The following is a 57,671-nucleotide window of genomic DNA, read 5'->3' as shown; positions in this document are numbered from 1 at the left end:
TCCTTGCCGGGGTGGGCAGCCTGTGGCTGCGCAGGGACTCGCCCTCGTCCCGGTGGTGGGAGCACACGAGAGGCATCGTCGACGAACGTTTCGCCTTCGCCACGCTCCCGGGCCTGTCCCTGTTGCTGCTGGGCGTCGGCGTCGTCGCGCTGGCCGGGCTGGTGGGTCAGGGCATCCTGGTGTGGCTGGTCGCCGCCTGCGGGGCCGTCCTGGCCCTGGCGGGGCTGGCGCTGACCTTCCTCGGCTTCGGCCGGGGCGCGCTGCCCGACTGGCTCCTCCCCTCCTGGCGCAGGCACGGGGGGCGCTGACCGGCGGGCACCTCCCCGTCCCCGTCACGCCGACGAGGGCGGGGCCGGGACCGGTCCGACGGGGCGACACCCCTCGATTCCCCCGACAGTGACGACGACTGGGCGACGGCGGCAGGGCCGGACCCGTCAGACGCGTCCCAGGGCCGAGACCATGGCCGCCTTGATGGTGGGCATGCGGTTGGCCGCCTGGTCGAAGACGATGGAGCGCGGGCCCTCGAAGACCTCGTCGGACACCTCGATGCCCTCCAGGCCGAAACGCTCGTGGATGCGACGCCCGACCTCGGTACCGAGGTCGTGGTAAGCGGGCAGGCAGTGCATGAACTTCGCCTCCGGGCCCGCGAGCGCCATGAGGTCCTCGTCCACGCGGTAGTCGTGCAGGAGTTCGATGCGCTGGGCCCAGACCTCCTTCGGCTCCCCCATGGAGACCCAGATGTCGGTGTGGACGAAGTCCGCTCCCTCCACTGCCGAGGTGTCCTCGGTGACCGTGATGCGGGCACCGGACTCCGCGGCGCGCCCGCGGGCGGCGGCGATGACGTCCTCGGCGGGCCACAACGCCCGGGGCGCCACGATGCGCACGTCCATGCCCAGGATCGCCCCGTTGACCAGCAGGGACCTGCCCATGTTGAAGCGCGCGTCCCCGACGTAGGCGTAGGAGATCTCCCCGTCCGGGCGACCGTGGGAGTGCTCCCTCATGGTGAGGGTGTCGGCGAGCATCTGGGTGGGGTGCCAGTCGTCCGTCAACCCGTTGAACACGGGCACGCCGGAGCGTGCCGCCAGGGTGTCGACGTGGTCCTGCAGGTCCCCGCGGTACTCGATGCCGTCGAAGATGCGTCCCAGGACCCGGGCGGTGTCCTCCACGGACTCCTTGTGCCCCATCTGGGACCCCGAGGGGTCGAGGTAGACGGTGTGGGCGCCCTGGTCGGCAGCGGCGACCTCGAAGGAGCATCGCGTGCGGGTCGAGGTCTTGGCGAAGAGGAGGGCGATGTTGAGGCCGCGCATGTACTGGACCTCGCGGTGCTCCTCCTTGGCGGCCTTGAGCTGGGCGGACAGCTCCAGCAGGTCGCGCCATTCCTCGCCCGTGAAGTCGAGTTCGCGCAGCAGGTGCTGACCGGGGTGGAACAGGGAGGTGACGTCGCTGGTCATGGCGGTCACGCTAGCAGTCAGTGGGCTGCAGGGGCGGTGACGTCCGGGGGAGCGGGGCCTCAGGCGGGACCCGACCCCGCGATCCGTGCGTCCCCGGGGTCGTCGTCCTCCGACGTCCGGGGGCCGGCCAGCAGGTCGGCCCGCGCGACCATGGACTCGACGGTGCTGTGGCCGTCCTCGTCCCGGTGTGTGAGGACGTGGATGGAGGCCGCGGCCGCCACCACGGACCCGATGACGCCGAAGGACTCGAAGTGGGCCAGCATCATCCAGGCCACCAGGAGCATGTACAGCCCGGAGTACCCGGTGATGACCCGTCGGGCCGGGCCGGGTGGGAACCGGTCGCGCAGCCGCTTGAACGCCGTCACCGACATCGGGATCGCCAGCAGACCGAGGCTCCCGAGGCCCAGTCCCTGACCGCGCAGGGTGAGCAGCACGGCCACGGGCCACAGTCCGAAGGACAGCAGCATCGTGCGCCGCGACGCCCCCTCCTCGGGAGGCAGCAGTCGTGCGAAACGCCCCTGCGCCTGGTCCATGCGGGATGCCTGCTCCTCGGGTGCGGTGGCGTCGGGTGTGCCGCCGCTCGTTCCAGACTATCCCGACCGGGACTCCCTCTCCCGACGAGGGCGCGACGTACCCACGAGGAGCGGGATGCACCCACGTGGCCCGACCCGGTCCGTGGGTGCCCCGGACCCCTCCGGGGCACGCGCCCACCACGCACCCGGAGCACGGCGCGCCCCGCACGTACCCTGTCCCCATGAGTGCTCTGCCCTTCGTCTCCGACACCTTCGATGCCTCGCGCTGGCGTGAGGTCCGGGGATTCGACCTCCACGACCTCACCTACCATCGCGGCGTCTCACGCGGGGAGGACCTGGACGGCAGGCCCGAAGGCGCGGACCTGCCCTGGGTGCGCATCGCCTTCGACCGGCCCGACATCCGCAACGCCTTCCGACCCCTCACGGTGGACGAGCTCCACCGCTGCCTGGACCATGCCCGGATGAGTGGCGACGTCGCCGCCGTCATCCTCACCGGCAACGGCCCCTCCGCCCGCGACGGCGGGTACTCCTTCTGTTCGGGCGGCGACCAGCGGGTGCGCGGAGCGGATGGCTACCACTACGAGGTCGAGGGCGCGGACCCCGGCGCCGCCACCGCGACACGCCGCGAGCAGGTCGACCCCGCCCGCGCGGGGCGCCTCCACATCCTGGAGGTCCAGCGCCTGATCCGGACCATGCCGAAGGTCGTCATCGCCGCGGTCCCCGGCTGGGCGGCAGGTGGCGGACACAGCCTCAACGTCGTCTGCGACCTGTCCGTGGCCTCCCTGGAGCACGCGGCCTTCATGCAGACGGACGCCAATGTCGGCTCCTTCGACGCCGGCTACGGATCGGCGCTGCTGGCCCGCCAGGTGGGCGACAAGCGCGCACGGGAGATCTTCTTCCTGGCCGGTCGCTACGACGCGGCGACGGCGGAGCGCTGGGGCGTGGTCAACGCCGCCGTGCCCCACGCCCAGCTCGAGGAGCGGGCCCTGGAGTGGGCGCGCACCATCGCGGGGAAGTCCCCCCAGGCGATCCGTATGCTCAAGTTCGCCTTCAACCTGGCCGATGACGGCTTGGCCGGACAACAGGTCTTCGCCGGGGAGGCCACCCGCATGGCCTACATGACGCCCGAGGCCCAGGAAGGGCGCGATGCCTTCCTGGAGCACCGTGCCCCCGACTGGTCCGGGCACCCGTACTACTTCTGACGTGGCCGCAGACATGGACCGGACCGGTGACCCGGCCGGGACGGAGGTCAGGTCCGGCTCCGGTGCCCGCACCGTGGCAGCACCGGAGGAGCCGCCACCCCTGACACCCGGGGACCCCGCGTCGATCCCCACCTCGGCGCGCACGCCTCCCGGGTCGACCCGTCGGCGCAGGGTGCTCGACCGGTGGATCAGGGGCACGTGGAGCGCGGGCGTCCTGGTCCTCGCCCTGTCGGCCGTCGTCCGGGACTCCGGTGACCCCTCGCCCGTCCTTGTCCTGTGGGGTCACGTGGTCACCGGCGCCCACCGTGCACTGGTCGTGGGTGCAACGGTCGTGGGCCTGTGGGCCGTGAGTCTGGTGCTCGTCCTGGTCCGACTCGGCGAGCCCTTCACGGAGACACCGGCCCTCGTGCGGCGCATCCTGCGGCGCACGGTCCGCACCCTTGCGACCCTGTCCACGCTGGCCGTCCTTCCCCTGGTCGGCCTGGCGGTCCTCGTCGCGTCCCTCTCACTCCCACTGGCCGCCCACCACATGCTCCCCGACTCACCGACGGGGTGCCGCGTCTACGGGGTGGTCGAGGACGCCTACGAGGGCACCGTCACCCGCTTCCACGTCCTCGCTCCGGGGAGGATCCGCACCGAGGGGATGGGCACGGCATGGTCGACGGGCAGGGAGGGCCCCACCGATCCCGTCGTCTCCCTGCAGTGGTCACTGGAGTGGGAGGGCAGCACAGCCACCCTGGCACGACCCTCCGGCCTCGGGGAGCCACGCACCTCCGTGGCCGTGTGCCCCTCCTCCTGAGGGCCGGGGCGGCCGACCGCGCGGACGACGGACATGTGCCCGCCCCGCCGTGCCGCGTCAGTGGTGGCTGACGACAGTGGTGCCGATCTCGGACCAGTCGTAGATCCACTTGGCCTCGTCGACGGGCATGTTCACACACCCGTGCGAACCACCGGGGCCACCCCACCCGAAGGAGGTCCGCCACGGCGCTCCGTGCAGGCCGTAGGAACCGGTGAAGTAGGTGATCCACGGGACGTCGGGCGTCTTGTACTTCGTCCCGTCCTTGTTGAGCCCCTCCATGGTCTGCGAGGCGTACTTCAGGTACACGTGGTAGGTGCCGGTGACGGTCGGGGTGTCTGGCTCACCGGGGACCATGGGGATCGGGCCACGCACGATGGTGGCGCCCTCGTAGGCGGTCACGGTGTAGTTGGAGAGGTTGATGTCGATCCACTTCTCACCGTCCGCGGCCTGGTAGACGAGGTCCTCTGCGCCGTCGGCGATCTCGCGGGTCGTGAAGGTGGGCTCGACGTTGTCGTACTTGAAGTTCCCGGTGTAGGACTGGCCCTCCGTCAGGGCGGCGACCACGGCCTTCTGCAGGACTGCGATGTTGTTCACCGTGCACCCGGCCGTCCCCGCGTCCGCCACGGCGACCACGTCACCCCTGGAGTTCACGTTCTTGACACCGGGGATGGCCTCCTCGTTCGTGGCCACCGCAGTCTTCTCGACCCAGGCGTTCACCTTCGCATCGTCCCACGTGGGCGTCCCCAGGGTCCCGTCATCCTCGGTGGGGACGGAGATCCACCCTGCCTTGGTGGCCGTGTCCGCCGGGTAGGATGCCACACCGCTGTTCAGGGTGACGTCCAGAGCCAGGAGACCATTGGCCGTGTCCGCTGCCTGCTGGGCCGCCTGCGTGGTCACGGTCGGTTCGACCTCGGCGGACTTCAGGTCCACGGCCTGGGACGTCAGGGTGGAGGCAGCCTTGGCGACCACACCCGTCATCTGGGAGACGTCGACGCCGACACCCTCCTGCGCGTCGGTGACGACGAACTGCGCGGCGTCCGCCGAGAAGGACACCGTGGCATCGGCAGCAGGATGACCGGCCTTCGCGGCCAGCTCGGTGCTGAAGTCCTGGAGCTTCTCCTCGTCCACCGACGTCACCACCGCGACATCGCGGTGGTCGACCAGCGCCTTGATCCGCGACCAGGCGGAGGCATTGGGCTCGAACGCCTTCGCTGCGGTCGCCGCGGCGTCCACGCTCACCCCGAGGTCGGAGAGCTTGGCAGTGGTCGGCTGGCCGTCCACGTTCACCGTCACGGTGATCTCGCCGGCCCTCTGGGCCACCGCCTCCTCGACCTCGTCCGCGGTCTGGCCGGTCACCGACGTGCCCGCCACCGACACGCCGGGCAGGGCACGCTCGGCGAAGTGGGCAGCATAGCCCGCCGTCGCACCGGTGAGGACCAGCACGAACGCAAGCACTCCACCCAGGAGCCACTTAATCTTCGAGGAGACACGGTTTGAAGCCACACTTCATGGTATGCGAACCCCTGCAACCCCTGCAGTATGGGATCGCCCACGTCGGTCACGAAAAGGTCACGCCCGACTGCGCCACATCCGACCGGGATTCCACCCCCGGGGAGCCGGACGTGAGCAGCTGCGCACCCCACCGACGGGTCTCCCGGCGTAACCTGTCGACCCCGGACCACGACGCCAGGAGGCACCAGAATGACCGGACCGCGGATCCTCCTCGTCCCGGGCGGGACGTCCCCCGGAGCCGTCGCCATGGCCTACGCCTCCCTGCACAAGCTCGTCGAGCTGCACGAGGAACGGGCGGACGACCCCGATCATCCTGCCCCCCACACCGTCGTGGTGCTGCGTGACCCGGCCACCGTGGACCACGCCACCCTCAGGGGCTCGGCCACGACACCCGCCCAGGCGTTCCCGGGCCTGGATCCGGCGGCAGCAGCGGATCCCCACCTCCTCGACGGGATCGACGTGGTCCTCCAGACCTCCGGGTCCTCCACGGGCACGCCGCACCTGGTGGGGCTCTCCGTCGGTGCCCTCATCGCCTCCGCGCGCTCCACCGATCGGGCACTCGACGGACCCGGCCGCTGGATCCTGGCCCTCCCGGCCCACCACGTGGCGGGTGCCCAGGTCCTCTTCCGCGCGGCCTTGGCCGGCACCTCCCCCCAGATCGTGGACACGACGGCCGGGTTCCACCCCACCCGCCTGCCGGCCGCCGTCGCCGGGGCCACACAGGACCCCGACGTCCCGGGTTACCTCTCCCTGGTGCCCACACAGCTGCGCGCCTGCCTCGAGGCCGGCCCCGAGGTCACCGCAGCGCTGGCCCGCCTGGCGGCCGTCCTGGTCGGTGGCTCGGGGGCCGACCCCGCACTGCTCGGGCGTGCCCGCGAGCTCGGGATCCGCGTCCACACCACGTACGGGATGACGGAGACGGCTGGCGGATGCGTCTACGACGGCCGACCCCTGCCCGGTGTCGCCGTGCGCACCGTGGAGGTCGATGGACGGGCACGCCTGGCCGTCACCGGCCCGATGCTCATGACGCGCTACCTCGACGGCCCCTCCCCCTTCATCGACGAGGGCGGGGCGCGCTGGCTGCTGACCGGGGACATCGGGCGGGTGACACCTGCCGGCTGCGTCGAGGTCCTCGGACGCAGTGACGACGTCATCGTCTCGGGGGGACTGTCGGTCGCTCCCGGCCCGGTACGCCGCGCCGTGCTCGCCACCCCCGGGGTGAGGGACGCGTGGATCCTCGACCTCCCGGACGAGAAGTGGGGCGCCCTCGTCACGGCCGCCGTGGTACCCGAACCGGGCGTGCTCGCCGGAACCGACGCGAGCGGAGCCGCCCTCGTCCCCGAACCGGTTGCAGCGACCCCTGCGGGACCAGCCGCGACACCCGACCCCGCAACCGCCCCGGCACCTGCTCCCGGCCTGCGGGAACTGGCACTGGCGATCCGCGAGCACGTCGGGGAGGCCCTCGGACGGGCGGAGGCACCTCGTGTGGTCGTCGCACTGGACGCCCTGCCGATGCTCCCCACGGGCAAGGTCGACCCCCGTGCCCTGCGGGCGGCCGTCGAGGAGAGGATTGGCACCGGCGCCGAGTGGCGTCGTTGAATGGGCCCATGGCTACCCCCACCGACTGGCTGGAGGGCGCGCGCCTGCGCACCCTGCCCGCCGCAATGGCACCCGTGATCCTCGGAACCGCAGCTGCGGTGCACATCGGGCACTGGTCCGCGCCCCGCGCCCTGCTCGCCCTGGGTGTCGCACTGTTCCTGCAGATCGGGGTCAACTTCTCCAACGACTACTCCGACGGCATCCGCGGCACCGATGACCACCGCGAGGGCCCCCCGCGCCTGACCGGGGGCGGTCTGGCCTCCCCCCGCACGGTGCTCGCCGCGGCCCTGGGATGCTTCGGTGCGGCAACGGTGCTCGGCCTGTGGCTGGTCGTCCTGTCGGGGCAGTGGGTGCTCGTGGCGGTCGGCGCCTGTGCGGTGGCCGCGGCCTGGTTCTACACCGGTGGTCGCCATCCCTACGGCTACCTCGGTGTGGGGGTGTCGGAGGTCATGGTCTTCGTGTTCTTCGGGCTGGTGGCGACCGTCGGCACCACGGTGACCCAGGTGCCCTCCGCACCCTGGTGGCTGTGGTGCCTGGCCAGCGGGACCGGCCTGCTCAGCGTGAGTCTGCTCATGGTCAACAACATCCGCGACATCCCCACCGACCGCGAGGCCGGCAAGCGCACCGTCGCCGTGCGCCTGGGCGAGCGCGGGTCGCGGACCACCTACGTCGCGCTCCTCCTGGCGGCGGTCCTCCTGGCGGGTCTGGCGCTGGTGACCGTGGACACCGGTACGGCGATCGCCTTCGTGCCGGTCCTGCTGCTCGGGGCCGCGGTCCCGGCGCGCAGGGTGGTCGCCGGGGCGACCGGTCGCGCGCTCATCCCGGCACTGAGGGACACAGGTCTGTACACACTGGCCTGGTCGCTCGTCGTCGGAGCGGTCCTGGTCGTGACGGCCTGAGGTCCGGGCCACACGGGCGCCGGAGCCGGACCCCGCACCCCTGACCTCCCGGAAGTGGTGTGGACCCGGCTCGCCTAGACTGGAGGAGTGTTCAGGATCCTCCTTGTCGTCGCGTGGTTGGCAGTGACCATCTATGCCATCGCGGACTGGGCGCGCACCCCGGAGGAGGAGATGCCCGGGCGCATCCCGCGCATCATGTGGCTGATCATCATCCTGCTGACCATCCCCTCCTTCTCCATCGGCTCCGTGGTCTGGCTGGTCGTGCGCGCCGTCGGCAGGGCCGAGACGGCCGACGGGACCACCGGGTCCACCACGCCCAGGCCGATGTTCCCGCGCCCCTCCCGTCCCAGCGCCCCCGCAGCACCCCCGGGGCCCCTGGCCCCCGACGATGACCCCGAGTTCCTCTTCCGCCTCGAGCGCGACATCCGCCGCCGCAGGGCTGCCGAGGGCGACCGCTCCCCGAAGGACGAGGGCGGCGCCGGAGACGGGCCCGGGCCGCTCGCCGGTGGCACCACACCCGACGGCGATGACCACGACGACGGACCTGATGAGCCTGACGAGCCCGACGGGCCCACGGGCGGCGACACCGACCAGGACGAGGACGACGAGCCGGGCAGCGGCACCCCGACCGGGAACTGATGCCCGGGCGGTGGACCGCACCCGGGGGTCGCGACGCGCACACCGATGGTGAAGCGCGCGGGAACGGGCTCCCGACAGCTGTTCCGGGCCGTGGGGCCCGACGGCCTCAGCGCTTCAGCTCTGCTGCCGACCGCCCCGGTGTCATGTCTGCCGCACCCTGCAGGAGCTCCGCAGCCGGCTCCTGGTAGGAGATGCCCACCAGCGTCGCGCCCTCGAAGATGAAGGACGTCAACGAGGCCAGGGAACACGTGCGGGCCCACGGGGCGTGGGGCAGGGGCCTGCACTCGGCGAAACGGGTCAGCGTCGTGATCGGCATCTGGTGGGACACGACCAGCGCCTCGTGCCCGCGCGCAGCGCGCAGGGCCCCCGAGAGGGCGGCGGACATCCGGTCTGCGACCTCGGTGTAGGGCTCCCCCCACGAGGGACGCAGGGGGTTCGTGTAGAGGTGCCAGTACCGGGGACGGGTCAGGGCGGAGCGGTCGGCGTTGACGGGCACCCCCTCGAAGGCATTGCCCGCCTCGACCAGCCTCGGGTCGCAGTCGACCTCGACGTCGAAGGCGTGGGCGGTCGGGAGCGCACTCTGCTGGGCGCGCAGCAGGGGGGAGGCGATGACCGTGGTGATGTCACGTCCCTCCTCCACCAGGTGCTCGGCCACGCGGCGCGCCATGGCGTGCCCGCGCTCGGTGAGGCCGAAGCCGGGCAGGCGCCCGTAGAGCAGTCCTCGGGGATTGTCCACCTCGCCGTGGCGCATGACGTGGACGGTCGTGATCTCCATGTCACCAGTGTTCCACGGATGCCACGGCGTGCGGCGCACCGTTACCCTTGGGGACATGCCCCCACCCTCTGCGCCGACAGCCCCGCGGGTGGCCGCCTTCTTCGACATCGACAAGACGCTGATGCGCGGGGCCTCGGCCTCGGTCGTCGCCACTGCCCTGCTCCGTCGGGGCCTCATCAACCGCCGTACCATCGCGTTCGCCGTGCGCCAGTCACTCCTCTACGCCCTCTTCGGTGAGAAGGTCTCCCGGGTCTCCAACGTCGCGCAGCGCGCGATGCGCAGTGTCGCGGGGCAGTCCGTGGCGCAGATGGGGGAGGTGATCGAGCAGGTCTGGGAACCCGCGATCCGTCCCCGCCTCTACGCGCGCACCGTGGAACGCATCCAGTGGCACCTGGAACGCGGGGACGAGGTCTGGCTCGCCTCGGCCACTCCCTGGCTGGTCTCGGAGGTGATGGCCACCCACCTCGGTGCCACCGGCGGCATCGGGACGCGCCTGGCGGTCCGCGACGGGTTCCTGCTGGCGGAGCTGGACGGACCCGTCGTCCATGCCCACCACAAGGCGGAGGCGGTGCGCCGTCTCGCAGCCGAACGGGGCATCGACCTGTCACAGTCCTGGGCGTACTCGGACTCGTTCCACGACGTCGAGATGTTGGAGGCCGTCGGCCACCCCGTCGCGGTCAACGCCGATGTCCGACTGGCACGCGTCGCCCGCAGACGGGGCTGGGACCGACTGGCCGCGCGCACGCGCACCGACCGTCTGCGCGACCGCTCCCTCAAGACCGTCGCGGCCACGCTGGCGGGTGTCGGGGCCCTTGCGGTCGTCTCGGGGCTCTCCCACCTCGTCGGCGGGGCCTGAGCCCACCGCCGAGGGCCCCGTCCCACGTCGACGAGGGCGGCTCCCGCACCTCCCGCCACCGGCTGGAGCACGCGCGCGGTCGGCCCTGGGACCCGGGATCGGCCCCCGTGCCGCCGGGCAGCCCGAACAGAGCGGACCTCAGGGTCCGAACTGAGCGGACCTCGCGGGTGGAACAGAGCGGACCTCAGGGTCCGAACAGAGCGGACCTCAGGGTCCGAACAGAGCGGACCTCAGGGTCCGAACTGAGCGGACTTCGAGGGTGGAACAGAGCGGACTTCGCGGGGACAGGCGAGGGGCCCGGCCTTCCGACCGGGCCCCTCCGCGACGTCACTTCTTGTTGCGACGCTGGTGGCGCGTCTTGCGCAGCAGCTTGCGGTGCTTCTTCTTGGCCATGCGCTTGCGGCGCTTCTTGATCACGGAGCCCATGGGGTTCCTCCCTCGTCAACAGGTGAAGTGGCAGGTGCGACGGCCCGCCGGTCTGACTCGTCCGTGCCCGCGGGGGCACAACGACCCCATCCTAGCCGCCAATTCCCCCAGCGCGTTCATCGGACCACTCCGACAGGCCCGCATCGATGAGCTGGCGCACGGCGGACTCGGGCACCCGGAAGCTCTTCCCGACCCTGATCGCGGGCATCTCACCGCTGTGGATGAGTCGGTAGACCGTCATCTTGGACACGCGCATGAGGTCCGCCACTTCAGCCACTGTCATGAAGCGGGGGGCGGACTTCTGGTCCATCGACGTCTCCCAGGGCACGAGGCGGCCGGATCCCGGATCCTGCGCTTGAGGGGCCTCTCGACCCATGATAGGGCCTCCCTGTGCACCTGCGGCAAGTGTCCACTCCGCCATGGGGCCACTTGGCGGGAATCCGGAGGCCCAACGCCTAGCATGGGTGCAGTTCGGCGCCCCTGCGCATCCCCGTGGAGCACCGCCGCGACAACACGGCACCCACACGGTGCACCGACAATCCCCGGACCGAGGCAGGTGAGACACGTGGCACTCTTCGGCCGCCAACCCCGCCCCCGTCGACCCCCACTCCCCCTGGATGCCGCGGACCCACTGGCCCCGAGCCCCGGGACCGCGCTGGTCCGCCCCGTGGAGGGACGCGCCTCCTCCCTGTTGCGCAAGACACGTTCGGAGCGACTGCGGGAGTGGGTCGACCGGCAGGCGCGCAACTCTCCGGCACGGCTCGCGCTCGCTGTCTTCACCATCATCATCATCGCCGTCATCGCCCTGCTCAGCCTGCCCTTCGCCGCAGCCGAGGACGATCCGGTCGCCTTCGTCGACGTGTTCTTCACCGCGGTCTCGGCAGTCTGCGTGACGGGACTGACCACCGTGGACACAGCGACCCACTGGTCCGTCTTCGGCCAGGGAGTCATCGCCTTGGGCATCGCCGTGGGAGGACTGGGGGTCATGACCCTCGCCTCGGTGCTCGGACTCGCTGTGTCGCGCCACCTGGGGCTCACCCAACGCATGCTCGCCGCCGCGGAGACCAAGTCCAGTGGCCTGGGCCGTGTGGGAACCCTGCTGCGCGCCGTCATCGGGACCTCGCTCATCGCCGAGGGCGTCCTCTTCCTCGTCTTCCTGCCCCGCTTCGTCTCCCTGGGCGACTCGGTGCCCGAGGCGACCTGGCACGCCCTGTTCATGGCGATCTCCGTGTTCAACAACGCCGGCTTCGTCATCCTGGAGGGCGGCCTCACCCCCCACGTCGGGGACTGGTGGATGCTGGGGCCCATTGCCCTGGGCACCGTGGTCGGCGCGATCGGCTTCCCCGTCGTCACCGACATCGCCGAACGCTGGCGCACACCCCGTCGCTGGACGCTGCACACCAAGCTCACGCTGTCCACGTACGGGGTGCTGGCCGTCGTGGGGTCCCTCCTGCTGGCCCTCACCGAGTGGACCAATCCCGACACGCTGGGTGACCTGGACGTCGGCTCCAAGCTCCTCAACATCCTCCTGGCCGGCGTCAACACCCGTTCCTCGGGGCTCTCGGCCCTGGACGTGTCCCAGATGCGCTCCCAGACGCACTTCGTCCAGGACATCCTCATGCTCATCGGCGGCGGCTCCGCCTCCACGGCCGGCGGCATCAAGGTGACCACCTTCGCGGTCCTCATGCTGGCGGTGCTGGCGGAGGCACGCGGTGACCGTGACCTCGAGGCCTTCGGGAGACGCATCCCCATCAACGTCGTCCGCCTGGCCGTGGCGGTGACACTGATCGGCGTGTCGATGGTGTGTGTCTCGGTGGTTCTGCTGCTGACACTGACCGACCTGAGCCTGGACGTCATCCTCTTCGAGACCATCTCCGCCTTCGCCACCGTCGGGCTCTCCACCGGCATCACCCCCACACTCCCTGCGGCCGCGAAGTACGTGCTCGCGGTCCTCATGTACGCCGGGCGCACCGGCACGATGACGGTGGCAGCCGCCCTGGCCCTGCGCGAGCGTCGCCGCGTCATCCGTATGCCGGAGGAACGCCCGATCATCGGCTGAGCCGCCCGCGCCGGGGCTGTTCGCGTGCGTGGGAGAATGGCGTCATGGCAGAAGACAAGGCCCAGGCCTCGGGCACGCTCGTCATCGGACTGGGTCGTTTCGGGTCCGCCGTGGCAGCGACCCTCGACCGCCTCGGACACGAGATCCTGGGCGTGGAGAAGGATGCGCGTCGCGTCCAGCAGTTCGCCGGGCGCATCCCCCTGGTGGAGGCCGACGCCTCCAACGCCGAGGCGCTGGAGCAGTTGGGGGCCCGCGAGTTCGCCTCCGCCGTGGTCGGCATCGGATCCTCCCTGGAGGCCTCGGTCCTCATCACCGCGAACCTCGTGGACATCGGGATCCCCTCGATCTGGGCCAAGGCGATCTCGCGCGAGCACGGACGCATCCTCAAGCGCATCGGAGCCCACCACGTGGTCTACCCGGAGTTCGACGCCGGCCAGCGCACCGCACACCTGGTGGGCGGGCGGATGCTGGACTACATCGAGATGGACAAGCAGGGCTTCGCCATCATGAAGTTGCGCCCACCCAAGGAGGTCCAGGGTTTCACCGTGGGGGAGCTGGACCTGCGTGCCCGCTACGGTGTGAACCTGCTGGGGATCCTGCGTCCGGGCAAGCCCTTCGAGTACGCGGACTCACACACGCGCATCAACCCCGAGGACATCATCATCGTCTCCGGGGACGCCATGCTCCTGGAGCACTTCGCGAACAGGCCCTGAGCCGCCTGCCCCTGCGGCACGCGCAGCTGCACGTGCCGACGGGTACGGTGTGCGCCATGGCGAAGGACAAGGCGACGTACCGGTGCACGGAGTGCGGGTGGACGTCCCCCAAGTGGGTCGGGCAGTGCCGCGAGTGCCGGGCGTGGGGCACGCTGGAGGAGCTCGGCGCCTCCCCCACCGGCGTACCCGCGGCAACCAGGCCGCGTCGGCCCGCCGTCCCCATCGTGGAGGTGGACTCGCGCACGGCGCACTCCCGACCCACCGGGGTCGGGGAGCTCGACCGGGTCCTGGGAGGTGGGATCGTCCCCGGCGCCGTCGTGCTGCTGGCCGGGGAGCCGGGTGTCGGCAAGTCCACCCTCCTGCTGGACGTCGCCGCCCGCGCAGCACGTTCCGCGCGCGAGTCGCATCGCCCCGGACCCGTCCTCTACGTGACCGGCGAGGAGTCCTCCGCCCAGATCAAGGGACGTGCCGAACGCATCGGAGCCGTCGACGAGTCCCTGCTGCTCGCCGACGACAACGACCTGGGGACCATCCTCGGCCACGTCGAGGAGACCTCACCCTCCCTTTTGGTGGTCGACTCCGTCCAGACGATCCAGTCCTCCCGGGTGGAGGGCGGTGCGGGTGGTGTCGCGCAGGTCCGGGCCGTCGCGGCCGGCCTCATCCGGGTCGCCAAGGAACGGGACCTGCCCGTCCTCCTGGTCGGACACGTCACGAAGGACGGCGGGATCGCGGGTCCACGCGTGCTGGAGCACCTGGTCGACGTCGTGTGCCAGTTCGAGGGCGATCGTCATTCCCGCCTGCGTCTGCTGCGCGCGGTGAAGAACAGGTACGGCCCCACCGACGAGGTCGGGTGCTTCGAACTCACGGACAACGGCATCCGGGGTCTGCCCGATCCCTCGGGACTGTTCCTGTCCCGGACCAGCAGCGACGTGCCCGGCTCCTGCGTCACCGTCTCGCTGGAAGGACGCCGCCCCATGCCCACCGAGGTCCAGGCACTGGTCGCCGCTTCACCGGGTGGCGGCTCACCCCGGCGCACCACGTCCGGTGTGGACCACTCACGCACCGCCATGGTGCTGGCGGTCCTCCAGGCACGCCTGGGACGCGACACCTCGGCCCTGGACGTGTACGTCTCCACGGTGGGCGGGGCGCGTGCCGTGGAGCCCGCCGTCGATCTCGCCAGCGCGATCGCGGTCGTCTCCGCCACCAGCGGGACACCCGCGCGCTCGGGCCTGGTCGCCATCGGCGAGGTGGGACTGACGGGGGAACTGCGGTCCTGCGTGGGTGTGCAGCGTCGCCTCCAGGAGGCTGCGCGCCTCGGGTTCACCGTGGCCCTCGTGCCCGAACAGGGCCTGGAGGACCTCCACAAGATCGAGGGGATGTACGTGCGTCCCGTGTCCGACCTCGCGACGGCCCTGGAGTTCGCCCTGCCGTAGAATCGGGTCGTCAGCACTGGCGGCGTCGGAAGGCGGACGGACACCATGGGTTCAGATGCGGCGACCCTGCGCTCGGCCCTCCAGGCGATCGCGCCCGGGACCGCACTGCGCGAGGGCCTGGAGCGCATCCAGCGCTCCCACACCGGAGCCCTGGTGGTGCTCGGCTACTCCCAGGAGGTCCTCGACATCTGCTCGGGTGGCTTCGAGCTGGACGTGGAGTTCTCCGCCTCCCGCCTGCGTGAACTGTGCAAGATGGACGGCGCGGTGGTCCTGGACACCGACAACTGGCGCATCCGCCGGGCCAATGTCCAGTTGCTGCCGGACCCGACCATCCCCACCGACGAGTCCGGCATGCGCCACCGCACCGCCCAGCGCACCGCGCGCCACACCGGGCTGCCCGTCCTCTCCCTGTCCGCCTCGATGCGCCTGATCTCCATCTACGTCGGCGAGCTCCACCACACGGTCGAGGAGCCGGAGGCGCTGCTCTCGCGCGCGAACCTCGCCGTGGACACCCTGGACCGCTACAGCCAACGCCTCGACGAGGTCCTCCAGACCCTCACCGTCCTCGAGATGCGAGACTCCGCCACCATCAGGGACGTGGCCACCGTCATGCAGCGCATGGAGATGATCCGGCGCATCACCTCCGAGATCAACGGCTACCTGGAGGAGCTCGGCTCCGACGGACGACTGCTGGCCCTGCAGGTGGACGACCTCGTGCGCGGGTCCGCCTCGGAGAGGGCCCTGGTCCTGCGCGACTACATCCGTGACCCCTCCGCGATCGCTGCCGCCGAGTCGCACCTCTCCGACCTGGGCGGGGACAGGCTCGTGGACCTCTCGGCGATCGCCAATGTCCTGGGACTGGGGGTCTTCGACGTCGCCGACCTGGACCGGGTGGTCCAGCCGCGTGGCATCCGCGCGCTGTCCCTGGTCCCCCGCCTGCCGTGGAACGTCATCAAGCTCATCGCCGAGAACTGGACGACGCTCTCCGAACTGCGCGAGGCCAGTGTCGAGGATCTCCAGTCGGTCGAGGGCATCGGACCCTACCGGGCCAAGCTCATCCAGGAGAACCTGGAGCGCCAGCACGCCATGGCGGCCTCGGGCATGGTCGGTTGGTGACTCCGCACCTGCGCTGAGGGGACCCCGGGACCGGGTACTCGTCCGCACCGCGCCCCTCACCTGACCTCGAAGACGACTTCCTTCCCCAGGATCTCACCGTCGAGGAAGGCCTTCACCCGGTACGTCCCGGATCCCGCGACCTGTGCCTCCCCGTCGCCGTCCGTGTCGACGGGGGTGCACCCGTCGTAGGTCCGTCCGTCCCAGGACAGGGTCCCCGACCACTCCTGCCCCGGGGAGAACAGGAGCGGGGACTCCCCCGACTGCCGATCAGCACAGTCGGCCGAGTCGTAGAGGGTCTGGTCACCACTGAGCACACGGATGGTCACACGCCCGAATGAGGTCGAGCACTGCTGGTCGGAGGGACCCTGCAGCGTGATCCCGAACGTGGCCCCGGACCCGACCGTGGGAGACCCCTGGACCTCGACGCCGACCGTCATGTCCTGGGCGGTGCAGGCCTTGATCAGCACGGGTGAGGAGCCGTCGTCATCGGTGAGGTCGGTCGGGTCGGAGGCTCCCCCGCCCGGGTGCGCCGAACCCGACTGTCCGCTCCCCGACTGCGTCCCGCCCGACTGCGCAGCGCCGGTCCGGGACGTCGCGGAGGAGGTCACCGCGCCCACCAGGTGGACCAGACCGACCACCAACAGCCCCAGGACCACGAGGAGCGCCAGTCCCGTGATGATGCGACGCGGCCACAGGTTGACCGGGGGTCGAGCTCCCGTGCGGGAGCCACCACGCCGCCCGGATCCCTTCGGTGTCACAGTTCCGCTCCCCCGTCCCGCTGCCATGACCCCGACGCTAGGTCCTGGCGGGTCACCGGCCCCGGTCCCACGCCGGTCATGCGGGAGAGCCTGCCGTGACGTCCCTCCCGTCCTCGTTGGGTCCATCGGTGTCGATGGTGCACCAGCGCTCGACCACGACTGCTGTCACGGTGAGGACGACGGATGCCAGCGCGGAGATCCCCGCTCCCGTCGCCGAGGAGGACATGGCGGCGGCCTCCAGTCGTGTCGACCCGACAGCCGCGATGCCGCCGAGGACGCCCACTGACAATGCCCCGACCCAGGCGGCTGCCCGCGCAGCCACTGCCGTGCGCAGGGCGAGGATCGGGGTCATCCACGTGCGCTTGTGTTCACGCATGCGCAGCACGGCCCGTCCCGAGGCGAAGAGGAGGAGCGCCAGGACCGCGTAGACGATCGCCAGGTACGGCGTGACGAGGGCGGGGCCGTGACCGAGACCCACGGAGACGAGACTTCCCAGCGCCGCCAAGGCTGCAGACAGCACCGCGGCGACCACGAGGTGGACGACCGACAGGGGTCTCACGCCTGACCGTCCTCGTGACGGGGATGGCGCCGCACGGGGAGTTGTCCGGTGACGGTGGGACGGACCGTGATCCCCCGCAGGATGGAGGTCCGGGTCCGCTCGTCCTCCTCCAGTGGCCCTTCGGGTGTGCCCGGCGGCAAGTCCACCCTGAGGATCGACCGACGGGGGCGGGGGTGCTCCCCGGCCCCGTCCCCACTGCGGGCTGTGGTCTGCTCGTCCGGGTCCCCCGGGGACGCGGCAGCGGAGGACCGCCCGTCGCCCCCGGTGGGGGGCACGGTCGGCGCGGTACCGGACTCCTCCGGGTCCTCGTGTGGGCTGTCCTGACCCGCGTCCTCGTCGCCCCCGCCGGGGTGGGGATCGGCTGGACGCAGGTCGGCGGCGTCGTCGACGATCCGCACACTCTCACCGGTGATGAAGTCCCAGTCGGGCAGCGCCGGAGTCCTCCGGGCGGGTGCCGGGTGACCGGAGCCCGCAGCGGACCCCCGCCCCGCAGCGGCAGCGGCGGGATCTGCGGAGCCGCCTGTCCGGGAGTGGTCGGTGTTCCCCCGCAGGGGTACCCACATCCCCGCCCGGCGTCGGGTCGGCTGTGTGGACGAGGAAGGCACCCGGGGGCTCCCCGCACTGCTCCCTGCGTCCCTGGTGTCTCCGGAATCCGCGCCACCAGCGGCATCCGCCGGGGCCGACGTGGTCCCGTCAGCAGTCCGGTGAGCCGGCTCAGGGTCTGTCGACCGGCGAGTCCCCGGTGCGGGCGCCGCCGGCGCAGCCGTGTCGCGCACATCCCCTGACGGGAACGTGTCGCCCGGGCGTTCACCCGCAGCCGGGTCGACGCCGGGAGCGCCGTGTGTCCGTGCCGGTCCCGCCTGCGGGACGGCGGCATCCGGTGTCCGCCCCCCGGGCCGGGTGTCCGTGGAGGGCGCAGCGGGCGCCGACTGCCCACGCCCCCCCGCCAGCGCCTCCGGCGACGTCCGGTCGCCGGATGCCTGCTCGGGGTGGGGCTGGGTGGCACCCTCCCACTGCTCCCACAGGCGGTGCCACAGGTAGTCCTCACCGGTCTCCGAGGGTCGCAGCCCCGCCCGTGAGGCCTCGGGCACCAGGTCCAGGCGACTGGGACCGGCCTGTGGACGGGACTCCGTCGCCACGACCACCGACCCGCCCGCAGGGGTCTGGATGACGGACGCGGAGTCACGCTGGGCCAGCACCTCGTCGGACTCCGCGGTCACCGAACCGGGCTCCTCCAACCAGTCCGAGACGGCATCGAGGACACCACTGCGGTCGTGTGCCCCCCGTGCCAGGTCCGCCACGGACCCGACACCCTCCAGGACTGCGCCGGGGTCCACCAGTTCCCACGGGACCAGGACGAAGGCACGCTCCCACGCCCGGGGATGGGGGAGGGTCAGTCGGGGATCCTCCGAGGTGACGCCCGCGTACTGGACGATGTCGATGTCGAGGGTACGGGCACCCCAGTGCTCGTGGCGGACCCGGCCCAGACTGGTCTCGATGGCGGTGGTCGCCGCGAGCAGCTCCTCCGGCCCCAGGCCGGTGCGTGCGAGGACGACGGCGTTCCAGTAGTCGGGTTGGGGGTCCTGGTCGGGTGCCAGGACCGCACGTGTGCGCACCAGGGGGGACACGTCCAGCACCTGCACGACGTCCAGGTCCACGAGTTCCGCCACGGCGTGGGCCAGCGTCGTGGGGACGTCCCCGAGGTTGCCACCCAGGGCCAGGACGACGTCGCGCCACGACGAACGGTCGACCCCACCGGACCCGGCGACCTCCCGGACGCGTCGCGGCGGGAGCGGAGCGGGTCCACCGGGAACGGCATCACCGGCATCCTCCGTGCCCGCGGTCGCCTCCCCGGACGTGGGTCCCGCTGCCCCCGCGCGAGCGGGTGTGGCGTCACCGCTCCCGGGCACACCGGCGCCGGTACCGCCCTCGTCGCCGTCGCGCACCACGGGGAGGTCCCCGGTGACGTCCGGACCGCTCACACCCGCCGCTGCACCGCGCCGGATCGTCACCGAGACGTCGGAGAACTGCTGGCGCAGGGGCGCCATGGGTTTGTGGACCGTCACCTCCACGCCCTCGACCCGGGGGTGGGCCAGGGCGACGTCCGCGACGCGGGAGGCCAGGGTCTCCAGGAGGTACACGGAGGGGCCGGTGAGCACCGCCACGGCCTCCTCGGCGATGTCGGCGTAGGACACGGTGAGGTCGATGTCGTCGGCGGCGGCCGCGGGACGGGTGTCCACCCACAGGGCGACGTCCACGCTGAAGGGTTGGGTGCCCTCGCGCTCGAAGGGGAAGACGCCGTGCTGGCCGCGTGCGGTCAGGCCCCTCAGGGTGATGATGTCGAACTCGCTGCTCACGCCTGCTCCTTCCCCGTCGCTGCCTCGCGCACGGCCCGTGCGCTCCCCGCCACGTCGTGGACCCTCACGGCCCAGACCCCGGCGCGTGCGGCACGGCGGGGGATCTCCGCCGTCGCGCGGTCCCGGTCCCATCCCGGGTCGTCGCCCCCACGGAGGGCGAGGAAACGTTTGCGGGAGGCCCCGACCACCACAGGGTACCCGAGGCCCACGAGGGACTCCACGGAGTCGACGAGCGCCCAGGACTGGTCATGGAGCAGGGAGAAGCCGAGCCCCGGGTCCACGGCGATGCGTGCGGGATCCACCCCTGCGGCGACCACGGTGTCGACCTGGGCCAGGACCTCTGCGCACACGTCGGCCACCACGTCGGCGTAGGTGAAGTCCTCCTGGGGGGATCCCGGGAAGCCCCTCCAGTGCTGGATGATGCAGGCGCACCCCGAGGCTGCCATCGCCGCGGGCATCCCCGGATCCGCGCGGCCCCCGGAGACGTCATTGACGAGGGCGGCGCCGACCTCCGCCGCCCGACGCGCGGTCCCCGCATGCACGGTGTCGACGGAGACGAGGACACCCTCCTCCGCGAGCGCCCCCACGACCTCGCCGATGCGGGACCACTCCTCCTCCGCGGTGATGCGGGCGGAGCCGGGCCGGGTCGACTCCCCACCGACGTCCACGAGGTCCGCACCGTCGGCGACCATGGACCTGGCGTGGTCCAGGGCACGCGCCGGATCTCTCCACAGACCCCCGTCGGAGAACGAGTCCGGGGTGACGTTGAGGATGCCCATGACCAGCGTCCGCCCTGCCGCCGGCTCCGGCCCGTGGGGCAGGAGCGGTCCGCGGGGCGCGGAGGCATCGGTCACCGGCGACCGCCCAGGATCAGGGACATCATCTCCGCGCGCGTGGCGGGGTGCTCCATGATGCCGCGCAGGGCGGAGGTGACGGTGGAGGAGCCGGGTTTGTGCACGCCCCGCATGGTCATGCACATGTGCTCGGCCTCGAGCACCACGATGACCCCCTGGGGGTGGAGGACCTCCCACACCGCGTCCGCGATCTGGGCGGTGAGTCGCTCCTGGACCTGGGGGCGGCGGGCGTAGCCCTCGACCACGCGCGCCAGCTTCGACAGACCCGTGACCTTCCCCCCTGCCGGGATGTAGCCGACGTGGGCACGCCCGTGAAAGGGCAGCAGGTGGTGCTCGCACACGGAGTGGAATTCGATGTCGCGGACCAGGACCAGCTCGTTGGTGCCGGTGTCGAACACCTTGTGCAGGTGGACGCGGGGGTCCTCGTCGAGGCCGGAGAGGATCTCCCGCCAGGAGCGGGCCATCCGGTCGGGCGTCTCGCGCAGGCCCTCCCGGTCGGGGTCCTCACCGACGGCGACGAGCAGCTCGCGCATGGCGCGGCGCACGCCCTCCTCGTCGTACATCAGGAGGCCTCCCCGGAGGGGGTGGGGTCGGCGGGCGGGGCGTGGGGGTCGTCGGGGGGCGCCGTCGGGGTCTGCTCGGAGCCGATGACGGGACTGCCCAGGACGGCCCCCTCCACCGCGGCCTCCGAGCCGTAGTTCCACACGGGCCGTTCCGGCTGCTTGAGGATGCCCCGGAAGACCACCGAGAGCTGCTTCTCGTCGAGGGTCTCGGCCTCGAGGAGACGCGCGGCGAGGTCGTCGAGGACGTGACGGTTGCGGGTGAGGATCTGCCAGGCCTCGCGCGTGGCGGCGTCCAGGAGGGAGCGCACCTCGTCGTCGATCGCGGCTGCGACCTCGTCGGAGTAGCCGCGTGTGCCCCCGCGCCCCATGTCACGCCCGACGAAGGGGTCCGTGTCGGACTCGCCGAGCTTGACGTTGCCGATGCGGGTGGACATGCCGTAGTCGGTGACCATGGCACGCGCGTTCTGTGTCGCCTTCTCGATGTCGTTGGCGGCACCGGTGGAGGGGTCGCGGAAGACGATCTCCTCCGCCACGCGCCCGCCCATGGCGTAGACGAGGTCGTCGAGGATCTGGTTGCGGGTCTTGGAGTAACGGTCCTCCGCGGGCATGACCATCGTGTAGCCCAGAGCCCGGCCACGCGGGAGGATCGTCACCTTGGTGACCGGGTCCGTGTAGCGCAGGGCTGCGGCACACACGGCGTGGCCGCCCTCGTGGTAGGCGGTGACGGCCTTGTCGTGGTCGTTCATCACGCGTGTGCGCTTCTGGGGACCGGCGATCACGCGGTCGATGGCCTCGTCGATGGCACGGGTGTCGATGAGGTCCGCATTGGAGCGCGCGGTGAGCAGGGCGGCCTCGTTGAGGACATTGGCCAGGTCGGCCCCGGTGAAGCCCGGCGTGCGCTTGGCCACCTGGTGCAGGTCGACGTCGGGGGTGAGCGGTTTGCCCGTCGCGTGGACGCGCAGGATGGCCTCGCGGCCCTTCAGGTCGGGGGCCTCCACCGAGATCTGGCGGTCGAAGCGCCCCGGTCGCAGCAGTGCCGGGTCGAGGATGTCGGGACGGTTGGTGGCGGCGATGAGGATGACGTTGGCGCGGTCGTCGAAACCGTCCATCTCGACGAGGAGCTGGTTGAGTGTCTGCTCGCGCTCGTCGTTGCCACCGCCGATGCCGGAACCGCGGTGGCGGCCCACGGCATCGATCTCGTCGATGAAGATGATGGCGGGGGCGGCCTTCTTGGCACGGTCGAAGAGGTCGCGCACGCGTGAGGCACCGACGCCGACGTAGAGCTCCATGAACTCCGAACCGGAGATGGAGAAGAACGGCACGCGCGCCTCACCGGCGACGGCCTTGGCGAGCAGGGTCTTGCCGGTCCCGGGCGGGCCGTAGAGCAGGACGCCGCGCGGGATGCGCGCACCCACCGCATGGAATTTCTCCGGCTTGGACAGGAACTCGCGGATCTCCTCGAGCTCCTCGACGGCCTCGTCCTCGCCCGCGACATCGGCGAAGGTGACCTCGGGACGCTCCTGGGTGATCTCCTTGGCCTTGGACTGGCCGAAGCCTCCCATCATGCGCGACCCGCTCATGCGCGACATCAGCCACCAGAAGGCACCGACGAGGATGACCAGGGGCAGCATCAGCTGCAGCATCGAGCTGAGGAAGGAGGGCTGGGGGTAGACGGCGTTCCAGCCCTTGGCGGGGTCGACCTTCTCCACGGCGGCGATGACGTCGGCCGACTGCGACTGGGCGTAGGTGAAGGAGACCGAGGTGCCGAGGTTGCGGGTGCTGTCCCCCAGTCCCGTGGACTCGTGGGTGTAGTCCTTCGACAGCGTCAGGTTGACCTGCTGGGTGCCGTCATTGACGACGACGCGTTCCACGGTCGTGCCCTTGAGGATCTCCAGTCCCTCGGAGGTGTCGACGGGCTGGGGCTGGAACATGCGCCAGGCGAACCACCCCGCCGCCAGCAGGACCAGCAACGGGACCAGGATGTAGGTCCAGTTGATCCGCTTCTTCTTCTCGTTCTCGGCCACGTGCGTCCTTCGGTCACTCGGTGCTGGTGTGCAAGGTGGTCTCAGCCACCGTAGACATGTGGTGCCAACGTCCCCACGAAGGGGAGGTGGCGGTACTTCTCGTCGTAGTCCAGCCCGTAGCCGACGACGAACTCCGTGGGGATGTCGAACCCGACGTAGGAGACGTCCACGTCGACCTTCGCGGCCCCCGGCTTGCGCAGGAGGGTCGCGATGCGCACCGAGGAGGCGCCGCGGGTCTCCAGGTTGTCCTTCAGCCAGGACAGCGTGAGACCGGAGTCGATGATGTCCTCGACGATGACCACGTCACGGTCGTGCACGTCGGTGTCGAGGTCCTTGAGGATGCGCACCACTCCGGAGGACTTCGTGCCCGACCCGTAGGAGGACACCGCCATCCAGTCCATCTGGAGGGGGGTGTGGATCTTGCGGGAGAGGTCCGCCATCACCATGATCGCACCCCGCAGCACGCCCACCAGCAGGATGTCCCTGCCCGCGTAGTCACGGTCGATCTCCGCCGCCAGCTCACCGAGGCGGGCGTCGATCTGCTCCTCGTCGATCAGGACATTCGCCAGGTCAGATCCCATGTCCGCCGCGTCCACGCCGTTCCCTTCCTCTGGGTGGGTCCCGGGGCACGCAGCCCGAGGGGACAGAACGTCTCAAGCGTGCCACAGTTCCCGTGGGCGTGGCGACGCAGGTCCGCGATCTCGCTGACGGCGGACATGGTGTGACCAGCGGCGCTTCACGCGCGCATCGGTGCGCTGAGTTCCAGCACCGCACGGACGCCCCGCGTCCTCCTCCCGACGAGCAGGCCGGGCAGGTCCAGGGGACCCTGACCGTGCCAGTGGGTGACGAGGGCGGACACCGCCCCCACGTGGGTGGCGGAGAGGTCCCCCGGGCGTGCCCCTGCCCGGACGAGGGCGGTGTGGAGCGCCCGGTCGAGCACGGCGGGCTCGGCCCCGGCCAGGACCTCCACGTCGAGGAGCAGGGGCGCAGGACACTCCGGTCCGGGGGGTGGGCCGGAGGCCGGGGACGCACCGGGCTCCCGGTGTCCGCACCCACCACGTCGTCGCGGGTCCCCTTCCCCGGGGACCACTGGGCCGACCGGGCCGTCCGGGACCGATGCGCACCGGAGCAGTCGGTCGGCGGCGGCACCCAGGGCGTCGTCGTCGCGGGCGAGCAGGCGCGCACTGCGTGCCAGGGCCGGGACGGGGTCCTCCCCGAGCGCCCGGGCCAGGGCCGGCAGGGCGTCGGCGCGCACGGCCGAACGGCGCAGCGCCGTCCCGTCCGCCGCGCGCCAGGGCCCGTCGGGGGCGTTGCCCGGGTCCTCCACCCATTCGAGCCCGAGCTCCCGGCAGGCCTCACGGGTGTCGCGACGCCTCACCCCCAGCAGGGGACGGCACCAGGTGAGTCCCCCCTCCTCCGGGACCTCGGGGGACATGGCCCTCAGCGATCCCGCCCCCGAGCCCCGGGCCAGGCGCAGGAGGACGGTCTCCGCCTGGTCGTCCATGGTGTGCCCGAGCAGCACGAGCACGCGACGCACCCGGTCGCGGGAGAGCAGGGAGCGTGCCTGTTCCCGCAGCGCGGCCCTGCGGGCGTCGCGCGCCGAGGACTCCGGGCCACCGGGACCCCGGACGTCGACCGTCCTCCACCCGGCCAGGGCCCCCAGGTCCGCCAGGCGGGCGGCGACCCGCGCGGCCTCCTGGGCGGAACCCTCACGCAGTGAGTGGTCCACGGTTAGTGTGTGGACCGGGAGACCCAGGCGGACGCACTGGTCGATGGCGGTCACCGCGAGCGCGAGGGAGTCCGCCCCACCCGAGACCCCGACCAGCACGGCGGCACCGCCCTCGTCCGCGCGGGGGAGGAGGAAGGAGCGCACGGCCAGGGAGACGCGCCGGAGGGCACCGCTGGGATTCGCACCGACCAGGGAGCTGGCGGCGGTCCCGGGTCCCTCAGAGCCCGACACGACGCGCCCAGACCTCCGGGTGCTCGAACTCCTCGCGCGTGGGCAGGTAGTCGGGCGAGCGCAGCAGGGTCTGCAGCCCCTGCCGGGAACGGACCTCCCGGGCGAAGGCCTCGGCGCGTGCACGGTCCGGATCGAGTTCGGGGACGGGGATCCCCAGCCAGGCCAGCAGCCGCAGGCCCACCACACCGGCGGGCTCGGGGGCGTTGTGGCGGATCCAACCGATGGAGGGGATGTCCTGGGGACCGAGGTCCTCCAGCAGCGTGGACACGACGGCGTCGAGCACCAGCACCAGGCGCGCGAAGTCGCCGGAGGACTGGGGCAGGTGGCGGGTCGTGCGCGACATGAAGGCCACCAGCCACGGGGCCTCCTCGAAGAACGTGCCCCACAGGCCTGAGCGCAGGGCCACCCAACGGCTGTAGTCGGTCTGGTCCAGTGCCCCCCTCTCGGCGGTGGCGAGCACATTGGGTGCCACCAGCACGCGGCGGTGGGCGAAGGGATCCCACATGCCCTTGACGTGGGGGGCCAGTGCGCGCAGCCCTGCTGCGGCCCCCGCGAGGTGGAGCATGCCGGGGCGCACGCGCGTGGGAGACACCCATTCCCCGGGGCCACCACGGGAGTCCTGGAGTTCCACGAACCCGGCTGCGAGCCCGGCGCACACCTCGACCGCGCCACGACGGTCCACGACGAGCACCGGCGCCTCCAGGACACGACCCGTCGCACCGGGCAGCCCGGTCAGCTCAGGGAGCAGCGGCGCGGACCAGCGCACCGCACGCCGCAGGCGGGCGGCAGAGGCCGCAGCGGCGGAGGGGGAGACAGCGGGACCGGCCGGCGTCACTCGACTGACCGTGCGGCCGAGGTCACGCCATCCGGGGGTGTGGATCATGCACCGATCCTACCGGGGCAGGTGGTTCAGAGTCCGGAGAGGCCCTGGACGAAGTCGTCGAGCACCCAGCGTGTCCAGTAGGCCGCCTCGTCGGGGACGGAGTCGTTGCCCACGGCGAAGACCAGGGTGCGCCCTCCCGTCGTCGTGACGACCCCCGCCAGTGAGGAGACCGACCCGAGGGACCCCGTCTTGGCCTGGACATTGGCCGCGGCGTCCCCGGAGAGGAACCGTTGGGAGAGGGTGCCCTCCAGGCCGCCCCAGGGCAGGGAGCGCACCAGGTCACGCAGGTCGGGGCGCGGGGAGGTCATGGTGGTGCGGATCGTCTGGGCGACGGTGACTCCCGAGATCCTGTCGTTCGAGGAGAGGCCGGAACAGTCCTCCATCCTCAGCCCCGTGGTGTCCACCCCCAAGGTCCTCAGGGTCTCGGCGACGTGGGCCGTCGCACCGGCGAAGGAGGTCTCCTCCCCCGCTGCCTGGGCACCGAGGCGGCAGTACTGGTCGGCCAGGGTGTTGTCGGAGTGGTGGAGCATCCACCGGACCTGTTGTCCCACGGTGGCCGACTCGACCCGGGCGAGTTCGGTGGCGGCGTCGGGGACACGTGCCTCTCCTGCGACGACCGCCTCGATCCCCGCGTTGCGCAGGTGGGCGGCCAGTTCCAGGGCCACGTCACGACCGGGGTCGGCGGAGAAGGTGGTGGCCCCGGGTGCGGTGCGCCCGGCATTGAAGGCGAAGGCCCCGACAGCACCCTCGTGCGTGTCGACGTCCTGGTCGGTCCAGGCGGCGAGGCGCGAGGGCCCGGTGAAGATCTCGTGCTTCCAGCGCAGGGTGACCCGGGTGATCCCCTGTTCGTGGAGGCGGGTCGCGGTGTCGGCGGCGAGGTCCGCGATGCCCCCGTGTCCCTCCACGGCGTCCTCGTCCCCGCTGCCCCGTGTGAGCAGGAGGTCGCCCTCCCCCCAGAGGTAGAGGTCGGACCCGACCTGGGAGGTGCCCGTGGCCAGACGCCGGGAGGACTCGAGCTCGGAGAGCGCGCTCACCGAGGTGAGGATCTTCGTGATCGAGGCAGGGGTGTGGACCGTGGCCGAGGAGGAGTCGAGGAGCACCTCTCCTGTCCCCGCGTCCATGACGATTCCCCAGGTCTTCCACTTGCCGTCGGTGGCGGCAGCGGTGACCGGGGACCAGAGCGGGGCCACGTCCGCGGCGGCCACGGGGGTCCCCGCCCCGCTCTGGGCGTCCTGCGCACTGATCCCCGACTGCGGCTGCAGGGTGGGCGGGTCGGAGGGCTGGGGGATGTCTGAGAGGGTGAGCACGCCGGGGACGAGGTCGTGGGCGTCTGCGACCGCATACCCTGCGACGGCCACCGCAGCCACGCTTGCGCCTACAATCGCACCAACAGCCCTGCGCCGCATCGAACCCCCTTGGTGTGCCGATTCCCGGTTCACACTAGTGGAGTCGCGGCGCCTCACTGACCAGACCGACCGGAGGGACGCCAGACGTCCCGGCAGGAGGAACACGGACGTGGAGTTCGACGTCACCATCGAGATCCCCAAGGGGAACCGCAACAAGTACGAGATCGACCACGAGACCGGCCGCATCCGCCTGGACCGCATGCTCTTCACCTCGACGCGCTACCCCGACGACTACGGGTTCATCGACGACACCCTGGGCGAGGACGGGGACCCGCTGGACGCGCTGGTCCTGCTCGACGAGCCAACCTTCCCCGGTTGTGTGATCCGCTGCCGCGCACTGGGCATGTTCCGCATGCGCGACGAGAAGGGTGGCGACGACAAGGTCCTGTGCGTGCCCGCCTCCGACCAGCGTGCGTCGTGGCGCACCGAGATCGACGACGTCTCGGAGTACCACCGCCTGGAGATCCAGCACTTCTTCGAGGTCTACAAGGACCTGGAGCCCGGCAAGTCCGTCGAGGGAGCCCACTGGGTGGGCCGCGAGGCCGCCGAGGCCGAGATCCAGCGCTCCTACGACCGCGCCAAGGACTCGGGCTTCAACGACCACCACTGACCGGCCGGCCCCACCCCCCGGGGCCGAAGTCCGCTCTGTTCGGGGGTCGAGGTCCGCTCACTTCCACCCTCGAAGTCCGCTCTGTTCGGGGGTCGAGGTCCGCTCACTTCCACCCTCGAAGTCCGCTCTGTTCCCCCACTGAGGTCTGCTCCTCATGCGGCGGGAACCGCGCGGCCGTGCACCGGTTCCGGCTCCGCGGGGCGTCACTGCACGCAGGGGCCACGCGCACCGTCCGTCACCGCACGAGGGCGGACCTTGCACTCACAACAGGGCGGACCTCACCGTTCGAACTGAGCGGACCTCGACCCTCGAACAGAGCGGACCTCGCGCCTGGAGTCGGGGAGCGTCCGGTACGCCGGGGACCTCGTGCCCCGGCGGAGGGACGGGCGGTCAGGCGACGCGCACCGCGTAGGGCATGACCTGACCCCAGTTGTAGATGGTGGTCACGCGCACCGGGATCCCGACGGTCGGTGCCTCCACGATCCGGCCCCCGCCCAGGGACATGGCGACGTGGTAGATGGCGCCCTGTGTTCCGTTTCTCGACCAGAAGATGAGGTCACCGGCCTGCGCCGCGCCGACAGGGACCATGGTCCCCTGCCCGTACTGCACACGGGACGAGTGCGTGAGGTAGATGCCCTGGGAGCGGTAGGCCATCATCACCAGCCCCGAGCAGTCGTAGCCGGGACCCTCCCCTGCCCACACATAGGGGGATCCGAGCCTGCCCAGTGCCCAGGCGACGGCGCCCTGGGCGGCAGTGCCCGCGGGCGCGGCCGGACGGACCTCGTCGCGCGAGGCCGGCGCCGAGGAGGACCCACCCGACGAGGAGCCGCCGGTGGAGGACCCCGAGGAGGAACTCCCGGAGGAGGACCCACCCGAGGAGGAGCCGCCGGTGGAGGACCCCGAGGAGGAGCTCCCGGAGGAGGACCCACCCGAGGACGAACCGCCCGATGACCCACCCGCGGCCGCAGCCGCAGCCTGCTGGGCGGCAGCCTGGGCAGCGGCCCGGGCGGCTGCTGCCTGTTGTGCTGCCGCGGCCTGCTCGGCTGCCTTGCGGGCAGCCTCCTCGGCGGCCTTCCGGCGCTGCTCCTCGATGTAGGTCTGGCGCTCCTGGATCAGCGCGACGGTGGTGTTCTCCTTCCTGGCCAGCTCCTCGGTGAGGACCTGGCGGCGTGCCTCCGTCTGGTTCTGGAGGGCCACTGCGCTCTCCGCGGCGGCCTGTGCGGCATCCGTGCGGCTCTGGACCTCGTCGGTGGCCTTCTGCTGGTTGGCCACTGCCTTGTCGGCGGCGTCCTGCATGATCGTGGCAACCTGCTCGAGTGCCGCGACCCGCTGCATCTTCGAGTCGGCGGCACTGCTGAACGTGTCAATGGTCGTCTGCTTGGTCTCGACGGTCCGCAGGCCGTCGGACTCCAGGTACGGGGCGAGGGAGTCAAGTGATGAGCCGCCCGAACGGTAGGCCGTCTGTGCGACCGAGGCGAGTTCCCGGCGCCCCTTCTCGTAGGCGGACTGGGCCTTGGTCGCCTCCTCCTTCGCCTTCGTGGCGGTGTCGGTGGCCTCCTGGAGCTGGAGCTTCGCCTCGTTGAGCTCCTCGGCAGCTGTCTGTGCCTCCTGCGTGGCCTGCTGCGCCTCAGCAGTGACATTGGCCAGCTCGACCTCGATCTGGGCGACCGACATCTTCGCGGCGTTCTCCTCCGCCCTGGCCTGGTCGATGTCGTCCTGCGAGGGCGCAGCCTGCGCGACGGCGGGGAACATGAGTGAGAGCGCGGCCAGGAGTGCGACGACACCCGTGACGCGGCGCGGTGACCTGGGCCTCTGGGCTGCTCGTCCTCTGATGCTCAAAGCCACGTGATCCACCTGTTGTCCGCTCGACGGTCCGTCACAGGTGCGCACCCGGTGCCCGCCAAGCACTCGGGTCGACCCCAGACGTTGGTTCGTTCCTCCCCGAACGTACTTCACCTCCATGACCATGTGCAACAGGTTTCCCAATAATGATTTTTGGTCACATCTACAACACAACACCCAATCGTCACTTCAGCAACAGGGAACGCACACCGCCACCGGTTCCGGCGCTGGCGCCCCCTCCCCCGGGCCGCGCGCCCGGCCGGGGCCGTCACACCGTCCCAGATCATGGGACAAGCCCTCCCCCACGCCCTCCGGGCCCGTATGTTCACCCCATGTTCCGTCGAATGCCGAGCTGACTGCACGTCAGCCTCCAGCTGCGCCGACTGCCGATGGTCGAGGACCGCTGTCCTCCCAGGGGTCGGGCGTGACGCGTGTGCGGAACTGTCGTGCAGCCAGTACCCCCCTGACACGGGAGGCCCCGGATGGCGGCAACCGACCCTCGGACCACCACGTCGCACCGGTGCACGACTCCCGCTCCACCAGACCACACACCCACAGGAGCACGACATGTCCGACCAGACCAACGCCCAGAACTGGGCTTTCGAGACCAAGCAGATCCACGCCGGTTGGGACCGCGACCCCGAGACGGGCGCCACGAGCCTCCCCATCTTCCAGACCTCCTCCTACGCCTTCGCGGACGCCGACCAGGCGGCCGCCCGCTTCGGTCTGCGCGAACTCGGCCCCATCTACTCCCGCCTGACCAACCCGACCAATGAAGCCGTCGAGAACCGCATCGCGGCACTCGAGGGTGGTGTCGGCGCGCTGCTCGTCTCCTCCGGGCAGGCCGCCGAGGCCCTGGCGATCCTCAACATCGCCGTCGCCGGGAACAATGTGGTGGCCTCCCCCTCCCTCTACGGCGGCACCGTCACCCTCCTGAAGAACACCCTGGGTCGCCTCGGCATCGAGGCCCGCTTCGTCGAGGACCCCCGTGACCCGGAGGCGTGGAAGGCCCTGTCCGACGAGAAGACGGTCGCCTTCTACGGGGAGACGATCCCCAACCCCAAGGGCGACATCCTCGACATCGAGCCGATCGCTGCGGCCGCGCACGAGGTCGGCGTCCCCCTGATCGTCGACAACACGGTGGCCACCCCGTACCTGCTGCGTCCCATCGAGTGGGGCGCGGACGTGGTCGTGCACTCCGCCACGAAGTACCTGGGTGGGCACGGCACCTCGATCTCCGGGGTGATCGTGGACTCCGGCAACTTCGACTACGGGGCGGACCCCGACCGCTTCCCCTACTTCACGACGCCGGACGAGTCCTACCACGGCCTCGTCTACGCCCGCGACCTCGGCAAGGACGGTGCCTTCGGCGTCAACCTCTCCTACATCCTGCGGGCGCGGACCCTGGGCGAGCGTGACCTCGGCTTCGCCTCCTCCCCCTTCAACGCGTTCCTCATCGAGCAGGGCATCCAGACCCTCTCCCTGCGCGTCGAGCGCCACGTCGACAACGCCCTGAAGGTCGCCCACTACCTCGAGGGGCACGCCCAGGTCGAGTCCGTCGCCTACGCAGGTCTGGAGTCCTCCCCCTACCACGAGCTGGCGCAGAAGTACACGCCGCGCGGCCCCGGAGGCCTCCTCTCCTTCGTCATCGAGGGCGGAGCCGAGGCGGGCAAGGCCTTCGCCGACGCACTGGAGCTGCTGCCCACCGTGGCCAACATCGGCGACGCGAAGTCCCTGGTGATCCACCCCGCCTCCACGACCCACTCCCAGCTGACGGAGGAGGAGCTGCTCAAGGCAGGCATCGAGCCGGGCACCGTGCGCCTGTCCATCGGCATCGAGTACATCGACGACATCATCGCCGACCTCGAACTCGGCTTCGCCGCCGCAGCCGCCGTGGTCGCGGGCACCGAGGCCGCCTGAACCATGTCCCAGCACCCTCCCGTCCGCCCCACCCTCCCCCCCGTCTCGGGGGGATGGCACGAGGGCGACCCCGTGGCCTTCCGACGCTTCGCCGACCTCGGGCCCCTGCGCCTGGAGAACGGGGAGACCCTCCCCGCGGTGCGGCTCGCCTACGAGACCTGGGGAACCCTGGACGAGGGGGGGACCAACGCGGTCCTCGTGCTGCACGCCCTCACCGGTGACGCCCACGTCACCGGTGGGGGCGGCCCGGACGTGCCGGGTCAGCCCACCCCCGGGTGGTGGGACGAGATCGTGGGGCCGGGCCGCATCATCGACACCGGGACCCACTTCGTGGTGGCCGCGAACGTCCTGGGAGGATGCTCGGGTTCCACGGGTCCGTCCTCGTCGGCCCCCGACGGACACCCCTGGGGGTCGCGCTTCCCCATCGTCTCCACCCGGGACCAGGTCGCGGCCGAGGTCCGCCTGGCCGACTACCTCGGCATCAACCGGTTCTCACTGGTCATCGGCGCGTCGATGGGCGGTCACCGGGCCCTGGAGTGGGCAGTGGGCCACCCCGGGCGGGTCGACCGCGTGGCCGTCGTCGCCTCGGGGGCGCAGACCACGGCCGACCAGGCGGCCTGGGCCCACACCCAGGTCCGCGCCATCGAGCTGGACCCGAACTGGCGGGGCGGGGACTACCACGACGGGCCCGAGGGGCCGTCCGGCGGACTCGCGCTGGCCCGGCAGATCGCCCACGCCACCTACCGCTCCCCCCTGGAGCTGGACACCCGCTTCGGGCGTCTGCCCCAGCACGAGGAGGACGTCCTGCGCGGGGGTCGACTGGCGGTGGAGTCCTACCTCGACCACCACGGCGACAAACTCGTGCGACGCTTCGACGCGGGTTCCTACTGGACCCTGTGCCACGCCATGCTCACCCACGACGTCGGGCGCGACCGGGGGGGCGTGCGCGAGGCACTGAAGCGCGTGACCGCCCGTACGCTGGTGGTCGCGGTCGACTCCGACCGGCTCTTCTTCCCCTCCGACGTGTGGCAGGTCGCCGAAGGGGTCCAGGGCGCCTACTACCGCGAGATCCACTCCGACCACGGCCACGACGGCTTTCTCATCGAGGCCGAACGGATGTCGGCGATCCTCGACGAGTTCCTCAACCACCGCATCCCTGCGCGCTCCTCCGTCTTCGCGGACTGACCACAGCCCCCGGGCACCCACGGACGCCCAGCGACCTCGGTGGTGGTGGCCGTAGTCTGGATCCGTGAACGGGACGGATGACCAGGAGCGACCCACCGGGTGGTGGGCCTCCCTCCACGGTGCCGGCGGCCCCCCGGAGCGCAGGCGCCCGCAGGACGGACACACTCCGGAGGAGACCACCCCCGCCGACGTCAGCACCTCGGGCAGCGACACCGGACCCGGGACGCACACCGACGGGGCCGAACCGGCAGTGGGGGACACCGGACCTGCCGCACAGACTCCCGGCGCGGGCACTGCCCCTGCCCGCCCCGACCTCCCGCCCGCACTCGACCTCTCCCCGCACCCGGACCTCCCGCCCGCCCCGCTCGACGTCCTCGCCCCCTGGGGCCCCCAGGGGCCGCCACCCTCGGACGCGTGGCGTGAGGACATCCTCGGTCCCGGCTTCGAGTCGCGCACGATCCCCCTCCTCCCCGACGACCAGGGCGAGGCCGTCGCCACCCTGGTCCGCCACCTCCCCGAGCGGGATCCCGGCGCACTCCCGGGCACCCCCACCATCCCGCGCTTCGTCGCCCTCTACATCCACGGGCGCAACGACTACTTCTTCCAGGTCGAACTGGCACGGGTCGTCTCCGCCGCCGGGGGTGCCTTCCACGCCCTGGACCTGCGCAAGTACGGGCGTTCGCTGCGACCCGGCCAGACCATCGGCTTCGCGAGCGACCTCTCGGTCTACGACGAGGACATCGGGGAGGCCCTCGACCTCATCCGCGAGGACGTGGGACGACTCCCCCTGGTGCTCATGGGCCACTCCACCGGGGGCCTCACCGTGACACTGTGGGCGTACCGCCATCCCGGCGCGGTCGCCGCCGTGGTCCTCAACTCCGCCTGGTTGGAGATGCAGACTCTCGCCTCCGTGCGCTCCACTGTGCAACCCGTGCTGGGGCGGATCGCGGCACGCAACCCCCTGTGGGCAGTCCCCACCGGGGGCGGGAAGGACTTCTACTCCCGCTCCCTCCTGGAGGGGTGGGCCGGCTCCGGCTTCGGCCTCCCCCGGCGGCTCCTCGGGTACGAGGGCGACCCCGCGGTCGCGGGGTGGACCTATGCCACCCAGTGGAAGCGTCCCGACTCCTACCCCGCCTACGCGCAGTGGCTGGAGGCGATCCTCCTGGCCCAGGAGCAGGTCGAGAAGCACGTGCACCTGGACTGCCCCGTCCTCTCGATGTGCTCGACCTCGAGCTTCACCGGGGACACGTGGTCACCGGAGGTCTTCGACTCCGACGTCGTCCTGGACGTCGACGTGATCGTGGAACGCTCGGCCACCCTGGGGCCCCTGGTGACCATCGCCCGTTTCCCGGGACGCCACGACCTGTTCCTCTCCGACCCTGATGTCCGCGCCGACATCTGGTCGGTGATGGGGCACTGGTTCTCGGCCTTCGTGTGAGGTCCCAGCGCCTCAGCTGTGGCGGGGCCTCTCCGCCGCGCGCTCGTACTCGCGGATGATCTCCGCATTGACCTCGTCCAGGGACTCGGCCAGCGTGGGACCGAGGTGGTCACCGAGGTGCCACTCCTCCCACCCGTCCAGGCCGGGGTGACCACTGGCGGAGAGGGCCTCGGTCGGGTCGGTGAAGTCCCCCGACGGGACACGGACACGCCCGTCGGGGGTGAGCACGCCCTCGACCGGGGGCTCCAGGGAGGGACGCAGCGCCAGGGGTGCCTCCTCCCCCACGATGCGCCCGAGGGCCTCGACCGCCTGCGCGTCCCGCAACAGGACGGGCACCCCGGCCGGGACGTCCTCTGTCCCCCTACTGCGGTGGTCGGTGGAGGACCACGAGGCGGCGTCCGTGGCATCGGCGGCCAGGTCCGGTGCACCGGTCTGCTCCGGGGGGACCTCCTCGGCGTGGTCGCCGTGTCGTGCCTCCGGTGACCCGGCGTGCGCCGCAGCGGGCCCACCCGCGGTCGCGGCGGCGGACTGCTCCCAGGCCTCCGCTGCCGCTCCCCACTCCTGTCCGTGCTCCGGGACGTGGGGGATCGTGGTCGCACGTGGGGGTTCGGAGGTCTCCGCACCCTCGTCCGCAGGGGTGCCCGCGTGTCGTCCCGGGACGGGGATCGCCGTGGACCCGGAGTCCGGGACCACATCGGCCGGTCCGGGAGCCGGGAGGTCGGACGGTGCGACACCGTCGCCTTCCCCAACCGGTGCCGTGGGGTGCCCTTGGTCCCCGTCCCCCTGCGCGGTCCCCTCGTCCTCGCCCACGGAGGCGCGGGCGGCCGGCAGCTGTCCCGTCGTCGTGCCTGTCCCGTCCAGCTCGGGGATGGCTCCCGTGCGGCCCAGGAGCACCTGCGGGCTGTGCCCGTAGAGACGTGGTCCCACCGCGTGGACCTCCAGGAACGCCCGACCGTTGGACATCTGGCGCAGGGACATCTCGTGGACCTCGACACCGGAGCTGGCCAGGACGTCCAGTGCGGGCCGGACCTGGGCGTCGATGGAGCCGACCACCATCACCAGGCGTGGTCCCGGAGCGGGCGAGGGCGGCATCGAGTCCCGGAAGTGGACCCATCCGGCCTTGAAACCCTCGATGTCACCGGGGTACTCACGCGCCAGGTCGCTCCACGACAGCGAAGCCGTGTCGGCCAGGCGGGAGAGTGAGGCGATGAGGGTGTCGGAGTCGAGGTGGTCGAGCACCTCCACCGAGACCACCTGTCCGCTGGCGTCCAGCGCGGTGAGTCGTGGTTGCTCGTTGCTGGGGTCGGAGACGCGGGACATGTCCCGCCACGTGATGGGGAAGAGGGGACGGGAGACGATCTCGAGGACCTGTGCGCGGACCGTGTCCAGGACGTCGGGGGAGAGTCCGTTGGCGACGGCACGACCGAACTGGGCAGGCACCAGGTGCCCGTCCTCGAACTCGAACAGGGCCATTCGCCACCCCCACTGGTACACCCGGATCTGGACCCATTCTCCCACATCACGCACCAGCGGAGGGCCCGGCGCGCGGTCCCCGCGGCTCATCGGCGTGCCCCCGGGTACGCCACGGGAGCCCACGCCCGGGCGGTGGTGGCCCGGACGACCCAGCCGGAAGACGCACCCAGGTGCCAGAATCGTCCCATGAGCGCCTCCGACCCGGATGGATCCACCCCTTCCCCACGGTCCGGCCCACCCGCAGGGCGGGCCACGTCCGTGGGGTCCACCGCCACCGCCCACCGCACGCGGGCTGAGGTGGCGCTCCCGCCCTCGTCCACGGATCCCACCGACGACCCGGCCACCCGCGCCTTCCTCGACGAACTGGTGGACCTGCTCGACGGGGAGCTCGACGCGACGCGCGGCACGCGGGCGCGCTTCTCCACCGATGCCGGCAACTACCGCATCCCGCCGCTGGCCGTGGTCTTCCCCGCACACACCGAGGACGTCCTGGCGACCCTCGAGCTGTGCCGCGACCACCGGGTGCCCGTCACCAACCGGGGTGGGGGCACCTCCTGCGCCGGAAACGCCATCGGCCCCGGGGTGGTCCTCGACTTCTCCCGCCACATGGACCGCGTGCTCTCACTCGACCCGCAGGCCCGCACCGCGGTGGTGGAACCGGGCTGCATCCAGGCGACCCTGCAGCGTGCCGCCGCACCCCACGGGCTGCGTTTCGGTCCCGACCCCTCCAGCCAGAACCGCGCGACCATCGGCGGGATGGTCGGCAACAACGCCTGCGGGCCCCACGCCACGGCCTGGGGCCGCACCGCCGACAACATCGTCTCCCTGGACTGCGTGGACGGCACGGGGCGCCGCTTCACGGCCACGACCGCCACCGATCTCTCCGAGGTGCCGGGGCTGGCGGAGCTCGTGAAGGCCAACCTCGCCCTGGTGCGCACCGAGCTGGGCACCTTCGGTCGGCAGGTCTCGGGCTACTCCCTGGAGCACCTCACCCCGGAGGGCCACGGCAACCTCGCCGCCATGCTGGTGGGCACCGAGGGGACACTGGTGACCGTCCTGCAGGCGACGGTGCGTCTGGTGGAACTGCCCACTGCACCGGTACTGGTGGCGCTCGGGTACACGGACATGGTCGCCGCCGCCGACGACGTCCCCACCGTCCTGGAGCACCACCCACTGGCCGTGGAGGGCATGGACTCCCGTCTGGTCGACGTCGTGCGCCACCACGCCGGACCCGGGTCCGTCCCCCCGCTGCCCGAGGGCAACGGCTGGCTGATGTGCGAGGTCGGGGGCGCCTCACCCGAGGACTCCCTGGCCCGCGCCCAGGCCCTGGCGGACTCCGCCCACACGTCGGCCGCCGCGGTCTACCCACCCGGGTCGGAGGCCTCGGCACTGTGGCGCATCCGCGCCGACGGTGCGGGGCTGGGTGGACGCACCCCCATCGACACCGTCGAGGGCACCGGCAATGAGCAGGCCTGGCCCGGCTTCGAGGACGCCGCCGTCCCCCCCGCCCGGTTGGGTGCCTACCTGCGTGACTTCACCGCCCTCATGGACGAGTTCGGCGTCGACGGCCTCCTCTACGGACACTTCGGGGACGGGTGCGTCCACGTGCGCCTGGACCTGCCCCTCCACACCGACGAGGGCGTCGCCCATTCGCGCCGCTTCCTGGAGCGGGCGGCGCAGGTGTGCGCGTCCCACGGCGGGTCCGTCTCCGGTGAGCACGGCGACGGGCGCTCGCGCACCGAGCTGCTGCGCTACATGTACTCCCCGGAGCTGCTGGCCCTGTTCTCCCACGTCAAGCACCTCTTCGATCCGCAGAACCTGCTCAACCCGGGCGTCCTCACCTCGCCGGTGCCCCCGGACGTCGCGACCTCCCCGGCCGACGGTGTCCAACCGGGCATCGACCTGCTCGACCAGTACCTCAGGCGCCCGGCGGCCCGGCCGCTGCCGGCCGCAGGGGGCTTCGCCTTCCGGGAGGACCACGGCGACTTCACCACTGCGGTGCACCGGTGCACGGGCGTGGGCAAGTGCCGTGCCGACATCGCGGGTACATTCATGTGCCCGAGCTGGAAGGCGACCCGGGACGAGAAGGACGTGACCCGCGGTCGCGCGCGCACCCTGCAGGACGCCGCCAACGGTGAGCTCATCGCGTCGGTGACCAGCCCGGAGGTCCTGGAGGCCCTCGACCTGTGCCTGGCGTGCAAGGCGTGTTCCTCGGACTGCCCGGCCGGTGTCGACATGGCGAAGTACCGCTCCGAGACGTACTTCCGCCGCTACCGCGGCCACCTGCGTCCCCTCACCCACTACACGCTGGGCCGTCTGCCGATGTGGACGCGCCTCACCGCGCGCGTGCCGGGCCTGGCGGCCGTGGCCAACGCCGTGATGTCGCTGGGACCACTGCGCCGCGCGGCGTTCTCCGTGATCGGCCTGGACCCGCGCCGCCCCATGCCGGCCCTCCAGTCGGGGACCTTCCAACGCTGGGCGTCCCGGCGCGGTCTCGGCGCGGGCGTCGAGCCCACGCCCACCCCCGTGGGGCGTCCCGGACCTGCACCTGCCGCTGCGCCACCGGCCGGCACGGATGTGCCGGCACCGGGTCCGACACCCTCGACGGCCGGGACACCACGGACCACCGGCTCATCACCCGCGCCGGGTCCCCGTTACGCGGTGGTGTGGGCGGACTCCTTCTCCCAGACCCTCGACGACTCCGGTGCCCGCGCCCTCGTCGACGTCCTGGAGGCCAACGGCTTCCAGGTCCTCCTCCCCCCGGATGCCTGCTGCGGGCTCACCTGGATCACCACCGGTCAACTCGACGGGGCGAAGAGACGCCTGGAGGACCTGCTCGGCAAGCTCGCCCCCTACGCCGTCAACGGCATCCCGATCGTGGGCGTGGAGCCCTCGTGCACCGCGGTGCTGCGCGACGACCTGCTGGACCTCCTGCCCGATGATCCCCGCTCGCACGCCGTCTCCGGTGCGGTGCGCACCCTCGCGGAGCTGCTGGCGACCGTCCCGCCCGAGGAGCAGGTGCTGCCCGACCTCACCGGTGTCGAGGTGGTGGCCCAGCCGCACTGCCACCACCACTCGGTGATGGGGTGGAGCACCGACCGCGCGCTGCTGGACCGGTTGGGGGCGACCGTCACCCAGCTGGACGGATGCTGCGGTCTGGCGGGGAACTTCGGGATGGAACGCGGCCACTACGACGTCTCCGTGGCCGTGGCGGAGGACTCCCTGCTCCCGGCACTGGCGGAGCACCCGGACGCCCTCTACCTGGCCGACGGCTTCAGCTGTCGCACCCAGGCGGAGCAGTTGGCGGGCCGAGGAGGCGTCCACCTCGCGACGCTGTTGCGGCAGGGTGCAGGCGGTGACCCCGGCTCCTCCGGTGCCGGCGCCTGAGGACGGTGCCCAGGAGCAGTGCCCCGGGGCCGGTGACCCGGCACCCGCGTCGCGGACACGCGTTCAGGGCAACCGGTGGCCCCCGACGGCCCCCGGCCGACGGGGTGAGAGGGGCAGGAGGGGGCAGCCCGCGCAGTGCACCCGCACCTCATCGGAGTCCCCACCCCCGCAGGCCCCCAGGCCTGAGGCGCACAGTGACGTGGCGTCCTGCAGCACGCCGGTACGACGCATCTCGTCGACCATCACCTCAGCGAGGGCCAGTGGCACCCCGGCCTCGACCGCTGCGGCATTGACGGTCGCACCGCTGCGGAGCGCCTGGAAGAGCCGCTGGCGTGCACCGGTGCCCCTCTGCCCGGTGGGTCCCACCACGGGACCGGCACCCGGCCGGATCCGTTCCGCGAGCGCCCTGATCACAGGAAGAGCCGACCGATCTGGAAGACCGCCGTGGCCAGGATCCAGGCCGCACCCAGCTGGACCGCCACCGCGGTGGCGGTGCGCCGTCCACCGATCTGGCGGGCCTGCTCGGCGACGGTCGCCAGGCAGGGCGTGTAGGTGAGCACGAAGACGAGGAAGGCGAAGGCGGCCAGGGGTGCCGCGTCCCCGGCGGACTTCTCGAAGGACCCGCGCACCAGGTCGGGCAGGGACCCGAGGTCGGTGCCGCCGTCCTCGGCGTCACCACCCTGGGTCTCCGGGTCCATGTTGTAGGAGGTGACGATCGAGGAGATCACGGTCTCCTTGGCGATGAACCCGGTCATCAGGGCCCCCGTCATGTGCCACTCACCGAAGCCCGTGGGCTCGAAGACGGGCACCAGGACCTGGGCGGTGCGCCCGTAGAGGGAGTCCTCCATGGGCAGGTCGGCGTCCGCGAAGGAATGGCCGGCGACCACGGGGATGGCGGACATGAACCAGACCACCAGGGTCATGGTGACGATGATCTTGCCCGCCCCCTTGACGAAGGACCACGAGCGCAGCGCGGTGGACTTCAGGGTCACGACCACGCGCGGCATCTGGTAGGAGGGCAGCACCAGCATCAACGGCGCGTTCGAGGACTCCCGGTTGAGGAAGGGACGCAGCACCAGGGCTCCGAGGACCACCATGACCAGCGAGAGCAGGTAGAGACCGAACACGACCGTGCCCGTGTTCCCGGGGAAGAAGATGCGCGCGATCATCAGGTAGATCGTCAGCCGCGCCGCGCACGAGGTGTAGGGGATGATCAGCGTCGTCACCAGGCGCTGCTTGGAGTTCGGCAGGGTGCGGGTGGCGGCCAGGGAGGGCAGGTTGCACCCGAAGCCCATGATCAGCGGCAGGATCACGCGCCCGTCCAGTCCGATGGACCGCATGACACGGTCCCCGAGGAAGGCCGCGCGCGCCATGTACCCGGAGTCCTCCAGGATCGAGATCATCAGGAAGATCACGAACATGAGTGGGAGGAAGGAGGCCACCACGCCGAGGCCCGTGCACAGGCCACCGACCAGGAGGCCCTCGACCCACGTCCCCTCCGCCCCGACCGCCGTGAGCAGGGTGGTCAACCCGTTGGCCAGCGAGAAGGCGCCCTCGTCCTGGGAGGAGAAGACCCCGTCGAAGAAGTCCTGGACGGGTCCCACCCATTCCCCGGCGACCTTGAAGAGGAGCCACATGAGGGCGAAGAACACCGGGATGCCGACCAGGGGGTGCAGGAGCAGACGGTCGATGCGGTCCGAGCGCGAGAGCTTGGCCGCGTCCTCGCGCGCGCTGTGCGCCGCGGCCTCCACACCGTCGACCCAGGCGAAGATGTCCTCGGCCTCCGCGAGCGGGTCACGCTGAGCAGCCACCGCGGCAGCGGCCGTCGAGTCGGGGTCAGGTGCCCGGTCCGGACAGGTGTCGTGCCCGCAGGCGCACCCCTCCCCGTCGACGAGGGCGGCGCCGACCTCGTCCTCCCTGTTCTTCTCGAGTGCGGCACGGGCCGCTGCGGCGGCCACCTGGTTGTAGCCGGGCGACAACGGGTCGGGTTCGATGCCGCGCACGCGGGGACGCGTGCGCAGTGCGGCGGAGACCATGTCATTGAGCGCGGGGACGGAGGCCCTGGCGCGTGCGTCCACGGCGAGGACGGGGATCCCGAGGCTGGCTCCGAGTGCCGCGGCGTCGACGGCCTGGCCCTCGTGCTCGGCGACGTCGCTCATGGTGATGACGGCGGCCACGGGTCGGCCGGTGCGGGCGACCTGTCCGAGCAGGTAGAGGGAGCGGGTCAGGGCCGTGGCCTCCAGGAGCACGACCACCAGGTCGACCGAGCGTCCCCGCACCGGGTCGGTGAAGGAGCCCGGCGCGCCCGCCAGCGTGTCGACCACGACCTGTTCGTCGGGTGAGTTCGCGATGAGGGAGTAGGTGCCGGGCAGGTCCAGGACACGGGCCCCGACCGCACCCCAGTGGCCCTGCATGACCTCCACGGTGGTGCCGGGGGCATTGACCACGTTCTGACGGGCGCCCGTGACGTTGTTGAACAGCGTCGACTTCCCGACATTGGGGTTGCCGACCAGCACGACGGTGGGTTCGGTGGTCGGGGTGTCCTCGATGACGGAGGTGCGGTGCGTGGCCTCGGCGGCCTCCGTCCCGCGGGTCAGGCCGGGGACGTGGAGGTGGTGCTTCTCGTGCCTGCGGTCGTCCTCGGGTCCCCGGGGCGCACACTTGGGGCAGCTCATTCGACGACCTCGACTTCGATGTGGCGGGCCGAGCGACGGTCCACGGCGACCCGGGTGCCCGCGATGTTCATGACGACCCCACCGAAGGCGGCCCGGTTCGTCAGGTTGAACTCGGCACCGGTGCGCAGTCCGAGCTCCTGGAGACGGAGCTGGTGGCGCGGGTCGATGTCGATGCGTGTCAGGCGGGCGCGCGCGTTCGTGGGGCATTTCGAGAGGAGCACGACTCGAATGTAGACCTGCCTCACCGAAGTAAGTGGGACCTTAGTTCCAGTCCGGGGCCCTGACCTGCACGGACGCAGGGCTGGTGCTCGCGCGGACCCTGCCCTGCGGTGCCCGGGTCCGTGCCACGGCGCCCCACGGGACGACACCGCGACCCCGACGACGTGGAGCAGCCCCGCGGACGCACTCGCGTGCGTCCACGGGGCCACCGCCGAGGGCGGGCCGGACAGGGCCCGTCCACCGGGTTCAGGGGAGGGTCACTCCGTCACGGACTCCTCCACGGCGGCGCGACCGGCCTCCAGGCGCGCGACGGGCACCCGGAACGGTGAGCAGGACACGTAGTCGAGCCCCGACTTGTGGAAGAAGTGGATGGAGTCGGGATCGCCCCCGTGCTCGCCACACACGCCGAGCTTGATGTCGGGCTTGGTGGAACGGGCACGACGCACGCCCTCGCGCACCACGGCGCCCACACCGTGGGTGTCGATGGTCTCGAAGGGCGACACCCCGAAGATGCCCGCCTCGATGTACTCCGGGAAGAACACGCCCTCGACGTCGTCGCGGGAGAAGCCCCACACCGTCTGTGTGAGGTCGTTGGTGCCGAAGGAGAAGAAGTCCGCCTCCTGCGCCAGGTCCTCCGCCGTCATGGCCGCGCGCGGCAGCTCGATCATCGCCCCGATGGTGACACCGGACAGGTCGACGCCCTTGGCCTCCTCGACGGAGTGGATGATGTTCTCCGCGGACTCGCGCACCAGCTGCAGCTCACGCACTGAGCCGACGAGGGGCACCATCACCTCGGGCCTCGGGTCGAGGCCCTTGGCCACGAGCTCGGCGGCAGCCTCGCACAGCGCGCGGATCTGGAGCTCGAAGAGCCCGGGCATGTAGATGCCCAGACGCACGCCGCGCAGCCCGAGCATCGGGTTCTGCTCGTGGAAGCGGCGCACGACGGTGAGCATGCGCTCGTCGGCGGGATCGACGGCGCCCGTCGCCTTCTCCACCGCAACCTTGACCTCGAGGGAGGTGAGGTCAGGCAGGAACTCGTGCAGTGGCGGGTCGATGAGGCGCACGGTCATGGCCTTGCCGTCCATGACCTCCAGCATCTCGAGGAAGTCGGAGCGCTGGAGCTTCTCCAGTTCGTCGAAGGCCTCCTGGCGGCCCGTCGACCCCTTCTCTGAGAGGATGGCGTGCTCGACGAGCTCGCGGCGAGCACCGAGGAACATGTGCTCGGTGCGGCACAGGCCGATGCCCTCCGCGCCGAACTCGATGGCACGGCGGGAGTCCTCGGGGGTGTCGGCATTGGCGCGCACCCGCAGGCGTCGCACCTCGTCGGCGTGGACGAGGATGCGGTCCACGGAGGTGATGAGCTCGCGGACGCCCTCGTCCTCGCCGGCGGCCTCCAGTCCGGCGTCGAGGCCGTGGAGCAGGTAGGTGGTGACCGGGGAGTCGGAGACGGCCACGTCGCCGAGGAAGACCTCGCCGGTCTGCCCGTCGATGGCGATGGTGTCGGAGCCGGTCAGCGTCCGTCCGGCCACCTTGACGGTGCCGGCGGCGGCGTCGATCTCCAGCTCGTCGGCACCCACGACGCAGGTCTTGCCCATGCCCCGTGCGACCACGGCCGCGTGGGAGGTCTTGCCGCCCCGCGCGGTGAGCACCCCTTCGGCGGCCACCATTCCGGGCAGGTCGTCGGGGTTGGTCTCGCGGCGCACCAGGACGCACTTGCGGCCCTCGCGTGCTGCTTCCTCCGCCTGGTGGTTGTCGAAGACGATGACGCCCACGGCCGCCCCCGGTGAGGCCGCCATGCCGCGGGTGAGGAGCTCCTTGGGTGCTGCGGAGTCGAACTGGGGGAACATCAGCTGCGTGAGCTGGTCGCCGGTGACACGGGTCAGGGCCTCGTCACGGGTGATGAGGCGCTCGTCGACCAGCTGCGTGGCGACGCGGAAGGCAGCGGCGGCGGTGCGCTTGCCGACGCGGGTCTGGAGCATCCACAGCTTGCCGCGCTCGATCGTGAACTCGATGTCGCACAGGTCGCGGTAGTGGGTCTCCAGTTTGCGCATGATGGCGCGCAACTGGTCGTAGGAGGTCTTGTCGAGTTCCTCCAGGGCAGCCAGGGGAAGGGTGTTGCGGATGCCGGCGACCACGTCCTCACCCTGGGCGTTGGGGAGGTAGTCCCCGTAGACACCGGAATGGCCGGTGGAGGGGTCGCGGGTGAAGCAGACACCGGTGCCGGAGGTCTCCCCCAGGTTGCCGAAGACCATGGTGCAGATGTTGACCGCAGTGCCCAGGGAGTCCGAGATGCGCTCGCGGCGGCGGTAGATGCGCGCCCGTTCCGTGTTCCAGGAGCGGAAGACGGCCTCGACGGCCATGTCCATCTGGGTGCGGGGCACCTGGGGGAAGTCCTCCCCCGTCTGCTCGCGCACGATGCCCTTGAAGGTGTCGACCAGGCCGCGCAGGTCCTCGGCGGTGAGGTCCACGTCAGCGGTGACGCCACGGTCGACCTTGAGGCGGTCCAGGGCCTCGGAGAAGAGTTCACCGTCGATGTCCAGGACGGTCTTGCCGAACATCTGGATGAGGCGACGGTAGGAGTCCCACGCGAATCGCTCATTGCCCGACACGCGGGCGAGGCCGTGGACGGACTCGTCGTTGAGGCCGATGTTGAGGACGGTCTCCATCATGCCGGGCATGGAGAACTTGGCACCGGAGCGCACCGAGACCAGCAGCGGGTCGGTGGGGTCGCCGAGGTGGCGGCCCATGGTGTCCTCGACGTTCCTCAGGGCCGTGGTCACCTGCGGCTGGAGCTCCTCGGGCACGACCCCGTCGTGGAGGTAGGCACGGCAGGCCTCGGTGGAGATGGTGAAACCGGGGGGGACGGGAAGTCCGAGCTTCGTCATCTCGGCGAGGTTCGCGCCCTTCCCACCGAGCAGGTCCTTCATGGACTTGTCACCCTCGGAGAAGTCGTACACGTACTTGACCATCAAGGCCCTCATTTCTCAGTCGACCGGCGACCCGACGGTGGGCCGCCTCAGCGACCACTCTAGCAACGATGGGACCTAGGTCACCGTGAATCGTGGAGGAGCCCACGCCATCCGGAACGGCAGTGGCGGGACCCCGCACCGGGGTGGCAGGGTCCGGGCCACGGGTCCCGACTGGCCATCCGGCAGGAACCCCGCCAAGATTGACGGAGTGATCCATCTGTCCGATGACGCCACGGGGTCGGGCAGGTGTGACGAGGGGACCCCACGGTGGCAGTTCCGGGACAGCTCCAGGAACCACTCCACCCGTCCCGACGACGACACGAAGACCCTCGGGGCCTTCGCCGGAGTGCTGGGAGGCGACGCATGGGACGACATCCTGCCGCACCGGTCCTGGCAGCGGCTGCCTCGGCGATGTGTGTGGCCCTGGTCGGCTGCGGAGGAGGGACACCGGTCTCGACACCCTTCTGGGACGGACAGCTCCCGTTCGACGAGAGGGAGGGCATCGAGGACTACCAGGGGCAGGTCGAGCCCCTGGTCCAGGACATCCTCACGCGCCTGGAACCCATCGGACTCGGTCACCCCTCGCTCACGAGCGCCTCCGAACTCCAGGAGTGCGGCACGCCCCAGGAGGACGCGTACGAGGTCGACGGATCCCATGTCAAGGGCGGTCCCGTCGATGCCGATGCCGCAGTGCAGGCGATCGACGCCGTCCTGGCGCAGACCGGCTTCACGGAGAAGACGGATCATCGTGACGCCAAGATCATCAGCATCAGTTGGTACGACACCGGCAACGGCGGCTACTTCGACCTCACGATCGCACCGGGGAGCCACACCGCACTGACCTACGGCTCCGGCTGCCGACCCACCGATGGCTCCACGACGGATCGTTTCCGGGACAGGACCACTCCCCCGTGGGAGAGCGCCCTCACTCCTCTCACCGAGGAATCCGGGCAGTCGCAGCGCTGATGTGACACGGGGCCGCCCTCGTCCGCGATGGACGAGGGCGGCCCCGGTCATGTCCGGACCCCACCGGGCCCCGGACTCCACTCAGTTCGCAGCCTCCACGGGCGCCGCCACTGCGACCGCGCCACCGGAGAAGGTGAACTCGCGCTCCTCACCCTCCCCGGAGACCCCCACGGTGACGACCTGGCCGGGGGTGATCTCCCCGAAGAGGATGCGCTCGGAGAGCGCGTCCTCGATGTCGCGCTGGATGGCGCGACGCAGCGGGCGCGCGCCCAGCACCGGGTCGAAGCCGCGGTCCGCGAGCAGGTCGCGGGCGTCGTCGGTGAGCTGGAGCTCCATGTCCTGCTCCTTCATCCGCCTGGCGAGCTTGGCGATCATCAGGTCGACGATCTCCTTGATCTCCGGCTTCGTCAGCGGCGGGAACACGATGACGTCGTCGACACGGTTGAGGAACTCGGGACGGAAGTGCTGCTTGAGCTCCTCGTTGACCTTGGCCTTCATCCGCGAGTAGTCGTGGGTGAGGTTGCCGGCGGACTGGAAGCCCGTGAGCACGCCCTTGTTGATGTCACGTGTGCCGAGGTTCGTGGTCATGATGATCACGGTGTTCTTGAAGTCGACCACCCGACCCTGGGAGTCGGTGAGCCTGCCCTCCTCGAGGATCTGCAACAGCGAGTTGAAGATGTCGGGGTGGGCCTTCTCGACCTCGTCGAAGAGGACCACGGAGAACGGACGGCGACGGACCTTCTCGGTGAGCTGCCCGCCCTCGTCGTAGCCGACGTACCCCGGAGGGGCACCGAACAGCCGCGAGGCCGTGTGCTTCTCGGAGTACTCCGACATGTCGAGCTGGATGAGGGCGTCCTCGTCGCCGAAGAGGAACTCCGCGAGCGCCTTGGCCAGCTCCGTCTTGCCGACGCCGGTGGGACCGGCGAAGATGAACGACCCCCCGGGACGCTTGGGGTCCTTCAGACCGCTGCGGGTGCGGCGGATCGACTGGGACAGGGCCTTGACGGCCTCGTCCTGGCCGACGACGCGCTTGTGCAGCTCGTCCTCCATGTGGAGGAGCTTCGCGGTCTCGGTCTCGGTCAGCTTGAACACCGGGATGCCGGTGGACATGGCCAGGACCTGGGCGATCTCCTCGTCGGTGACCTCCGCGATGTCGTCGAGGTCCCCGCCCTTCCACGCCTTCTCCTTGGCCTGGCGGGCCTCGCCGAGCTTCTGCTCCTCGTCACGCAGGGAGGCTGCGCGCTCGAAGTCCTGGTCGTCGATGGCGGACTCCTTGGCGCGGCGGACCTCGGCGATCTTCTCGTCGAGCTCACGCAGCTCCGGGGGAGCCGTCATGCGGGAGATGCGCAGGCGGGCACCGGCCTCGTCCATCAGGTCGATGGCCTTGTCGGGCAGGAACCTGTCGGACACGTAGCGGTCGGCCAGCTCAGCCGCGGCCTTGATCGCCTCGTCGGTGATGATGACGCGGTGGTGGGCCTCGTAGCGGTCGCGCAGCCCCTTGAGGATGGCGACCGTCTCCTCCACGGAGGGCTCGGAGACCTTGACCGGCTGGAAGCGGCGCTCGAGTGCGGCGTCCTTCTCGATGTACTTGCGGTACTCGTCCATGGTGGTGGCGCCGATGGTCTGGAGCTCACCGCGGGCCAGCATGGGCTTGAGCATCTGGGCGGCGTCGATCGAGCCCTCGGCGGCACCGGCACCCACCAGGGTGTGGATCTCGTCGATGAACAGGATGATGTCCCCGCGGGTGCGGATCTCCTTGAGGACCTTCTTCAGCCGCTCCTCGAAGTCGCCGCGGTAGCGGGAGCCCGCCACCAGGGAACCCATGTCGAGGCTGTAGATCTGCTTGTCCTTGATGGTCTCGGGCACGTCCCCGCGCACGATCGCCTGGGCGAGGCCCTCGACGACCGCCGTCTTGCCGACGCCGGGCTCACCGATGAGGACGGGGTTGTTCTTGGTGCGCCGGGAGAGGACCTGCATGACGCGTTCCATCTCGGTCTTGCGGCCGATGACGGGGTCGAGCTTGCCCTCGCGCGCAGCCTGGGTGAGGTTGCGCCCGAACTGCTCCAGGATCGCGGAGTTGGTCTGGCCGGGGTCGCGCACGGGGGCACCGGTGACACCGACGGCCTCGCGGCCCTCGCCCTCGCCCGCCTGGCGCTGGTAGCCCGAGAGCAGCTGGATGACCGTCTGGCGCACCTGACCGAGGTCGGCACCCAGCTTGGTGAGCACCTGGGCGGCGACGCCCTCGCCCTCCTTGAGGAGGCCGAGGAGCAGGTGCTCCGTGCCGATGTAGTTGTGGCCGAGCTGCAGTGCCTCGCGCAGGGACAGCTCGAAGACTCGCTTGGCGCGCGGGGTGAAGGGGATGTGGCCCTCGACGGGCTTCTCACCCTCGCCGATGACGTCGATGACGGCGGCGCGCACGTCGTCGCGCTTGATCTCCATCATGTCGAGCGCCTTGGCGGCGACGCCCTCACCCTCGGTGATCAGGCCGAGCAGCAGGTGCTCGGTCCCGATGTAGTTGTGGTTGAGGCCGCGGGCCTCGTCCTGCGCCAGGACGACGACGCGTCGTGCTCGGTCGGTGAACCGTTCGAACATGCATCCTCCTCAGTGGGTGGCGTGCGCACGCTGGCGCAGATGAACTGGTGTCCACACTACGGGCTGTCCGCCGGCATGGCGACGGTGTTCACTCAAGGCGTGAGAGCGCTGCGGTCCCGCCGGTTGCGGGCGGGCGCCGACCACCTACATTGGGATCAGGGACCCACTCAGCCTGCGCCGCAGGAATCGCGTCACGGGGGTCGCAGCCCGGAGTCCACATGTCTCCGCGCTCCCCGGCAGTGGACCAGGGTCCCGGGAACAGGGATGGACACATGGACGCGCAGGTGCACGGGACGGCCGATCTGGCCACGGCGGCGAGACTTGCCGCACGACGTCGCGCCCGGGTGCGTGCGGGGCAGGTCGGCCTCGGAATCCTCGGCTCACTCGCGGCGACGGCCGCCACGACGGTGACCGCCCTGCTGACGAGCAACCGGGTCGCCGTCCACACGATCCGGACGGCATCGCGCTGGTTCGGGGGCAGCGGGCCGGACATCTCCGCCCTCGTCCCCGACGACGTCACTGCCACCTTCGACGTCGTCCACGACCCGGAGGACCCCGACGGTCGCCTCGACGTCTTCCGCCCCACCGACGCCGTGGGCGCGCTGCCCACCGTCGTGTGCGTGCACGGAGGCGGTTTCATCAACGGGACCAAGGAGATGCTGGACGACTACCTGGCGGTCCTGGCGTCCCACGGGTTCACCGCCGTGTCCGTGGAGTACACGAAGGCGCCCGAGGCGCGCTACCCCTACCCCGTGGAACAGCTCAACCGGGCCCTCGCCTTCCTCTGCCGGCCCGACGTCGCCCGGATCCACCACATCGACACCACCCAGTTCGTGCTCGCCGGGGACTCCGCCGGGGCGCACATCGCCGCCCAGGCAGCGATCGCGATCAGCGACCCGGCGTACGCCGCGAGCGCAGGCGTGCCGGCAGCCATCCCACGCCAGCACCTACGGGCATTGGTCCTGGCCAGCGGCGCCGTCGACCTGACGATGACCCAGGGGCTGCTGGGCGGGGTGGGTGAGGGCTGGTACTTCCGCACCGTGCTGGCCGCCTACATCGGCCGCCGGGACTTCGGCGCCGATCCGTGCTGCGAGTGGGCGGCGCTTCCGGAGAACGTCACCGCGCAGCTGCCCCCGACCTTCGTCACGACCGGCCCGTGGGACAACCTCAAGGCGCACTCCTACTCCATGGTGACGGCCCTGGAGGACGTCGGAGCCGAGGTCGAGACCCTCTTCTTCCCCCGGGCGACCACGGACCGCTCCATCGGCCACGAGTACCAGCTCGACCTCAACACACCCGAGGCCAGGACCGCGATGCGGCGTGTGGTCGCCTTCCTTCGGGCGCACACCACGGCCCCGCTGCACCCCGGGGTGGCCGATGCCTGGGACGACAGCGAGCTCGCCGTCGAGGAACCACTGGTCGTCCCCGCCTCCTGAGGGCATCGGGCCGCCGGGGACGTCGGTGGCCTGAGGTAGTCCGGGCCTGAGGAGGCCGGTGGCGACTGAGCCGGCCACCGCGCCCGTGCCTGCACCGGTCCTCGTGGGTGCCCACGGCCCGACCACCGGGATGCGGGTGTGGTGGCTGCGTCCGCGCACCGCGCGGGCCGCCCTCGTACGCTCGCGTCCCGACCGCCGAACCGTTGACGAGGGCGGCCCCTGTCCCCGCGACCATCCGCGTGTCGTGGGTGTGCCCCGCGGTGGGGGGACGGACCCCCGCACGGAACGAGGACGGACCTCGAGCCCGGAACAGCGCGGACCTCAGTGCCCCAACAGAGCGGACCTCAGTGCCCCAACAGAGCGGACTTCAGTGCCCGAACAGAGCGGACTTCAGTGCCCGAACAGAGCGGACTTCGGCATCAGGGGGTGTCGACGAGGACGGTGAAGGGGCCGTCGTTGACCAGTTCGACCTGCATCATCGCGCCGAACTCCCCGGTGGCCACCTCGATGCCGCGCGCCCGCAGGCCCCGGACCACCGCGTCGACGAGCGGCTCGGCCTCGGGACCGGGAGCGGCGTGGCTCCAGGAGGGTCGACGCCCCTTGCGGGTGTCCCCGTAGAGCGTGAACTGGGAGACGACCAGCACGGGGGCGCCGGTGTCCACCACGGACTGCTCGTCGGGCAGGATCCGCAGCTCCGCGATCTTGCGGACGACGGTGGCGACCTGGTCCGCTCCGTCACCCCGGGCCACTCCGACCAGGGCCACCAGGCCCAGTCGGTCGATGGCCCCGACCACCCGGCCCCCGACACTCACACTGGCGCGGGTGACCCGCTGCAGGACGGCGCGCATCAGAGCGAGGGCCCCAGGCCGCCCGAGCCCGTCCCGCGCACGTCGTGGCGACGCAGCGCCGGGTTCGCCAGTCCGGCTCCGGGCCGTTCCTCGGGGGAGGCGGCAGCCCTGCCGTCCGCCGGGACGATCGGCTCCTGGGCGGCTGCGACCCCGTCGATGTCCAGCACGGCGTCCACGGGCAGGTTGCGGGACACCAGTGCCAGGGCGACGGGTCCCATGTCGGCATGGCGCGCCACCGAGGTCACCACGCCGACCCGGCGACCACCGCGCACGATGTGGGCCCCCGGTTCGGGGATGTCGCCCCGCGAGCCGTCGAGCTGCAGGAAGACGAGCCTGCGCGGCGGGCGGCCCAGGTTGAGCACGCGGGCCACCGACTCCTGGCCCCGGTAGCAACCCTTGTTGATGTGGACGGCGGTGCGCAGCCAGTCCAGCTCTGCGGGGATGGCGCGGGCATCGGCCTCGCGGCCCACACGGGGGCGCCAGGAGGCGATGCGCAGGGCTTCCCAGGCGAGCAGGCCCGCGGGGCGACGGCCCTCCCCCGCCAGCCAGGTGCGCGCGACGTCACCGACGTGCTCCCGTTCCACCAGGTGCAGGTGCATCCGGGTGGCCAGGCCGGGGTGGCGGCCCCGGAAGTACTCGGTCCCGCCCTCGGTGACGCCGGGCCAGGGGTCGTCCCAGGTGAGGATCCAGCCGGGCAGGTCCCGCAGGGCGGGGGTGGCCGTGGTGGCGGCCGTGGGGCCCTCCGCAGTCCCGGACGAGGGCGTCCCGGCGGGCGAGGCAGTGGCGAGCACCGCCACGTCCGTGCGCCGTGCGACCTCCACGCGCAGCGCGAAGCGCATGGAGTCCAGCCACTGGGCCAGTGCTGCGGCATGGTCGCCCTCGGTGACCAGCCAGGTCGTGGTCCCGTCGTCCGCGACTGCGGCGGCGTGCTCGATGTGTCCCTGCGGGTCCAGGACCAGGAGCTCGCGGGAGTCCCCGGGCCCGGTCCCCGTGACCACCTGCGAGGTGATCGAGGTCAACCAGGACTGGCGGTCGGGACCGGTCACGGTCACCACGCCGAGGTCGCAGCGGTCGACCAGGGCGTCGCCCGCCTCCAGCGCCCACTGCTCACCGGAGGGGTCCCCGAAGTGCAGGGGGACGCCCGCCAGGTCCCCTTCGCCCGCCACGGCCCGGTCGAGGTCCAGCAACGGCGAGCGCCAGCCGTCCGGTGCTGCCGACTGCTCCGTCGGGTCCTGGGCGGGGGTACCCGTCCCCTCAGTCATGGTTCCCACCCTCCGAAGGGCCGTCGTCGGCCACCGGGGAGGTCCCCGTTCCCCCGGAGGTCCGGTGACCGTCGACGGGCGTGTCCTGCTCATCGGGGCGGGCGGTGGTCCCGTCCCCGTCAGGGGACACGGGGTGGGCGCTGGAGCCGCCCTCGTCGACCGGGGGCACCACGCCGGAGCCCGGGTGGACGTCGAAGCGGGGGTCCGCGCCGTCCGGGGGGAGGATCCCGCCATCGACCTCCTCGCCCGAGGCGGTGCGCGCGTGGGCGGTGCGCATGAGGCGACCGGAGAGGTCGATGACCGCCTCCTCGCCACCGAGCGTGCGTTCCTGGGTCCACATCAGTTCACCGGCCACCATCCCGTACATGCGGGTGAGGTGCTCGACGTCCTCCGCCTGGGAGTCCCGAGCGATCGCGTCGGAGACCAGCTGCGCACGTGGGCCGACATCGACGCCTGCCCAGAGTGTGGCGAAGCCGTCCATGTCTGAACCCGAGGCCATGAGCTCGCGCGGCTCGTACTCGCCGGGGGCGGGCAGGTGCCCGGAGCCCGGGAGGACCTTGAGGTAGAGGGTCTCCTGGCGCAGCACGTCACCGGGGATGACCTGCTCCAGTCCGTCGGCGGCGTCGAGCATCGGGTCGATCTCGCCGCGGGTGACCGCCTCGCGCACCGTGGTGACCATGCGCATCTGCGTGCCCACGATGTCGGCCTCGACATCCTCGACGACGACGCGGTCGGGCTCGTCCCCGGGGGCGGCGAGCATCCCCCATCCACGCCAGGAGCCGAGCATCCATGCCACGGGGGCCAGTTCGGGCGGCAGGTCCGCCGGGATCACCATCATGTCCCCAGCCTACGGCCCCCGGAGGGAGGTCGGCCCGGAAGGTCCCACCCAGTGGTGGGTGTTCGCGGGTGGCGCACGGAGTGGTCGGGAGTCCCCTGCGGCGTGCCCCGCCCGCGCGTCGGGGCCCACAGGTCCCGCCGGGCCCCACGTCCAGTCGAAGCTCAGATCCCGCCGACCCTGATCAGGGCGTAGATCGGCAGGACGGCGACCAGGAACTTTGCCGTCCCCCGCGCGATGGCGCCGGCCCTGGAGGAGCGACGCAGGTGGTCCCCGAGCAGACCGTCGACCGCGATGACGGCCAGGGCGACCGCCACACCCGTGAACAGTCCGAACACCGGGGCCGCGGCCGTCCCGCCGAGCAGGTGGGCCAACCCCGGCAGGAGGGCGGAGGGCGAGGCCCCCCGGAGGCCGAGCAGCTCCAGGGCCAGTGCGGACCCGGTCCCGGTCAGCGCACCGGCCCCCACGGCACCGAAGGAATTGGAGCGGAAGGAGCCCCCGAGCTGGTCCCCCAGGACCGCTGCAGAGCACAGCAGGCACGACAGCGGGACGACCGGGGACCACTGGTCCCGCACGGCCAGTGACACCCACACGGATCCCCCGACCGCCACCAGCAGGCAGACGACCGCTGCGGGCAGGGCCGTCAGGGAGGGCAGGGGTGCCCGTGCGGGACCCGGGCGGGATGCAGCGGCGGCCCGACGTGACGGCAGGGTCGGGGGGAGTCCCCCCGCGGTGTCGGCGGGGGGACCAACGGTGGAGGAGGCTGCGGCGGCACCCCCGGACATGCCGCGCTCCGGCGGGAGCGGGGCACCCCGGGACAGCAGGACCACCGCGGCGAGGGCGACGACCGCCAGACCCAACAGCGGGGGCGCTGTGGACAGGTCGCGGGTCAGCAGGACCACCACCGCACTGGTCGCACCCGCCAGTGCGGTCACCACTGCCGCGGGGAGCGGAACCGGCACCCGGGTCAGCTGCGCCCACCCCAGGGCGAGCACCGCCGCCGCGCAGGCGATGACCAGTGCCGTCGCCCAGGGCCCCAGGGAGGACACCGCGGCGGTGAGGCCACACCACAGGACGACCGTCAGGGCCGAGACGTGGCGCCCGGTCACACCCGCCACTGCACCGACGAGACGGGGCAGGCGCGGCCCGGACCTGCGGGAGCTCCCGGAGCGTCTGGAGCGCTGGGAACGCCCGCCCTCGCCCTGTCCGCCACTGGTCGACCGGCGCTGTCCGGTGTCCGGGCGGGACGTCGCGTCCCGGCGGTCGCCACTCTCCCGGCGATGGTCGCTGTCCTGGCGGAACTCCGCGTCCGGGCGCGCGTCCTTGCTCCGACCGGGTTGTGTGCTCCTGCGGAACTCCGGGGAGCGCATGTGCTGTCCCGGTCCCCCACTCGTCCTCCTGTGCCCGTCCACACCTGCGATGGTGCCACACCGACGGCGGGAGTCGCGCGCTGTCGACACCGCCACCGGGACGGCGGCGCCCCCGTGCCGGGGACGATCCTCGCCGACCGTGCTCCGGGCGCGCCCAGACCCTGCGCGGGTGGATGTGACGGAGTCCCCGGGACCTCCACCGAGCGGTGACCGGAGGTGCCGGGGTGCTCCTCCGCTCCCGTTGACGAGGGCGACACCGGAGCCCTTCCGATCCACAGGTGGGTGCCACTCCCCCGCGCCCGGGACGGGCCTTTTGGTAGACTGTCCATGACGCCGGACCGGTAAGCCCCGGGCTCCAACTATTGCCGCTCCGAGCGGCCTTCGCGCCGACAGGCGCTTCCGGTCCGGTGTCATACACCTTCTCCCCTCCGCTGTTGGGAACGGTTCGGGCTGACCGCGGACCGGGCACGGGACGACATCGCTGCCGCTGTGAGTGGCCCCCATCCCATCGTCTCCCATGTCATGGGAGGGGACTCCCCCGGGATTCCCGGGCCCATAGGATCACCCCATGGAGATCCTGCGCGAGGCCTGGCAGTCACTGCTGCGCATCCTCGCCGACTCCGTGCGGGTGCTGGGACGTCACTGGCCCGTCCTGGTCGCACTCTGCCTCGCCGGGGCCGCAGGCCGAGGAGCGATGCTCTGGCTGTCCGTCTGGGTCTCCAACCATTCGGCCCTGCTCGCCATGCTCCTGCTCCCCTTCGCGTCGATCTCGGTCCTGGTCTCGATGGTGCTGATGCTGAGGGTCCTCGCTCCCTCCCTGCCCGCCCTCCACGAGTCCCTCGGCGAGTCCGAGGACCACCGAGGACTCCGCAGCAATCTCGTGATCGCGGTCCAGGTCCTGGTTCCCTTCCTGGCCGTCTACGCCTCCCAGGGCTTCATCCGGGCGGACCTGTCGGCATTCCTGTTCAACGCGACGACGGATGAGTGGTTGAACCAGGGGTTCGCCGGGGACTTCGCCCAACGTGTCAACTTCGCCTCCGACGGCCAGGCCCTGGTCCTGGTCCTTGCGGCACTCGTGCTGCGCAAGACCATCGCCGGCTTCGGCCTGGCCGACAGGCACATCGGTATCGCCGGTTTCGCGGGCTATCTGGAAGCCCTGTGGCTGGTGACGTTGGCCTCCTACTTCACCAGCTCCATCGACCGGATGGCCCAGTGGGTGCAGTCCAGAGCCGTGATCGTGCGTCTGGTCGACACCATGGACACCGTCATCGACGTCCTGGGGCCCATCGGGACCGCCCTGAGGGCCGTCCTCGAGCAGGTCGGATCGCTGCTGTCCTCGATGGGTTCCCTGGTGATCGTGCCGGTGGCCTGGCTGGCGGTCGGGGCGACGGTCTACGGATCCTCGCTGCCCGGGTCCAGACCCCTGCTGACCTCCGAGCAGATGACCCGGCGCATCCGCAGGATCCCCGACCCCCTGCGCCGGGCCGCCGCCCAGGTCACGGAACCCGTGTACGGCCCGGTGCGCAACACGCTGACCTCCATCGGTCGCATCGCCTCCGCGGGAGCGGTGCCCATGGTGTTCCTCTGCCTGCTCCTGGCGGGAGCCTCACAGCTGCGCGTCCTGGTCACCGGGGCCGTGCGCGTCGTCATCGGCCCCCGGGAACCCGCACTGTGGACAGCCATCAATCCGTGGGTCGACGTCATCGCGCAGTGCGTCCACACGACGGTGATGGTGGCACTGCTCGCAGCGGCCGTGTCCACGATCATCTCCAGCGGGAGTGCGGAGGGGGACCGGGCGCCCGGCGCAGCGGTCGTCACGGCACCTTCCGGCACCGGGGGTGGGGCTCCGGTCGCGTCCGCCCCCGGCACGGACCTCGGCTCCCCGTCACCGACCNGCGCGTGGGCGGTGCGCATGAGGCGACCGGAGAGGTCGATGACCGCCTCCTCGCCACCGAGCGTGCGTTCCTGGGTCCACATCAGTTCACCGGCCACCATCCCGTACATGCGGGTGAGGTGCTCGACGTCCTCCGCCTGGGAGTCCCGAGCGATCGCGTCGGAGACCAGCTGCGCACGTGGGCCGACATCGACGCCTGCCCAGAGTGTGGCGAAGCCGTCCATGTCTGAACCCGAGGCCATGAGCTCGCGCGGCTCGTACTCGCCGGGGGCGGGCAGGTGCCCGGAGCCCGGGAGGACCTTGAGGTAGAGGGTCTCCTGGCGCAGCACGTCACCGGGGATGACCTGCTCCAGTCCGTCGGCGGCGTCGAGCATCGGGTCGATCTCGCCGCGGGTGACCGCCTCGCGCACCGTGGTGACCATGCGCATCTGCGTGCCCACGATGTCGGCCTCGACATCCTCGACGACGACGCGGTCGGGCTCGTCCCCGGGGGCGGCGAGCATCCCCCATCCACGCCAGGAGCCGAGCATCCATGCCACGGGGGCCAGTTCGGGCGGCAGGTCCGCCGGGATCACCATCATGTCCCCAGCCTACGGCCCCCGGAGGGAGGTCGGCCCGGAAGGTCCCACCCAGTGGTGGGTGTTCGCGGGTGGCGCACGGAGTGGTCGGGAGTCCCCTGCGGCGTGCCCCGCCCGCGCGTCGGGGCCCACAGGTCCCGCCGGGCCCCACGTCCAGTCGAAGCTCAGATCCCGCCGACCCTGATCAGGGCGTAGATCGGCAGGACGGCGACCAGGAACTTTGCCGTCCCCCGCGCGATGGCGCCGGCCCTGGAGGAGCGACGCAGGTGGTCCCCGAGCAGACCGTCGACCGCGATGACGGCCAGGGCGACCGCCACACCCGTGAACAGTCCGAACACCGGGGCCGCGGCCGTCCCGCCGAGCAGGTGGGCCAACCCCGGCAGGAGGGCGGAGGGCGAGGCCCCCCGGAGGCCGAGCAGCTCCAGGGCCAGTGCGGACCCGGTCCCGGTCAGCGCACCGGCCCCCACGGCACCGAAGGAATTGGAGCGGAAGGAGCCCCCGAGCTGGTCCCCCAGGACCGCTGCAGAGCACAGCAGGCACGACAGCGGGACGACCGGGGACCACTGGTCCCGCACGGCCAGTGACACCCACACGGATCCCCCGACCGCCACCAGCAGGCAGACGACCGCTGCGGGCAGGGCCGTCAGGGAGGGCAGGGGTGCCCGTGCGGGACCCGGGCGGGATGCAGCGGCGGCCCGACGTGACGGCAGGGTCGGGGGGAGTCCCCCCGCGGTGTCGGCGGGCCGCGTTTTTTTCAAATCCTCGTTTATGGTAGAGAAAGAACAAACGGCCCCCC

General features: G+C 71.4%; 47 protein-coding genes (1 of these 47 running past the window's edge). 18 read left to right on the top strand and 29 right to left on the bottom strand.

The features are described from left to right. Positions 1–308 carry the 3' portion of a hypothetical protein gene (locus BQ9890_RS14075; RefSeq protein ID WP_075892386.1) on the top strand. The gene continues 28 nt to the left of window position 1, outside the view, so the window shows 308 of its 336 coding nt (coding positions 29–336); its start codon lies beyond the left edge, outside the window; it ends in the stop codon at positions 306–308. Between the two features lie 126 nt (positions 309–434). On the opposite strand, the gene argF is transcribed toward BQ9890_RS14075, so the two are convergent. Both argF and BQ9890_RS14065 read right to left on the bottom strand, forming a co-directional pair. Further along, positions 435–1,451 carry an ornithine carbamoyltransferase gene (argF, locus tag BQ9890_RS14070; protein ID WP_075892384.1) on the bottom strand — a complete coding sequence of 339 codons (1,017 nt, stop codon included), beginning with the start codon at positions 1,449–1,451 and terminating at the stop codon, positions 435–437. Positions 1,452–1,510: 59 nt separating this feature from the next. Further along, positions 1,511–1,984 (bottom strand): hypothetical protein, encoded by a 474-nt coding sequence (locus BQ9890_RS14065; RefSeq protein WP_075892382.1) that lies wholly within the window; start codon positions 1,982–1,984, stop codon positions 1,511–1,513. Positions 1,985–2,205: 221 nt separating this feature from the next. Between BQ9890_RS14065 and BQ9890_RS14060 the strand changes: the two genes are divergently transcribed. Then, entirely contained in the window at positions 2,206–3,186 is a 981-nt protein-coding gene (locus tag BQ9890_RS14060; protein WP_075892380.1) for a 1,4-dihydroxy-2-naphthoyl-CoA synthase, read from the top strand. A 1-nt stretch (position 3,187) separates the two neighbouring features. After that, positions 3,188–3,985: a hypothetical protein gene (locus BQ9890_RS14055; protein ID WP_075892378.1), complete on the top strand. Its 798-nt coding sequence runs from the start codon at positions 3,188–3,190 to the stop codon at positions 3,983–3,985. Between the two features lie 57 nt (positions 3,986–4,042). On the opposite strand, the gene BQ9890_RS14050 is transcribed toward BQ9890_RS14055, so the two are convergent. Further along, complete coding sequence (locus BQ9890_RS14050) at positions 4,043–5,488, bottom strand: L,D-transpeptidase family protein (protein WP_075892376.1); 1,446 nt, start codon at positions 5,486–5,488, stop codon at positions 4,043–4,045. A 198-nt stretch (positions 5,489–5,686) separates the two neighbouring features. Here BQ9890_RS14050 and BQ9890_RS14045 point away from each other — a divergent pair, with 198 nt between their 5' ends. The 3 genes from BQ9890_RS14045 (at position 5,687) to BQ9890_RS16735 (ending at position 8,634) form a co-directional block, all read left to right on the top strand. Then, entirely contained in the window at positions 5,687–7,096 is a 1,410-nt protein-coding gene (locus BQ9890_RS14045; RefSeq protein ID WP_075892374.1) for an AMP-binding protein, read from the top strand. A gap of 8 nt (positions 7,097–7,104) precedes the next feature. After that, on the top strand, positions 7,105–7,995 hold the full coding sequence (locus tag BQ9890_RS14040; RefSeq protein WP_075892372.1) for a 1,4-dihydroxy-2-naphthoate polyprenyltransferase: 891 nt from the start codon (positions 7,105–7,107) through the stop codon (positions 7,993–7,995). 87 nt (positions 7,996–8,082) lie between these two features. After that, complete coding sequence (locus BQ9890_RS16735; protein ID WP_075892370.1) at positions 8,083–8,634, top strand: hypothetical protein; 552 nt, start codon at positions 8,083–8,085, stop codon at positions 8,632–8,634. A gap of 106 nt (positions 8,635–8,740) precedes the next feature. Here the strand turns inward: BQ9890_RS16735 and BQ9890_RS14030 are convergent, their stop codons facing one another. Beyond that, positions 8,741–9,409, bottom strand: a complete 669-nt coding sequence (locus tag BQ9890_RS14030) for a histidine phosphatase family protein (RefSeq protein WP_075892368.1) — start codon at positions 9,407–9,409, stop codon at positions 8,741–8,743. A 55-nt stretch (positions 9,410–9,464) separates the two neighbouring features. On the opposite strand from BQ9890_RS14030, the gene BQ9890_RS14025 reads away from it, so the two are divergent. Beyond that, the gene (locus tag BQ9890_RS14025; protein WP_195907691.1) at positions 9,465–10,265 is read left to right on the top strand and encodes an HAD family hydrolase; all 801 of its coding nucleotides are present in this window, start codon (positions 9,465–9,467) and stop codon (positions 10,263–10,265) included. A 327-nt stretch (positions 10,266–10,592) separates the two neighbouring features. Here the strand turns inward: BQ9890_RS14025 and BQ9890_RS14020 are convergent, their stop codons facing one another. Both BQ9890_RS14020 and BQ9890_RS14015 read right to left on the bottom strand, forming a co-directional pair. Beyond that, positions 10,593–10,691: a 30S ribosomal protein bS22 gene (locus BQ9890_RS14020; protein ID WP_003792170.1), complete on the bottom strand. Its 99-nt coding sequence runs from the start codon at positions 10,689–10,691 to the stop codon at positions 10,593–10,595. A gap of 91 nt (positions 10,692–10,782) precedes the next feature. After that, a complete protein-coding gene (locus BQ9890_RS14015; protein ID WP_075893295.1) occupies positions 10,783–11,001 on the bottom strand; it encodes a helix-turn-helix domain-containing protein in 219 nt (72 codons plus the stop codon). 150 nt (positions 11,002–11,151) lie between these two features. Here BQ9890_RS14015 and BQ9890_RS14010 point away from each other — a divergent pair, with 150 nt between their 5' ends. From BQ9890_RS14010 to disA, 4 genes are read left to right on the top strand one after another with little or no spacing between them, the layout of a single operon-like run. Further along, complete coding sequence (locus BQ9890_RS14010) at positions 11,152–12,750, top strand: TrkH family potassium uptake protein (RefSeq protein ID WP_078062493.1); 1,599 nt, start codon at positions 11,152–11,154, stop codon at positions 12,748–12,750. A gap of 44 nt (positions 12,751–12,794) precedes the next feature. Further along, entirely contained in the window at positions 12,795–13,463 is a 669-nt protein-coding gene (locus BQ9890_RS14005) for a potassium channel family protein (protein ID WP_075892361.1), read from the top strand. Positions 13,464–13,519: 56 nt separating this feature from the next. Further along, positions 13,520–14,896, top strand: a complete 1,377-nt coding sequence (gene radA, locus BQ9890_RS14000; protein ID WP_075892359.1) for a DNA repair protein RadA — start codon at positions 13,520–13,522, stop codon at positions 14,894–14,896. A gap of 45 nt (positions 14,897–14,941) precedes the next feature. Then, positions 14,942–16,012, top strand: a complete 1,071-nt coding sequence (gene disA, locus BQ9890_RS13995) for a DNA integrity scanning diadenylate cyclase DisA (RefSeq protein ID WP_075892357.1) — start codon at positions 14,942–14,944, stop codon at positions 16,010–16,012. 56 nt (positions 16,013–16,068) lie between these two features. Here disA and BQ9890_RS13990 read toward each other — a convergent pair whose 3' ends face one another. The 10 genes from BQ9890_RS13990 to dacB all read right to left on the bottom strand — a co-directional run bounded on the left by BQ9890_RS13990 (position 16,069) and on the right by dacB (position 27,328). Continuing rightward, positions 16,069–16,770 carry a hypothetical protein gene (locus BQ9890_RS13990; protein ID WP_075892355.1) on the bottom strand — a complete coding sequence of 234 codons (702 nt, stop codon included), beginning with the start codon at positions 16,768–16,770 and terminating at the stop codon, positions 16,069–16,071. Between the two features lie 76 nt (positions 16,771–16,846). Further along, positions 16,847–17,329, bottom strand: a complete 483-nt coding sequence (locus tag BQ9890_RS13985) for a DUF3180 family protein (RefSeq protein ID WP_075892353.1) — start codon at positions 17,327–17,329, stop codon at positions 16,847–16,849. After that, positions 17,326–19,686, bottom strand: a complete 2,361-nt coding sequence (folK, locus tag BQ9890_RS13980) for a 2-amino-4-hydroxy-6-hydroxymethyldihydropteridine diphosphokinase (RefSeq protein WP_075892351.1) — start codon at positions 19,684–19,686, stop codon at positions 17,326–17,328. Before folK ends, BQ9890_RS13985 begins: the two co-directional genes overlap by 4 nt. Further along, complete coding sequence (gene folP / locus BQ9890_RS13975) at positions 19,683–20,540, bottom strand: dihydropteroate synthase (protein ID WP_326844919.1); 858 nt, start codon at positions 20,538–20,540, stop codon at positions 19,683–19,685. Before folP ends, folK begins: the two co-directional genes overlap by 4 nt. Continuing rightward, positions 20,537–21,106, bottom strand: a complete 570-nt coding sequence (folE, locus tag BQ9890_RS13970) for a GTP cyclohydrolase I FolE (protein ID WP_075893291.1) — start codon at positions 21,104–21,106, stop codon at positions 20,537–20,539. The genes folP and folE overlap by 4 nt, the downstream gene beginning before the upstream one ends. Then, positions 21,103–23,127: an ATP-dependent zinc metalloprotease FtsH gene (ftsH, locus tag BQ9890_RS13965; protein WP_075892349.1), complete on the bottom strand. Its 2,025-nt coding sequence runs from the start codon at positions 23,125–23,127 to the stop codon at positions 21,103–21,105. Before ftsH ends, folE begins: the two co-directional genes overlap by 4 nt. A 41-nt stretch (positions 23,128–23,168) precedes the next feature. Beyond that, positions 23,169–23,723, bottom strand: coding sequence for a hypoxanthine phosphoribosyltransferase (gene hpt, locus BQ9890_RS13960; protein ID WP_075892347.1), 555 nt, complete (start codon positions 23,721–23,723; stop codon positions 23,169–23,171). Between the two features lie 140 nt (positions 23,724–23,863). Beyond that, a complete protein-coding gene (gene tilS / locus BQ9890_RS13955) occupies positions 23,864–25,087 on the bottom strand; it encodes a tRNA lysidine(34) synthetase TilS (RefSeq protein WP_078062492.1) in 1,224 nt (407 codons plus the stop codon). Further along, the gene (locus tag BQ9890_RS13950) at positions 25,074–25,970 is read right to left on the bottom strand and encodes a zinc-dependent metalloprotease (protein ID WP_075892345.1); all 897 of its coding nucleotides are present in this window, start codon (positions 25,968–25,970) and stop codon (positions 25,074–25,076) included. Before BQ9890_RS13950 ends, tilS begins: the two co-directional genes overlap by 14 nt. 26 nt (positions 25,971–25,996) lie before the next feature. Next, a complete protein-coding gene (gene dacB / locus BQ9890_RS13945; protein WP_195907690.1) occupies positions 25,997–27,328 on the bottom strand; it encodes a D-alanyl-D-alanine carboxypeptidase/D-alanyl-D-alanine endopeptidase in 1,332 nt (443 codons plus the stop codon). A 157-nt stretch (positions 27,329–27,485) separates the two neighbouring features. Here dacB and BQ9890_RS13940 point away from each other — a divergent pair, with 157 nt between their 5' ends. Continuing rightward, positions 27,486–27,986: an inorganic diphosphatase gene (locus tag BQ9890_RS13940; protein ID WP_075892341.1), complete on the top strand. Its 501-nt coding sequence runs from the start codon at positions 27,486–27,488 to the stop codon at positions 27,984–27,986. A gap of 390 nt (positions 27,987–28,376) precedes the next feature. Here BQ9890_RS13940 and BQ9890_RS13935 read toward each other — a convergent pair whose 3' ends face one another. Next, positions 28,377–29,831 carry a C40 family peptidase gene (locus tag BQ9890_RS13935; RefSeq protein WP_230297969.1) on the bottom strand — a complete coding sequence of 485 codons (1,455 nt, stop codon included), beginning with the start codon at positions 29,829–29,831 and terminating at the stop codon, positions 28,377–28,379. Between the two features lie 564 nt (positions 29,832–30,395). Between BQ9890_RS13935 and BQ9890_RS13930 the strand changes: the two genes are divergently transcribed. The 3 genes from BQ9890_RS13930 to BQ9890_RS13920 all read left to right on the top strand — a co-directional run bounded on the left by BQ9890_RS13930 (position 30,396) and on the right by BQ9890_RS13920 (position 34,371). After that, a complete protein-coding gene (locus tag BQ9890_RS13930) occupies positions 30,396–31,748 on the top strand; it encodes an O-acetylhomoserine aminocarboxypropyltransferase/cysteine synthase family protein (RefSeq protein WP_075892339.1) in 1,353 nt (450 codons plus the stop codon). 3 nt (positions 31,749–31,751) lie between these two features. Beyond that, positions 31,752–32,933 (top strand): homoserine O-acetyltransferase MetX, encoded by a 1,182-nt coding sequence (gene metX, locus BQ9890_RS13925; RefSeq protein ID WP_075892337.1) that lies wholly within the window; start codon positions 31,752–31,754, stop codon positions 32,931–32,933. A 64-nt stretch (positions 32,934–32,997) separates the two neighbouring features. Next, the gene (locus BQ9890_RS13920; RefSeq protein ID WP_230297968.1) at positions 32,998–34,371 is read left to right on the top strand and encodes an alpha/beta hydrolase; all 1,374 of its coding nucleotides are present in this window, start codon (positions 32,998–33,000) and stop codon (positions 34,369–34,371) included. A gap of 12 nt (positions 34,372–34,383) precedes the next feature. Here the strand turns inward: BQ9890_RS13920 and BQ9890_RS13915 are convergent, their stop codons facing one another. Next, positions 34,384–35,844 (bottom strand): hypothetical protein, encoded by a 1,461-nt coding sequence (locus tag BQ9890_RS13915; RefSeq protein WP_075893283.1) that lies wholly within the window; start codon positions 35,842–35,844, stop codon positions 34,384–34,386. A gap of 186 nt (positions 35,845–36,030) precedes the next feature. Here BQ9890_RS13915 and BQ9890_RS13910 point away from each other — a divergent pair, with 186 nt between their 5' ends. Then, positions 36,031–39,231 (top strand): FAD-binding and (Fe-S)-binding domain-containing protein, encoded by a 3,201-nt coding sequence (locus BQ9890_RS13910; protein WP_078062489.1) that lies wholly within the window; start codon positions 36,031–36,033, stop codon positions 39,229–39,231. A 63-nt stretch (positions 39,232–39,294) separates the two neighbouring features. On the opposite strand, the gene BQ9890_RS13905 is transcribed toward BQ9890_RS13910, so the two are convergent. From BQ9890_RS13905 to ppdK, 4 genes are all read right to left on the bottom strand, one after another. Continuing rightward, positions 39,295–39,645 (bottom strand): hypothetical protein, encoded by a 351-nt coding sequence (locus tag BQ9890_RS13905; protein ID WP_230297967.1) that lies wholly within the window; start codon positions 39,643–39,645, stop codon positions 39,295–39,297. Then, positions 39,642–41,906, bottom strand: a complete 2,265-nt coding sequence (gene feoB / locus BQ9890_RS13900) for a ferrous iron transport protein B (RefSeq protein WP_078062488.1) — start codon at positions 41,904–41,906, stop codon at positions 39,642–39,644. The genes BQ9890_RS13905 and feoB overlap by 4 nt, the downstream gene beginning before the upstream one ends. Then, complete coding sequence (locus tag BQ9890_RS13895) at positions 41,903–42,127, bottom strand: FeoA family protein (protein WP_043534400.1); 225 nt, start codon at positions 42,125–42,127, stop codon at positions 41,903–41,905. Before BQ9890_RS13895 ends, feoB begins: the two co-directional genes overlap by 4 nt. 255 nt (positions 42,128–42,382) lie before the next feature. Further along, positions 42,383–45,094, bottom strand: a complete 2,712-nt coding sequence (gene ppdK, locus BQ9890_RS13890; protein ID WP_075892335.1) for a pyruvate, phosphate dikinase — start codon at positions 45,092–45,094, stop codon at positions 42,383–42,385. A gap of 363 nt (positions 45,095–45,457) precedes the next feature. On the opposite strand from ppdK, the gene BQ9890_RS13885 reads away from it, so the two are divergent. Next, a complete protein-coding gene (locus BQ9890_RS13885) occupies positions 45,458–46,060 on the top strand; it encodes a DUF4853 domain-containing protein (protein ID WP_075892333.1) in 603 nt (200 codons plus the stop codon). 81 nt (positions 46,061–46,141) lie between these two features. On the opposite strand, the gene BQ9890_RS13880 is transcribed toward BQ9890_RS13885, so the two are convergent. Next, entirely contained in the window at positions 46,142–48,652 is a 2,511-nt protein-coding gene (locus BQ9890_RS13880) for an ATP-dependent Clp protease ATP-binding subunit (RefSeq protein WP_075892331.1), read from the bottom strand. A 272-nt stretch (positions 48,653–48,924) separates the two neighbouring features. Between BQ9890_RS13880 and BQ9890_RS13875 the strand changes: the two genes are divergently transcribed. After that, the gene (locus BQ9890_RS13875) at positions 48,925–50,088 is read left to right on the top strand and encodes an alpha/beta hydrolase (protein WP_075892329.1); all 1,164 of its coding nucleotides are present in this window, start codon (positions 48,925–48,927) and stop codon (positions 50,086–50,088) included. A 419-nt stretch (positions 50,089–50,507) separates the two neighbouring features. On the opposite strand, the gene dtd is transcribed toward BQ9890_RS13875, so the two are convergent. The 6 genes from dtd to BQ9890_RS13840 form a co-directional block, all read right to left on the bottom strand. Continuing rightward, positions 50,508–50,936, bottom strand: a complete 429-nt coding sequence (gene dtd, locus BQ9890_RS13870; protein WP_075892327.1) for a D-aminoacyl-tRNA deacylase — start codon at positions 50,934–50,936, stop codon at positions 50,508–50,510. After that, complete coding sequence (ygfZ, locus tag BQ9890_RS13865; RefSeq protein ID WP_078062486.1) at positions 50,936–52,198, bottom strand: CAF17-like 4Fe-4S cluster assembly/insertion protein YgfZ; 1,263 nt, start codon at positions 52,196–52,198, stop codon at positions 50,936–50,938. Before ygfZ ends, dtd begins: the two co-directional genes overlap by 1 nt. After that, the gene (locus tag BQ9890_RS13860; protein ID WP_075892325.1) at positions 52,191–53,036 is read right to left on the bottom strand and encodes a heme-binding beta-barrel domain-containing protein; all 846 of its coding nucleotides are present in this window, start codon (positions 53,034–53,036) and stop codon (positions 52,191–52,193) included. Before BQ9890_RS13860 ends, ygfZ begins: the two co-directional genes overlap by 8 nt. Positions 53,037–53,197: 161 nt before the next feature. Further along, positions 53,198–54,403, bottom strand: coding sequence for a hypothetical protein (locus BQ9890_RS14995; RefSeq protein WP_078062485.1), 1,206 nt, complete (start codon positions 54,401–54,403; stop codon positions 53,198–53,200). Between the two features lie 1,392 nt (positions 54,404–55,795). Continuing rightward, positions 55,796–56,800, bottom strand: coding sequence for a heme-binding beta-barrel domain-containing protein (locus tag BQ9890_RS13845; RefSeq protein ID WP_230298042.1), 1,005 nt, complete (start codon positions 56,798–56,800; stop codon positions 55,796–55,798). A 239-nt stretch (positions 56,801–57,039) separates the two neighbouring features. Further along, a complete protein-coding gene (locus BQ9890_RS13840) occupies positions 57,040–57,633 on the bottom strand; it encodes an FxsA protein (RefSeq protein WP_143226367.1) in 594 nt (197 codons plus the stop codon). Positions 57,634–57,671: the final 38 nt, after the last annotated feature.

It is taken from the genome of Actinomyces provencensis (assembly GCF_900155435.1).
In the GTDB taxonomy this organism is placed as follows: Bacteria; Actinomycetota; Actinomycetes; order Actinomycetales; family Actinomycetaceae; genus Pauljensenia; species Pauljensenia provencensis.
The sequence above is the reverse complement of the archived record's forward strand: the minus strand, read 5'-3'. Positions and strand labels throughout refer to the sequence as shown.

Excerpts from the sequence above, each read along its gene's own strand:
- argF (WP_075892384.1), bottom strand. The coding sequence starts at position 1,451 with ATGACCAGCGACGTCACCTCCCTGTTCCACCCCGGTCAGCACCTGCTG.
- BQ9890_RS14065 (WP_075892382.1), bottom strand. The coding sequence starts at position 1,984 with ATGGACCAGGCGCAGGGGCGTTTCGCACGACTGCTGCCTCCCGAGGAG.
- BQ9890_RS14060 (WP_075892380.1), top strand. The coding sequence starts at position 2,206 with ATGAGTGCTCTGCCCTTCGTCTCCGACACCTTCGATGCCTCGCGCTGG.
- BQ9890_RS14045 (WP_075892374.1), top strand. The coding sequence starts at position 5,687 with ATGACCGGACCGCGGATCCTCCTCGTCCCGGGCGGGACGTCCCCCGGA.
- BQ9890_RS14040 (WP_075892372.1), top strand. The coding sequence starts at position 7,105 with ATGGCTACCCCCACCGACTGGCTGGAGGGCGCGCGCCTGCGCACCCTG.
- BQ9890_RS14030 (WP_075892368.1), bottom strand. The coding sequence starts at position 9,409 with ATGGAGATCACGACCGTCCACGTCATGCGCCACGGCGAGGTGGACAAT.
- BQ9890_RS14025 (WP_195907691.1), top strand. The coding sequence starts at position 9,465 with ATGCCCCCACCCTCTGCGCCGACAGCCCCGCGGGTGGCCGCCTTCTTC.
- BQ9890_RS14020 (WP_003792170.1), bottom strand. The coding sequence starts at position 10,691 with ATGGGCTCCGTGATCAAGAAGCGCCGCAAGCGCATGGCCAAGAAGAAG.
- BQ9890_RS14015 (WP_075893295.1), bottom strand. The coding sequence starts at position 11,001 with ATGGACCAGAAGTCCGCCCCCCGCTTCATGACAGTGGCTGAAGTGGCG.
- BQ9890_RS14010 (WP_078062493.1), top strand. The coding sequence starts at position 11,152 with ATGGGTGCAGTTCGGCGCCCCTGCGCATCCCCGTGGAGCACCGCCGCG.
- BQ9890_RS14005 (WP_075892361.1), top strand. The coding sequence starts at position 12,795 with ATGGCAGAAGACAAGGCCCAGGCCTCGGGCACGCTCGTCATCGGACTG.
- radA (WP_075892359.1), top strand. The coding sequence starts at position 13,520 with ATGGCGAAGGACAAGGCGACGTACCGGTGCACGGAGTGCGGGTGGACG.
- disA (WP_075892357.1), top strand. The coding sequence starts at position 14,942 with ATGGGTTCAGATGCGGCGACCCTGCGCTCGGCCCTCCAGGCGATCGCG.
- BQ9890_RS13950 (WP_075892345.1), bottom strand. The coding sequence starts at position 25,970 with ATGATCCACACCCCCGGATGGCGTGACCTCGGCCGCACGGTCAGTCGA.
- BQ9890_RS13930 (WP_075892339.1), top strand. The coding sequence starts at position 30,396 with ATGTCCGACCAGACCAACGCCCAGAACTGGGCTTTCGAGACCAAGCAG.
- metX (WP_075892337.1), top strand. The coding sequence starts at position 31,752 with ATGTCCCAGCACCCTCCCGTCCGCCCCACCCTCCCCCCCGTCTCGGGG.
- BQ9890_RS13915 (WP_075893283.1), bottom strand. The coding sequence starts at position 35,844 with ATGGCCCTGTTCGAGTTCGAGGACGGGCACCTGGTGCCTGCCCAGTTC.
- BQ9890_RS13910 (WP_078062489.1), top strand. The coding sequence starts at position 36,031 with ATGAGCGCCTCCGACCCGGATGGATCCACCCCTTCCCCACGGTCCGGC.
- feoB (WP_078062488.1), bottom strand. The coding sequence starts at position 41,906 with ATGAGCTGCCCCAAGTGTGCGCCCCGGGGACCCGAGGACGACCGCAGG.
- ppdK (WP_075892335.1), bottom strand. The coding sequence starts at position 45,094 with ATGGTCAAGTACGTGTACGACTTCTCCGAGGGTGACAAGTCCATGAAG.
- BQ9890_RS13885 (WP_075892333.1), top strand. The coding sequence starts at position 45,458 with ATGGGACGACATCCTGCCGCACCGGTCCTGGCAGCGGCTGCCTCGGCG.
- BQ9890_RS13880 (WP_075892331.1), bottom strand. The coding sequence starts at position 48,652 with ATGTTCGAACGGTTCACCGACCGAGCACGACGCGTCGTCGTCCTGGCG.
- BQ9890_RS13875 (WP_075892329.1), top strand. The coding sequence starts at position 48,925 with ATGGACGCGCAGGTGCACGGGACGGCCGATCTGGCCACGGCGGCGAGA.
- dtd (WP_075892327.1), bottom strand. The coding sequence starts at position 50,936 with ATGCGCGCCGTCCTGCAGCGGGTCACCCGCGCCAGTGTGAGTGTCGGG.
- ygfZ (WP_078062486.1), bottom strand. The coding sequence starts at position 52,198 with ATGACTGAGGGGACGGGTACCCCCGCCCAGGACCCGACGGAGCAGTCG.
- BQ9890_RS13860 (WP_075892325.1), bottom strand. The coding sequence starts at position 53,036 with ATGATGGTGATCCCGGCGGACCTGCCGCCCGAACTGGCCCCCGTGGCA.
- BQ9890_RS14995 (WP_078062485.1), bottom strand. The coding sequence starts at position 54,403 with ATGCGCTCCCCGGAGTTCCGCAGGAGCACACAACCCGGTCGGAGCAAG.